58 protein-coding genes and 2 pseudogenes (2 of these 60 only partly in view) are annotated in these 56,450 nt (G+C 43.2%); 29 read left to right on the top strand and 31 right to left on the bottom strand.

Features of this window, described 5'->3' with window-relative positions; translation table 11 throughout:
* The 5 genes from OCW38_RS09285 to pspF all read right to left on the bottom strand — a co-directional run.
* On the bottom strand, positions 1-943 hold the 5' portion of the coding sequence (locus OCW38_RS09285) for a peptide ABC transporter ATP-binding protein (RefSeq protein ID WP_010440073.1). 59 nt of this gene lie to the left of the window's left edge; the window shows 943 of its 1,002 coding nt (coding positions 1-943); it begins with the start codon at positions 941-943; the stop codon falls past the left edge of the window.
* Positions 943-1,830 carry an ABC transporter permease subunit gene (locus OCW38_RS09280; protein ID WP_010440075.1) on the bottom strand — a complete coding sequence of 296 codons (888 nt, stop codon included), beginning with the start codon at positions 1,828-1,830 and terminating at the stop codon, positions 943-945. The genes OCW38_RS09285 and OCW38_RS09280 overlap by 1 nt, the downstream gene beginning before the upstream one ends.
* The gene (locus OCW38_RS09275) at positions 1,817-2,779 is read right to left on the bottom strand and encodes an ABC transporter permease (RefSeq protein WP_010440077.1); all 963 of its coding nucleotides are present in this window, start codon (positions 2,777-2,779) and stop codon (positions 1,817-1,819) included. Before OCW38_RS09275 ends, OCW38_RS09280 begins: the two co-directional genes overlap by 14 nt.
* Positions 2,779-4,401, bottom strand: a complete 1,623-nt coding sequence (sapA, locus tag OCW38_RS09270; protein ID WP_016784624.1) for an ABC transporter substrate-binding protein SapA — start codon at positions 4,399-4,401, stop codon at positions 2,779-2,781. Before sapA ends, OCW38_RS09275 begins: the two co-directional genes overlap by 1 nt.
* Before the next feature lie 102 nt (positions 4,402-4,503).
* Positions 4,504-5,526 carry a phage shock protein operon transcriptional activator gene (pspF, locus tag OCW38_RS09265; protein WP_010440089.1) on the bottom strand — a complete coding sequence of 341 codons (1,023 nt, stop codon included), beginning with the start codon at positions 5,524-5,526 and terminating at the stop codon, positions 4,504-4,506.
* A 298-nt stretch (positions 5,527-5,824) separates the two neighbouring features.
* Here pspF and pspA point away from each other — a divergent pair, with 298 nt between their 5' ends.
* From pspA to OCW38_RS09230, 7 genes are all read left to right on the top strand, one after another.
* Complete coding sequence (gene pspA / locus OCW38_RS09260) at positions 5,825-6,496, top strand: phage shock protein PspA (RefSeq protein WP_010440091.1); 672 nt, start codon at positions 5,825-5,827, stop codon at positions 6,494-6,496.
* Between the two features lie 15 nt (positions 6,497-6,511).
* Positions 6,512-6,745, top strand: coding sequence for an envelope stress response membrane protein PspB (pspB, locus tag OCW38_RS09255; RefSeq protein WP_004734605.1), 234 nt, complete (start codon positions 6,512-6,514; stop codon positions 6,743-6,745).
* Complete coding sequence (gene pspC / locus OCW38_RS09250) at positions 6,738-7,124, top strand: envelope stress response membrane protein PspC (RefSeq protein WP_016790799.1); 387 nt, start codon at positions 6,738-6,740, stop codon at positions 7,122-7,124. Before pspB ends, pspC begins: the two co-directional genes overlap by 8 nt.
* A gap of 157 nt (positions 7,125-7,281) precedes the next feature.
* Positions 7,282-8,316, top strand: a complete 1,035-nt coding sequence (locus tag OCW38_RS09245; RefSeq protein ID WP_010440094.1) for an efflux RND transporter periplasmic adaptor subunit — start codon at positions 7,282-7,284, stop codon at positions 8,314-8,316.
* Position 8,317: 1 nt separating this feature from the next.
* The gene (locus OCW38_RS09240; RefSeq protein ID WP_010440097.1) at positions 8,318-9,403 is read left to right on the top strand and encodes an efflux RND transporter periplasmic adaptor subunit; all 1,086 of its coding nucleotides are present in this window, start codon (positions 8,318-8,320) and stop codon (positions 9,401-9,403) included.
* Positions 9,396-12,506 (top strand): efflux RND transporter permease subunit, encoded by a 3,111-nt coding sequence (locus OCW38_RS09235; RefSeq protein WP_261893805.1) that lies wholly within the window; start codon positions 9,396-9,398, stop codon positions 12,504-12,506. The genes OCW38_RS09240 and OCW38_RS09235 overlap by 8 nt, the downstream gene beginning before the upstream one ends.
* Before the next feature lie 250 nt (positions 12,507-12,756).
* Positions 12,757-13,323 carry a DNA-3-methyladenine glycosylase I gene (locus tag OCW38_RS09230; protein ID WP_016784623.1) on the top strand — a complete coding sequence of 189 codons (567 nt, stop codon included), beginning with the start codon at positions 12,757-12,759 and terminating at the stop codon, positions 13,321-13,323.
* A gap of 45 nt (positions 13,324-13,368) precedes the next feature.
* Here the strand turns inward: OCW38_RS09230 and OCW38_RS22975 are convergent.
* The 3 genes and pseudogenes from OCW38_RS22975 to cls form a co-directional block, all read right to left on the bottom strand.
* Positions 13,369-13,564, bottom strand: a pseudogene (locus tag OCW38_RS22975) (hypothetical protein).
* A 20-nt stretch (positions 13,565-13,584) separates the two neighbouring features.
* Complete coding sequence (locus OCW38_RS09225) at positions 13,585-14,769, bottom strand: cystathionine beta-lyase (protein ID WP_016768580.1); 1,185 nt, start codon at positions 14,767-14,769, stop codon at positions 13,585-13,587.
* Positions 14,770-14,957: 188 nt separating this feature from the next.
* Positions 14,958-16,412 carry a cardiolipin synthase gene (gene cls / locus OCW38_RS09220; RefSeq protein ID WP_261893802.1) on the bottom strand — a complete coding sequence of 485 codons (1,455 nt, stop codon included), beginning with the start codon at positions 16,410-16,412 and terminating at the stop codon, positions 14,958-14,960.
* 366 nt (positions 16,413-16,778) lie between these two features.
* On the opposite strand from cls, the gene OCW38_RS09215 reads away from it, so the two are divergent.
* The 4 genes and pseudogenes from OCW38_RS09215 (at position 16,779) to OCW38_RS09200 (ending at position 21,828) form a co-directional block, all read left to right on the top strand.
* On the top strand, positions 16,779-18,212 hold the full coding sequence (locus OCW38_RS09215; protein WP_261893798.1) for a sodium-dependent transporter: 1,434 nt from the start codon (positions 16,779-16,781) through the stop codon (positions 18,210-18,212).
* 166 nt (positions 18,213-18,378) lie between these two features.
* A pseudogene (locus OCW38_RS09210) lies at positions 18,379-20,002 on the top strand (methyl-accepting chemotaxis protein).
* A 165-nt stretch (positions 20,003-20,167) separates the two neighbouring features.
* Positions 20,168-20,866 (top strand): TIGR01621 family pseudouridine synthase, encoded by a 699-nt coding sequence (locus OCW38_RS09205; protein WP_261893796.1) that lies wholly within the window; start codon positions 20,168-20,170, stop codon positions 20,864-20,866.
* 8 nt (positions 20,867-20,874) lie between these two features.
* On the top strand, positions 20,875-21,828 hold the full coding sequence (locus OCW38_RS09200; protein ID WP_065100419.1) for a class I SAM-dependent methyltransferase: 954 nt from the start codon (positions 20,875-20,877) through the stop codon (positions 21,826-21,828).
* A gap of 93 nt (positions 21,829-21,921) precedes the next feature.
* On the opposite strand, the gene OCW38_RS09195 is transcribed toward OCW38_RS09200, so the two are convergent.
* The 5 genes from OCW38_RS09195 to OCW38_RS09175 form a co-directional block, all read right to left on the bottom strand.
* Positions 21,922-22,539, bottom strand: coding sequence for a CDP-alcohol phosphatidyltransferase family protein (locus OCW38_RS09195; protein ID WP_010440135.1), 618 nt, complete (start codon positions 22,537-22,539; stop codon positions 21,922-21,924).
* The gene (locus OCW38_RS09190; RefSeq protein WP_016786262.1) at positions 22,529-23,179 is read right to left on the bottom strand and encodes an ATP-binding cassette domain-containing protein; all 651 of its coding nucleotides are present in this window, start codon (positions 23,177-23,179) and stop codon (positions 22,529-22,531) included. Before OCW38_RS09190 ends, OCW38_RS09195 begins: the two co-directional genes overlap by 11 nt.
* Positions 23,145-24,845, bottom strand: a complete 1,701-nt coding sequence (locus OCW38_RS09185) for an ABC transporter permease (RefSeq protein WP_016788790.1) — start codon at positions 24,843-24,845, stop codon at positions 23,145-23,147. The genes OCW38_RS09190 and OCW38_RS09185 overlap by 35 nt, the downstream gene beginning before the upstream one ends.
* A gap of 5 nt (positions 24,846-24,850) precedes the next feature.
* Positions 24,851-26,017: an ABC transporter substrate-binding protein gene (locus OCW38_RS09180; protein ID WP_065100418.1), complete on the bottom strand. Its 1,167-nt coding sequence runs from the start codon at positions 26,015-26,017 to the stop codon at positions 24,851-24,853.
* A 315-nt stretch (positions 26,018-26,332) separates the two neighbouring features.
* Positions 26,333-26,779: an META domain-containing protein gene (locus OCW38_RS09175; protein WP_010440148.1), complete on the bottom strand. Its 447-nt coding sequence runs from the start codon at positions 26,777-26,779 to the stop codon at positions 26,333-26,335.
* A 197-nt stretch (positions 26,780-26,976) separates the two neighbouring features.
* On the opposite strand from OCW38_RS09175, the gene OCW38_RS09170 reads away from it, so the two are divergent.
* Entirely contained in the window at positions 26,977-27,282 is a 306-nt protein-coding gene (locus tag OCW38_RS09170; RefSeq protein ID WP_016768591.1) for a DUF1289 domain-containing protein, read from the top strand.
* 109 nt (positions 27,283-27,391) lie between these two features.
* Positions 27,392-27,559: a hypothetical protein gene (locus OCW38_RS09165; RefSeq protein WP_016784617.1), complete on the top strand. Its 168-nt coding sequence runs from the start codon at positions 27,392-27,394 to the stop codon at positions 27,557-27,559.
* A 72-nt stretch (positions 27,560-27,631) separates the two neighbouring features.
* Here OCW38_RS09165 and OCW38_RS09160 read toward each other — a convergent pair whose 3' ends face one another.
* From OCW38_RS09160 to OCW38_RS09150, 3 genes are all read right to left on the bottom strand, one after another.
* Positions 27,632-27,934: a thiamine-binding protein gene (locus tag OCW38_RS09160; protein WP_016768592.1), complete on the bottom strand. Its 303-nt coding sequence runs from the start codon at positions 27,932-27,934 to the stop codon at positions 27,632-27,634.
* Between the two features lie 172 nt (positions 27,935-28,106).
* Positions 28,107-28,328: a hypothetical protein gene (locus OCW38_RS09155; protein WP_010440159.1), complete on the bottom strand. Its 222-nt coding sequence runs from the start codon at positions 28,326-28,328 to the stop codon at positions 28,107-28,109.
* Positions 28,329-28,610: 282 nt separating this feature from the next.
* A complete protein-coding gene (locus OCW38_RS09150; RefSeq protein ID WP_261893783.1) occupies positions 28,611-29,849 on the bottom strand; it encodes a DEAD/DEAH box helicase in 1,239 nt (412 codons plus the stop codon).
* A gap of 369 nt (positions 29,850-30,218) precedes the next feature.
* Here OCW38_RS09150 and OCW38_RS09145 point away from each other — a divergent pair, with 369 nt between their 5' ends.
* Positions 30,219-30,575, top strand: a complete 357-nt coding sequence (locus OCW38_RS09145) for a hypothetical protein (RefSeq protein WP_010440166.1) — start codon at positions 30,219-30,221, stop codon at positions 30,573-30,575.
* A 196-nt stretch (positions 30,576-30,771) separates the two neighbouring features.
* Here the strand turns inward: OCW38_RS09145 and OCW38_RS09140 are convergent, their stop codons facing one another.
* Together OCW38_RS09140 and OCW38_RS09135 are read right to left on the bottom strand one after the other, a co-directional pair.
* The gene (locus OCW38_RS09140) at positions 30,772-31,896 is read right to left on the bottom strand and encodes a M14 family metallopeptidase (RefSeq protein ID WP_010440171.1); all 1,125 of its coding nucleotides are present in this window, start codon (positions 31,894-31,896) and stop codon (positions 30,772-30,774) included.
* Between the two features lie 137 nt (positions 31,897-32,033).
* Entirely contained in the window at positions 32,034-32,309 is a 276-nt protein-coding gene (locus tag OCW38_RS09135; RefSeq protein WP_010440385.1) for a nitrogenase-stabilizing/protective protein NifW, read from the bottom strand.
* A gap of 169 nt (positions 32,310-32,478) precedes the next feature.
* On the opposite strand from OCW38_RS09135, the gene OCW38_RS09130 reads away from it, so the two are divergent.
* Positions 32,479-32,691 (top strand): TIGR02450 family Trp-rich protein, encoded by a 213-nt coding sequence (locus OCW38_RS09130; protein ID WP_010440387.1) that lies wholly within the window; start codon positions 32,479-32,481, stop codon positions 32,689-32,691.
* 81 nt (positions 32,692-32,772) lie between these two features.
* Here OCW38_RS09130 and OCW38_RS09125 read toward each other — a convergent pair whose 3' ends face one another.
* Positions 32,773-33,516 (bottom strand): HAD-IIB family hydrolase, encoded by a 744-nt coding sequence (locus OCW38_RS09125; RefSeq protein WP_010440389.1) that lies wholly within the window; start codon positions 33,514-33,516, stop codon positions 32,773-32,775.
* 659 nt (positions 33,517-34,175) lie between these two features.
* Here OCW38_RS09125 and proV point away from each other — a divergent pair.
* From proV to proX, 3 genes are read left to right on the top strand one after another with little or no spacing between them, the layout of a single operon-like run.
* Positions 34,176-35,363 carry a glycine betaine/L-proline ABC transporter ATP-binding protein ProV gene (gene proV, locus OCW38_RS09120; protein ID WP_010440391.1) on the top strand — a complete coding sequence of 396 codons (1,188 nt, stop codon included), beginning with the start codon at positions 34,176-34,178 and terminating at the stop codon, positions 35,361-35,363.
* Positions 35,364-35,366: 3 nt separating this feature from the next.
* Positions 35,367-36,470: a glycine betaine/L-proline ABC transporter permease ProW gene (gene proW / locus OCW38_RS09115; protein WP_010440393.1), complete on the top strand. Its 1,104-nt coding sequence runs from the start codon at positions 35,367-35,369 to the stop codon at positions 36,468-36,470.
* A complete protein-coding gene (proX, locus tag OCW38_RS09110) occupies positions 36,463-37,470 on the top strand; it encodes a glycine betaine/L-proline ABC transporter substrate-binding protein ProX (RefSeq protein WP_010440395.1) in 1,008 nt (335 codons plus the stop codon). Before proW ends, proX begins: the two co-directional genes overlap by 8 nt.
* Before the next feature lie 192 nt (positions 37,471-37,662).
* On the opposite strand, the gene OCW38_RS09105 is transcribed toward proX, so the two are convergent.
* The gene (locus OCW38_RS09105) at positions 37,663-38,037 is read right to left on the bottom strand and encodes a YybH family protein (RefSeq protein WP_010440397.1); all 375 of its coding nucleotides are present in this window, start codon (positions 38,035-38,037) and stop codon (positions 37,663-37,665) included.
* Positions 38,038-38,177: 140 nt separating this feature from the next.
* Between OCW38_RS09105 and OCW38_RS09100 the strand changes: the two genes are divergently transcribed.
* Positions 38,178-39,044, top strand: coding sequence for a LysR family transcriptional regulator (locus OCW38_RS09100; protein ID WP_016786256.1), 867 nt, complete (start codon positions 38,178-38,180; stop codon positions 39,042-39,044).
* A 50-nt stretch (positions 39,045-39,094) separates the two neighbouring features.
* Here the strand turns inward: OCW38_RS09100 and OCW38_RS09095 are convergent, their stop codons facing one another.
* The 3 genes from OCW38_RS09095 to OCW38_RS09085 form a co-directional block, all read right to left on the bottom strand.
* Positions 39,095-39,514, bottom strand: coding sequence for a BLUF domain-containing protein (locus OCW38_RS09095; protein ID WP_016768597.1), 420 nt, complete (start codon positions 39,512-39,514; stop codon positions 39,095-39,097).
* Positions 39,515-39,721: 207 nt separating this feature from the next.
* On the bottom strand, positions 39,722-40,462 hold the full coding sequence (locus OCW38_RS09090; RefSeq protein ID WP_010440403.1) for a hypothetical protein: 741 nt from the start codon (positions 40,460-40,462) through the stop codon (positions 39,722-39,724).
* Positions 40,463-40,734: 272 nt separating this feature from the next.
* Positions 40,735-40,926, bottom strand: a complete 192-nt coding sequence (locus OCW38_RS09085) for a hypothetical protein (RefSeq protein ID WP_010440405.1) — start codon at positions 40,924-40,926, stop codon at positions 40,735-40,737.
* Between the two features lie 480 nt (positions 40,927-41,406).
* Between OCW38_RS09085 and OCW38_RS09080 the strand changes: the two genes are divergently transcribed.
* From OCW38_RS09080 to OCW38_RS09070, 3 genes are all read left to right on the top strand, one after another.
* Positions 41,407-41,835 carry a hypothetical protein gene (locus OCW38_RS09080; RefSeq protein ID WP_016768598.1) on the top strand — a complete coding sequence of 143 codons (429 nt, stop codon included), beginning with the start codon at positions 41,407-41,409 and terminating at the stop codon, positions 41,833-41,835.
* Positions 41,836-42,151: 316 nt separating this feature from the next.
* Positions 42,152-42,673 carry a GNAT family N-acetyltransferase gene (locus tag OCW38_RS09075; protein ID WP_010440408.1) on the top strand — a complete coding sequence of 174 codons (522 nt, stop codon included), beginning with the start codon at positions 42,152-42,154 and terminating at the stop codon, positions 42,671-42,673.
* Positions 42,674-42,759: 86 nt separating this feature from the next.
* Positions 42,760-43,011 (top strand): TIGR03643 family protein, encoded by a 252-nt coding sequence (locus OCW38_RS09070; protein ID WP_016786255.1) that lies wholly within the window; start codon positions 42,760-42,762, stop codon positions 43,009-43,011.
* A 97-nt stretch (positions 43,012-43,108) separates the two neighbouring features.
* On the opposite strand, the gene OCW38_RS09065 is transcribed toward OCW38_RS09070, so the two are convergent.
* Together OCW38_RS09065 and OCW38_RS09060 are read right to left on the bottom strand one after the other, a co-directional pair.
* The gene (locus OCW38_RS09065) at positions 43,109-43,300 is read right to left on the bottom strand and encodes a hypothetical protein (RefSeq protein WP_229632042.1); all 192 of its coding nucleotides are present in this window, start codon (positions 43,298-43,300) and stop codon (positions 43,109-43,111) included.
* Positions 43,218-43,391: a hypothetical protein gene (locus tag OCW38_RS09060; RefSeq protein WP_010440413.1), complete on the bottom strand. Its 174-nt coding sequence runs from the start codon at positions 43,389-43,391 to the stop codon at positions 43,218-43,220. Before OCW38_RS09060 ends, OCW38_RS09065 begins: the two co-directional genes overlap by 83 nt.
* A 387-nt stretch (positions 43,392-43,778) precedes the next feature.
* Between OCW38_RS09060 and OCW38_RS09055 the strand changes: the two genes are divergently transcribed.
* The gene (locus tag OCW38_RS09055) at positions 43,779-44,129 is read left to right on the top strand and encodes a hypothetical protein (protein ID WP_010440416.1); all 351 of its coding nucleotides are present in this window, start codon (positions 43,779-43,781) and stop codon (positions 44,127-44,129) included.
* A gap of 249 nt (positions 44,130-44,378) precedes the next feature.
* Here the strand turns inward: OCW38_RS09055 and rplY are convergent, their stop codons facing one another.
* Positions 44,379-44,657 (bottom strand): 50S ribosomal protein L25, encoded by a 279-nt coding sequence (gene rplY / locus OCW38_RS09050; protein ID WP_010441516.1) that lies wholly within the window; start codon positions 44,655-44,657, stop codon positions 44,379-44,381.
* A 355-nt stretch (positions 44,658-45,012) separates the two neighbouring features.
* Between rplY and OCW38_RS09045 the strand changes: the two genes are divergently transcribed.
* The 3 genes from OCW38_RS09045 (at position 45,013) to OCW38_RS09035 (ending at position 47,764) form a co-directional block, all read left to right on the top strand.
* On the top strand, positions 45,013-45,741 hold the full coding sequence (locus OCW38_RS09045) for a glycosyltransferase family 2 protein (protein WP_261893775.1): 729 nt from the start codon (positions 45,013-45,015) through the stop codon (positions 45,739-45,741).
* A gap of 14 nt (positions 45,742-45,755) precedes the next feature.
* The gene (locus OCW38_RS09040; protein WP_016786253.1) at positions 45,756-47,063 is read left to right on the top strand and encodes an LssY C-terminal domain-containing protein; all 1,308 of its coding nucleotides are present in this window, start codon (positions 45,756-45,758) and stop codon (positions 47,061-47,063) included.
* Between the two features lie 320 nt (positions 47,064-47,383).
* A complete protein-coding gene (locus OCW38_RS09035) occupies positions 47,384-47,764 on the top strand; it encodes a VOC family protein (RefSeq protein WP_010441510.1) in 381 nt (126 codons plus the stop codon).
* 116 nt (positions 47,765-47,880) lie between these two features.
* On the opposite strand, the gene OCW38_RS09030 is transcribed toward OCW38_RS09035, so the two are convergent.
* The 4 genes from OCW38_RS09030 to OCW38_RS09015 form a co-directional block, all read right to left on the bottom strand.
* Positions 47,881-49,230 carry an ATP-binding protein gene (locus OCW38_RS09030; protein WP_010441508.1) on the bottom strand — a complete coding sequence of 450 codons (1,350 nt, stop codon included), beginning with the start codon at positions 49,228-49,230 and terminating at the stop codon, positions 47,881-47,883.
* A 118-nt stretch (positions 49,231-49,348) separates the two neighbouring features.
* The gene (locus OCW38_RS09025; protein WP_010441506.1) at positions 49,349-50,008 is read right to left on the bottom strand and encodes a response regulator transcription factor; all 660 of its coding nucleotides are present in this window, start codon (positions 50,006-50,008) and stop codon (positions 49,349-49,351) included.
* A 27-nt stretch (positions 50,009-50,035) separates the two neighbouring features.
* Positions 50,036-50,434 carry a PepSY domain-containing protein gene (locus OCW38_RS09020; RefSeq protein ID WP_010441504.1) on the bottom strand — a complete coding sequence of 133 codons (399 nt, stop codon included), beginning with the start codon at positions 50,432-50,434 and terminating at the stop codon, positions 50,036-50,038.
* Positions 50,435-50,538: 104 nt separating this feature from the next.
* Positions 50,539-52,281, bottom strand: coding sequence for a DEAD/DEAH box helicase (locus OCW38_RS09015; RefSeq protein ID WP_016784579.1), 1,743 nt, complete (start codon positions 52,279-52,281; stop codon positions 50,539-50,541).
* A 97-nt stretch (positions 52,282-52,378) separates the two neighbouring features.
* Here OCW38_RS09015 and rsuA point away from each other — a divergent pair, with 97 nt between their 5' ends.
* From rsuA to OCW38_RS09000, 3 genes are all read left to right on the top strand, one after another.
* Positions 52,379-53,074 (top strand): 16S rRNA pseudouridine(516) synthase RsuA, encoded by a 696-nt coding sequence (rsuA, locus tag OCW38_RS09010; RefSeq protein ID WP_010441500.1) that lies wholly within the window; start codon positions 52,379-52,381, stop codon positions 53,072-53,074.
* A gap of 179 nt (positions 53,075-53,253) precedes the next feature.
* Positions 53,254-54,471, top strand: coding sequence for a Bcr/CflA family multidrug efflux MFS transporter (locus OCW38_RS09005; protein WP_010441498.1), 1,218 nt, complete (start codon positions 53,254-53,256; stop codon positions 54,469-54,471).
* Positions 54,471-55,130, top strand: a complete 660-nt coding sequence (locus OCW38_RS09000; protein ID WP_016793752.1) for a DUF2913 family protein — start codon at positions 54,471-54,473, stop codon at positions 55,128-55,130. The genes OCW38_RS09005 and OCW38_RS09000 overlap by 1 nt, the downstream gene beginning before the upstream one ends.
* Before the next feature lie 126 nt (positions 55,131-55,256).
* Here OCW38_RS09000 and OCW38_RS08995 read toward each other — a convergent pair whose 3' ends face one another.
* Positions 55,257-56,450, bottom strand: the 3' portion of a protein-coding gene (locus tag OCW38_RS08995; protein ID WP_016793753.1) for a DUF2867 domain-containing protein. Its footprint extends 246 nt past the window's final position; 1,194 of the gene's 1,440 nt are visible here — the last part of the coding sequence; its start codon lies beyond the right edge, outside the window; the stop codon is at positions 55,257-55,259.

Raw genomic sequence — 56,450 nt, 5'->3', positions numbered from 1 at the left:
TAATTCGCTTGGTATGCGGGATCTCTACACATTGCCTTTGTGCATATGGGCAACGAGGCCCCAATCGACAACCAATAGGTAGATGTTGTAATGGTGGAATCGATCCTGGCAATGACTGTAATTTTTCTTTGTGAGGGATCCAGTTATTGAAGTCTGGCATCGCTTTCAACAAAGCAACGGTATAAGGGTGTTTTGGTGCAGCCAACAATTTCTGCGTATCCGAAGATTCGACCGATTGACCACAGTACATAACGGTAATGCGAGTTGCCCACTGAGTTATGGTGGTTAAGTCATGGCCGATCAGTACGATAGTTGTGTTGTTAATCTGGTTCATGCGGCTCAATAGGCGCAATATTTGAGACTGAGTTATCGGATCCAAATCGTTAGTAGGCTCGTCAGCTATCAGCACTTTAGGTTTAGCTGCGATGGCCATTGCAATCATGATCTTTTGACACTCGCCATCGGTTAACTCGTAAGAGTAGCTATCCATCAAGCGAGAGTGATTTTTGATACCGACTTTGTGCAGCAGGGCGATTGCTTGTTTCTTACGCCATTTAAATCGTTGCCACCAGCGACCGTCGAATGCATGGGAAGGAATTGATTCAATGAGCTGGTGTCCCACTTTTTCCGATGGGTCAAGACAACTCGATGGTTCTTGGAATATCATCGCAATATCGCGTGCAATTACACGACGCCTTTCTTTAGGCGTTAGTTGAAGTAGGTCGATATTGCCTAAGCGCATTCGATCGGCTGATACTTTCCAGTTTTCCTTACAAACACCTACGATAGCTTTGGCGACCAAACTCTTACCTGAGCCTGATTCACCTACAAGGCCACGAATTTCCCCTTCATTTAGGGTAATACTCATCCGATCTACAGCTTTAACCAACCCTTGAGGAGTCTCAATTTCGATGGTTAGATGTCGAATATCAAGTAACGGCATTATTCGATTCCTGCATTTAGTGCTTGGCGAACACCTTCACCGACGAGGTTAATTACGATCACTGTAAACATAATGGCGAGGCCGGGTAGCGTCACTGTCCATGGTGCAAGATAAATCAGCTCTACAGAGTCACCTAAGATAGAACCCCACTCAGTGCTCGGCGCTTGAGCGCCAAGCCCTAAGAAACCTAAAGCGGTGATATCTAAAATGGCAACTGACAGTGCTAGCGTAATTTCAAGTGCGACGACGGTGAGAATGTTGGGAACAATCGAATTCCATAACAGATAGAAATCGTTTGCACCATCAAGGCGAGAAGCCAGAATATAGTCTTTCTCTACCTCAGCATGCACAGCAATGTAGACCGAGCGGATAAAGCGCGGTATAAGCGCCAAACATATCGCTAGTAAGATATTAAATTCACCGAAGCCTAAAAAAGCCACAAAAATAATCGCTAGCAGCAGAGACGGAATTGACATAACGGTATCGAGCAGGTGATTAAGTGTGCTTGATAGTAGCCCACGAGTCATACCTGCGAGCACGCCAATTAAACAACCAATCACAGCAGCAATGAATGTGATGACAACAGCAGCACCGAAGGTCAACTGAGAACCAATAATGAGGCGAGAAAGGATATCTCGGCCCAAGTCGTCGGTACCTAGGAAATATTCCACCGTGCCTGCTGGATCCCAAGATGGCGGGGTTAAAAGGTGACCTGTTTGTTCGTGGGAATCGTGCGGTGCCAACCAAGGCGAAGTGACCGTGATTAGGATGATAAAGACTAAGCACCACAACCCGAACATCGCGAGGTTATTACCACGAAAGCTGCGCCAGAAACGTTCGAACTGGGTTGGAACTTGCTCTTCTTGGTAGACGTTATTTGTTAGCATACCATTCCTTCCTTACCAGTGGGTTAACCATTGCGCCCAATAGATCGGACAGAATGTTTGCGGTCAAAACCAGTGTCGCTACTACAATTACGCCAGCTTGAATCGAAACGTAATCTTGATTCGAAAGAGCATCTAGCAACCATCGGCCAATACCAGGCCAGTTAAAGATGGATTCGGTAATAATAGCGAGCGTTAACATACTTGATAGTTGAACGCCGACTTTCGGAATGATCGGTGGGATCGCATTTCTTAATACGTGTTGCATGACGATCTCTCTGGTAGACAGACCTTTAATACGTGCCGCGCGGATGTAGTTTTGCGTCATCACTTCAGCCACCGATGATCTCATCAGTCGGATAACTTGAGTTGTCGGGGCTAACGCTAAAACAAGACAAGGTAACGCCATATGCTCGATAACACTTTGTAGTGCATGTGCTCGGTATCGACCTTCTGCAAAAAAGGCATCGATCATGGCAAACCCAGTTACGTGTTCAATCTCGTAAAGCAGATCATAGCGACCGCCAACAGGGAACATTTCAAAGTGCAGTGAAAACACCATGATCATCAACAACGCGACCCAAAATATAGGAGCAGAGTAACCTGCCATTGAGGTAAACGAGATCGTGGTATCGACCAATTTACCTTGTCTCATACCGGCGATGGTGCCGAAAGGAATGCCAATAAATAGAGCCAGAACGAAAGCAAAGAAACACAGTTCTAACGTTGCTGGGAATACGATGGCAAGTTCATCGATGATAGGTGCACCGTGTTTACTTAGGCCAAAATTAAGGGTCGATAACTCTGTAATATAGCTAATCCAACCGGGCCAGAAATCTTGAATTGCCCAAGGAGAAGTTTGGTCTAGTCGAAGTAGCGAAAAGCCCACTAAAGTCAGGATCGCAAGCGTAATAACAAATAAATTTACACGTCTTAATGTATACCAAAACATCAGTTCACCTCTCTTCTGACTTGATCAAAAGGTTGAGCGTTGAACGGGCTCTGTTTGAAACCGGTCAGTGAACGGTCGTGGACGCGGAATTGCACGCCGTGTGCGAGAGGTATCACAGGAACTTCTTCGTTCAATATGTTTTGGGCTTGTCGATATAGGTTCACACGGTGCCTTTGTTGATTTATTTCCAAGGCTAAGTCGAGAAGGAAATCAAAATCCGAATTACACCACATAGAGACGTTTAGCCCGGCACGTTCAGAGCTGCAAGAGAGTAAAGGACGCAAGAAATTATCAGGATCTCCGGTATTGCCTATCCAACCAGTAAGAAGCAGATCTGTTGAGGCAATCGATGATAGCTGTGTACGGTCGAATCGGTCGTCGGTATAGAGTTTCAGTTCAACACCGATATCGGCAAAGTTAGCTTGGATAAGCTCTGCCGTTTTTCTCGGGCTTGGGTTGTATGCTCTTGGTTCTAGAGGTACCCACATTGAAAGCTCTAAACCTGGTTCAACACCGGCTTCTTTAAGAAGCGCTAAGGCGTAGTTTCGGTCATAGCGAACCTGAACGCTGTCTTTCTGATGAGCCCAAGACGTTGGTGGCAATAAGGTGTAGGCCTTGGTACCTGTACCGTAGTACACAGAGTCGAGTATGTTCTGACGATTGATTGCTAAATTGAGTGCTTTACGGACTCGAGAGTCACGCAGTGCTGGGTGTTCAGTGTTAAGCGCAATGAAAGAGACATTGACAGCAGGGGTTGCTGAAATCTTTAATTCTTCACGGGCTTGAATGACTGGGATCTGGCTAGAAATTGGCGAGTTCAAGACATCACACTCATTGCGAAGCAGCTTGGCAAGCGTGCCTGTTCCACGTTGCGATGTGTCGAATACAACTTGGTCCATTTGAACGTCACCTTTCCAGTAACGCTTGTTCTTTTTCAAGCGCACTAGATCGTTGATCTGATATTCATCTAGGTAAAAAGGACCAGTACCAACAGGTTTAGAATCGATCTCATTTTTCTCGTCAGTCGCAATCAACTTGTTGGCGTATTCTTTGGAATGAATCACCGCGTAACTGGTGGCAATATTGTTGAGGAACGAGTTGTCTGGGTGGCTTAATCGGAATTTTACCGTTAGGTTATCAACTGCAGTGATATCGACAATTAAGTTTTGGAAATCGATGCCTGCAAACCATGGGTATAGGCCGCCACCCACATAATGGAATGGGTTCGAACTATCAATGATTCGTTCAAAACTAAAGACTACGTCTTCCGCGTTCATGCTGCGAGTTGGGGCAAACCAGTCTGTGGTTTGAAACGCAACATTGGGGCGAAGAGTGAAAGTGTACTCAGTACCTGACTTGTCGACAGACCAACTTGTTGCCAAGTTCTCTTTTGGTCGGTACGTCATAGGGTCAAGCGTTAGCAGTGTGTCGAAAATTTGAGGGCTCAGTGACTCAGAAGTAATGCCACTATCAACCAGTTGTGGGTTGAAGGTGCTAGGATTACCTTGGCCGCAATAGATGAAGCCTTTTTCACGGATTTGTTCGTGATCGACACTCTCACCACATCCAGCTAAAAAGCTCAGCGTACAGATGCTCAGTGATAGTCTTATTAGTGCTTTCATAAAAAGAAATACTTTTCGAAACGAGGCATTAGAGGAGCCTCAAGATCCAGACAATTTAACATTTTATTTATTCGGCTCCAAATAATAATCAAGTGTGGACAGCTATTTATCGTTAGCTTGTCCAACAATCGCGTACTTCCTCACCATTCCTCGTAATTGGTTGTAGGTTAACCCGAGTAATTCTGCTGCTTGCTTTTGGTTATACTTGCTTTGTTTTAAGGCTTGATTGAGCAGCTGGATGTCTTGTTGTTCTTGCCATGCTTTGTAGTCAAGCGGCAAAGAAAATGTCCCTTCAGATGAAGTATGGTTGGTGGATGGATCATTGCCAATTTCTAGTGTGGAATTTTGCTCAGTTTTCCATGCTGGCTCAAACGGGTTAAACACTAAAGTTTCAATAGGATATGGATTCTTACCGTGTTGATAGATAGCACGTTCAATAACGTTTTTGAGTTCTCTCACATTTCCTGGCCAAGAATAATCCAACAACGCATCAACGGCTGAAGGTGAGAAGCCGACAAACAATTCTAGTTCCAATTCTCGACACATCTTGATGGCGTAATACTCGGCGAGCAGTGTGATGTCTTCTTTGCGCTCACGAAGCGGCGGGATAGTAATCACGTCAAACGCCAGCCTGTCCAATAAATCGGCTCTGAATTCTCCCTTCAATGCCATAGCGGGTAGGTCGGCATTGGTTGCGCAGACTAGCCTTACATTAGCACTTAGTGCTTTTTGCCCGCCCACACGCTCATACTGACCGTATTCAATTACACGCAATAGCTTCTCTTGAACAGCAAGGGGAGTTGTAGCGAGTTCATCTAGAAAAAGGGTTCCACTTTCAGCTCTTTCAAAACGACCTTGATGGCGTCCTTTTGAACCAGTAAAAGAACCAGATTCATGACCAAACAGTTCTGAATCAATCAATCCTTCACTGAGTGTTGAGCAGTTCAGTGAGATCAAGGGTTGATCCCAGCGTCTTGAAAGGTAATGCAGCCTTTGAGCGATTAGCTCTTTACCCGTACCACGCTCTCCTATGATCAGAATCGGCCTTTCAATGTGGGCTAACTGAGACACTTTATCCAAAACAGAGAGAAAGCTAGGTGATTCACCAATAAGATTCTGCTGCATAGCGGTTCCTTGTGTGGTTTGAGCGCTGGTTGATGCTATTAGAGGGCTCAATTTAAATAGCTTAAGCAAAAGAGTAGTGGCGAAAAATACCATTACTTGGCTAAATTCATCATAGCATGTATAAACTTAATCACCATTTTATTATAAGTTATTGATAATAAATGGCTTAAAAGTTGGCACGCTACTTGGATTACTCATAGTAGGTTTAACAATAAACGTAAATTTGTGAGCAGGTGGATTGGGAAGTCGAACAACGATTTAAAACACATTTGCCATCATTGTAATTAAGGAGTTCCTCATGGGTATTTTTTCTCGCTTTGCAGACATTGTAAATTCAAACATCAGTGCACTATTAGATAAGGCTGAAGATCCAGAAAAGATGATTCGTCTTATTATCCAAGAAATGGAAGACACCTTAGTTGAAGTTCGTACCAACTCAGCAAAAGCAATTGCTGACAAGAAAGAGCTAGCGCGTAAAGTAGAAGCTATCGAAACACAGATTCTAGATTGGCAAAATAAAGCGACACTTGCCCTGACCAAACAACGCGAAGATTTGGCGAGAGCGGCGCTAATCGAAAAGCAAAAACTGGAAGACATCATCAAGAGCCTTCACACCGAACAAACCTTGGTTCATGAAACCATCGAAAAATTGACGAGTGAAATTGGTAAACTTGAAACAAAGATCGCAGAAACTCGTGCAAAGCAGCAAGCACTTATGATTCGTAATAACGCTGCGAGTAATCGTCGTGATGTTCAAAAACACTTGCACTCAAGCAAAACCAACGAAGCAATGGCGAAGTTTGAGCAATTCTCGCGTAAAGTGGATGAATTAGAAGCTGAAGCAGACGTTTACGCTAAGACAGGCAATGCAAAATCTTTAGATCAAGAATTTGCCGAACTACAAGCTCAAGATGAAATTGAAAAAGAGCTGGCGAAACTGAAGCAGCAAGTTGAAAACCGCGATAAATAATTTTAGGAGTTGTCTATGTCAACATTTCTAATTGCAGGTCCACTGATTGTCTTTTTAATCTTCGTGGCACCGCTATGGTTGTTCTTACATTACCGCAGCAAGAAGAAATCCAGCAATGGTCTTTCAGAGACGGATCTTCAACGTTTACACAAGCTTTCTGCTCAAGCTGAATCGATGCAAGATCGCGTGAAAACGCTAGAAAAAATACTGGATGCGGAGTCACCTAACTGGAGACGAAACTATGAGTAGAGAACTGTATCGCGATCCCATTAACGGTAAGCTTTCTGGAGTATGTGCCGGGTTAGCGAACTATTTTGGCCTGGAAGTTTGGTTGGTTCGTATCTTAGTTATCTCTGCGGCGCTACTTGGCGGAAGCTTTCTTGTCTTACTGGCGTATATTGCTTTGACATTTATGATTGAAAAACAACCACCTCAGTATGTCGATGAAATGAAAGCTAAACAAGAGCACACGCTGAAGCAAAAACCTTGGGAAAAAGGGCAAACGGCAGAGACTCTATTAGGCACTTTAGAAGATGATTTACAGAAGTTAGAGACCAGTGTGCGTAATATGGAAGCCTATGTAACCTCAGACACTTTTAAAGTCGACCGCGCATTTAAGAACATGTAACGGTAAACCTAAAAAAGATTAGATAACGGTTTAGGAAAATTTATTCCAAGCCGTTATTTTTTTTAATAATTTTGTCTAAATAAATCTTACGATAACTGGTAAGTTACATGTGATTAATCTATGTTATAAAAATATTTATAGATATGGATGATCACCAATGTATAGAGCCTCCGTTGTCCTTTTGACAGCCTTAGCTGGGTTGTCTGGGTGTGGTAAGGAGCTTCCTCCGGTACCTGAGCCTGAATCTAGACCCGCCAAACTCTTCACTGTCTCCGTTGGCAATAATGCCTTTGAACGTAGTTTCCCTGCCACCACTGAAGCCGGCGACAAAGCGGTACTTGCATTTCGTGTTCCTGGTTTATTGCAGAGCATTGACGTTACGTCTGGTCAGCAGGTTAACAAGGGTGATGAACTTGCAACGCTCAATCCTGATGAATATCAGTTGTTAGAAAAGCAAGCGAGAGCGAATTTTAAATTAGCCGATGTTCAATACCAACGTTCAATAAAGTTGCGTAAAGACCGAGTGGTATCAGAGCAAGATTTCGATCAGGCCAAAGCAAATCATAATTCGGCTAAAGCGGTTCTTAACCAAGCAAAAGCGAACCTTCGCTATACCACTTTGGTTGCGCCTTACGATGGAACGATTTCCATTATTCCCGCTGAAAACCATGAATACATCGCAGCCAAGCAAGGTGTGATGAATATTCAAACCAATCAAATTCTTAAAGTCGTATTCTTATTGCCCGACCAACTTATTACGCGCTTTTCTTCAGGGTTTGAGACAGATGCAACCATGGTTTTTGATGCGTTTCCTGAAAACTCTTACGTTTTAACCTTCCAAGAAGTGGATACTGAAGCCGACCCTACAACAGGCTCATACAAAGTCACTATGGTTATGGAAAGACCAACTGATGTCGGCATTTTACCGGGTATGTCTGGCACGGTAAATTTGGTTTCAGCACAGGCGGCTGCAACCAAAATTCCAACGTCAGCAATGATGACCGATGGGGATGATGTCTCAGTCTGGCGCGTAGATAGCGACGGTATTGTTGAAAACGTAGCCATTGTGATTGATGAAAAGCGTCATATCGTGTCTGGCCTAAACGATGGCGACCGAGTTGTGACTTCTGGTGTTAATGGTCTTGAAGCTGGCGTCAAAGTTCGTGAGTGGATCAAGGAAAGGGGGCTATAACATGAAAGCACTTAAGGTAGTTGCAGGAATGTCGTGTTTGGCCTTACTTACAGCTTGTGAAGATAAGCAAGTTGTGGAAGTCAATAACACTCCTTTGGTTAAAGCTATTGAGATCTCAGTCATCGATTTTAGCGATAAACTCTACTTCCCCGCAGTCGCAAACGCTGCGGAGAAAGCTCATCTCAGTTTTCGAGTTGCAGGTGAAATCAATAAGCTCGATGTGAAAGAGGGTGAGCGGGTTAAAGCTGGAGATATTATTGCTGAGTTGGATCCTACCGACTACCAATTGGAGGTGGATAACACTCAAGCACGATACACAGTAATCAATAGCCAGTACCGACGTTCAAGTCCACTTGTTAAAAAAGGCCTATTGGCTAAGTCTCAGTTTGATGAAATTGCCGCTCAACGACAAATTGCTTACGCCGAACTTGAATTAGCAAAACTGCGCTTGTCGTTCACTAAGCTTCGCGCCCCAGTTGATGGAATTATCTCTCGAGTCAGTGTCGACCAATATGAAAACATTCAGGTTGGCCAACAAATCGTAAATATTCACAGCATTGAAGATGTCGAGGTGGTGATCCAGCTGCCCGATCAAATCTATGTGAATCAACCTAATGAAACATTGCTCTCGAATGTTGAAGCCGTAGTGAGAGTTCCAAGCGGTAACGAATACACCGCAGGTATTAAAGAGTTCACAACCGAACCGGACCCAAGTACGGGTACCTTTACAGTGACACTTGCTTTACCTATGCCAGAAGATGACTTGATTCTTGATGGTATGGCTGTGGAAGTGACTTCAAACGGGCGAGATATCGGCTTGGAATTGAAAGCTGGAGTTTTGATTCCAATTGAAGCTGTGTTTAATGCCGATGGCGATGAGTTAACGCGTCAAAACTCTTATGTTTGGGTACTCAATGACGACAACACCGTCTCGAAGCAGCAAGTTGTGTTAGGAAAAGCAAACCAGAAAACGTTGCAGATAATGAAAGGATTGGAAGTGGGGCAGCATGTCGTTGTTGCAGGCGTATCGCGATTGCGAGATGGGATGACAGTGGAAGTATTGTCTCAGGAGACGAACAATGAGTGAAGTAAATAACAAGCCCCAAAATGACGATCAACAGGGTGATGATCAGATCACAGGTGTTGCTTCTTACTTTATACGTAACAAAGTCATTAGCTGGATGCTGTCTCTGATCTTTCTTATTGGTGGTGTCTCTGCATTTTTTGGGTTAGGGCGTTTAGAAGACCCTGCTTTTACCATCAAAGATGCAATGGTCGTGACCTCTTACCCAGGGGCTACGCCTCAGCAAGTGGAAGAAGAAGTTACCTACCCATTAGAGAAAGCAATTCAACAGCTTACCTATGTAGACGAAGTGAACTCTATCTCTAGCCGTGGCCTATCTCAGGTAACGGTAACGATGAAGAATAACTATGGTCCAGATGATCTTCCGCAAATCTGGGATGAGCTTCGCCGGAAAGTGAATGATCTCAAGGTTGAACTGCCACCCGGCGTTAATGATCCTCAAGTCATCGATGACTTCGGTGACGTTTACGGTATTTTGCTTGCAGTGACGGGTGATGGTTACAGCTACAAAGAACTGTTGGATTACATTGATTACCTAAGAAGAGAGCTCGAGTTGGTCGATGGGGTCAGTAAAGTTTCTGTTTCTGGTCAACAGCAAGAACAAGTCTTCATTGAGATATCGATGAAGCGGATAAGCTCCTTGGGGTTGTCGCCAACAACCGTGTTTAATCTTTTATCGACTCAGAACATCGTTTCTAGTGCTGGTGCGGTAAGGATTGGCGACGAATACATACGGATCCACCCAACGGGTGAGTTCCAAAACGTAGAACAACTTGGCGATTTGATTCTTACCGAAGGTGGCGCTCAAGGGCTTATCTACCTAAAAGATGTTGCTGATGTAACGCGTGGCTATGTTGAAGTACCGAGTAACATTATTGGTTACAACGGAAAACTTGCGCTTAACCTGGGTGTCTCCTTTGCTCAGGGAATGAACGTGGTTGCGGTGGGGGAGGCTTTTGATAGACGACTTGCAGAACTGAAATATCAACAACCTGTCGGTATTGATATCTCAGAGGTTTATAACCAGCCAAAAGAAGTCGATAAATCGGTAAGTGGATTTGTGGTCAGCCTCGGACAAGCGGTTGCCATCGTAATTATTGTGTTGTTGTTCTTCATGGGGCTTCGCTCTGGTTTGTTGATCGGTTTGATACTGTTGTTGACCGTTTTTGGCACTTTCATTTTTATGCAGTATTTCAAAATCGATTTACAACGTATCTCGCTAGGCGCTCTGGTTATCGCCTTGGGGATGCTGGTGGATAATGCCATTGTGGTGGTGGAAGGGATATTGATCGGCACGCAGAAGGGGCGAACCCGGATGCAGGCCGCCACCGATATCGTTACCCAAACTAAATGGCCGCTGCTGGGTGCAACTGTTATTGCGGTCACCGCTTTTGCACCGATAGGCTTGTCTGAAGACTCAACCGGTGAATACTGTGGCACCTTGTTCACGGTTCTACTTATCTCGTTAATGCTGAGTTGGTTTACTGCTATCTCAATTACGCCGTTCTTTGCTGATATTTTCTTTAAAGGTCAAAAGATTGACCCAGATAGCGAAGGTAAGGACCCATACAACGGGATGGTTTTTGTTATCTATAAAAACTTCCTTGAGTTCTGTATGAAGCGCGCGTGGCTTACCATGTTTGTTCTGATTATTGGTTTAGGAGCGAGTGTTTATGGTTTTGGTTTTGTGAAACAGGCCTTCTTCCCATCTTCAACTACACCAATGTTCCAAGTGGATGTGTGGATGCCAGAAGGTACCGATATTCGTGCAACCAACACCAAGCTTAAAGTGCTTGAAGGTTGGTTAGCGGAGCAGGATGAAGTCGAACATATCACGACGACGGCGGGTAAAGGCTTACAACGTTTCATGCTGACTTACTCTCCAGAAAAAAGTTATAGCGCATACGGTGAGATAACCGTTCGTGTGAAGAGTTATGAAGTGCTTGAGGGACTAATGCTGCGTTTTCGTGAACACGTAAACAGTCAGTTCCCTGAAATAGACTACAAGCTGAAACAAATTGAATTAGGTCCAGGTGGCGGTGCAAAAATTGAAGCAAGAATTGTAGGTTCTGATCCAACGGTACTGCGTTCAATTGCTGCGCAAGTTATGGATATCATGCGTGCTGATGACGGTGCGTTTAATATTCGTCACGATTGGCGTGAAAGAACTAAGGTGTTAGAGCCTCAGTTCAATGAAAGCCAAGCTCGCCGTTATGGTATTACCAAATCTGACGTTGATGATTTCCTAGCAATGTCTTTCTCTGGTAAATCGATTGGTGTGTACCGCGATGGTACTACGTTGATGCCTATCGTCGCGCGTTTACCGGAAGATGAGCGTATCGATATTCGTAACATTGAAGGCATGAAGATTTGGAGCCCAGCATTAAGTGAATACATCCCACTGCAACAAGTCACGCTAGGCTACGAGTTGGAATGGGAAGACCCACTGATCATTCGTAAGAACCGTAAGCGTATGCTAACGGTGATGGCCGACAATGACCTGTTGGGTGAAGAAACCGCTTCAACCCTGCAGAAGCGCTTACAGCCGCAAATTGAAGCGATTGAGATGCCACCGGGTTACTCACTTGAGTGGGGTGGTGAATATGAGTCATCTGCTGATGCACAGGCGTCACTTTTCACAACCATGCCTTTGGGTTACTTGTTCATGTTCTTGATTACAGTGTTCTTGTTTAACTCTGTAAAAGAACCATTAATTGTTTGGTTGACGGTTCCATTAGCACTAATTGGGGTAACGACAGGCTTATTGGCCTTGAATACACCATTTGGCTTTATGGCGTTGCTAGGCTTCTTGAGTTTATCCGGGATGCTACTTAAGAACGGTATCGTATTACTTGATCAAATTGAGATTGAAATGAAGTCAGGTAAAGATCCGTACATAGCGGTTGTTGACGCTGCATTAAGCCGTGTTCGTCCGGTATGCATGGCCGCGATTACGACCATTTTAGGTATGATCCCGTTACTGCCTGATATCTTTTTCAAGCCAATGGCAGTAACCATTATGTTTGGTTTAGGCTTTGCGACTGTACTGACGCTAATCGTAGTACCTGTGTTGTATCGTCTATTCCATAAGATTGAAGTGGCTTAACGCTAGGGCGTGTTGACCAGCAAACGCTGCCCGAAGGGTTCGAGCTGGGCGCCCTGCAAAAAGCGTTTTACTCTTTGTTGAGGGAGAATTTGCTTAGGATGAATAGGCTACTTCCCCCTTGCCTCGATTAAAAAGCTTTTATTTCGAACGAAATTTAACCACGAAAGGTCAACGCGCCCTATTTAACCTTTGAAATAATGCTCCCAATTGGGGCATTATTTTTATATACGAATACAAATGAGAACTTCAAATGGAAACAAACACATCAGATAGAACCTGCGCATGGGCGCTTAAACACGAACTTGAGAGGGAATATCACGATGCTGAGTGGGGTGTACCTGTTTATGATGACCAAGTTTTGTTTGAGTTCATTACTTTAGAGGGGGCTCAGGCTGGCCTTAGTTGGATCACGATACTTAAAAAGCGCGAGGGTTATCGTGCCGCTTTTGACAATTATGACCTTAATAAGTTAGCTGCGTTGAATGAAGACAATGTGCCGAATATTATCGAACACTTCGATGTGGTTAAGCATAAGGGTAAGATTGCTTCGGTATACAACAATGCTCGTTCAACCCTTGAGCTTCAGAAAGAGTTTGGCTCCCTATCCAATGCTTTATGGCAGTTTGTCGATAATAAGGTGATTGAAAATCAATGGACCGAGATGTCTCAAGTTCCCGCCTCTACAGAGCAATCCAAAGCGATGAGTAAGTTTTTAAAGAAGAGAGGGTTTAAATTTGTTGGTGAGACAATCTGTTACGCGTTTATGCAAGCAACAGGTATGGTCAATGATCATTTAGTCGGTTGCCCACACAAATAAAGTGTTATTTATTTCAGCGGAACAATCACTTAGAAATTGAAAAATTCATAGCCATTTTTTCATCGCTCTGAGATCTTTAAGTGGATGTGCTTTAAGGTTCAATATTGGCTTTGAAAGCTTCTGGATTATGAAGGCTTCTGGACTATGAGCGGTTTGTATTATGAGCTGAAGTATCTGAATATGAGTATTTTGAGTTATGCTTTCAACAGAAAAAGGCAGGAATATCCTGCCTTTTTTGCATATTAGACCTATCGTTTCAGATTAAATCAGAGCGCTATAACGTTCTAATCCCGCCTCTAGATCAGCAATCAGGTCATCAACATCTTCTAATCCAATATGAACACGTATCAAGGTACCTTCGAAATTAGGATTGGCAACAGTTCTCAAGCTGTCAAAACTGCTTGGTTCGTTAGCTAGAATCAAACTTTCAAATCCACCCCAAGAGTAACCCATACTAAAATGTGTCATTCCATCAAGTAACGCTGTCGTCGCTTTGATATTAGAGTTGTTTAGTACAAAAGAGAACAAGCCATTACCGCCAGTAAAATCTCGTTTGAAGAATTCATGGCCTGGGCAAGACTCAAGAGCAGGATGACGAACATGGTTAACTTCAGGACGACTCTCTAACCATTTTGCGACCTTCAAGCTGCTTTCTGCGTGTTGGCGTAGACGCACATCAAGAGTACGAATGCCGCGAAGCCCTAAATAAGCATCATCAGGTGAGACACATTGCCCCATCAAGTAACTTTGCTCTCTTAGTTGATCCCAGCATTTCTCATTGGCGACTGCCGTACCTAGCATCACATCAGAGTGACCCACGATGTATTTGGTCGCTGCTTGAATCGAGATATCAACACCAAAATCAAACGGTGAGAAGTTCACGCCAGCCGCCCAAGTATTGTCTAGCATAACGATGATGTCATGTTCATGAGCGATACGTGCTAGTGTTGGAATATCCTGCACTTCCATGGTGACAGAGCCTGGAGACTCAGTAAACAGCACCTTAGTGTTTGGCTTGATAAGGTCTTGGATACCTTCACCAATCGTTGGCTCGTAGTAAGTTGTCTCTACCCCCATCTTTTTCATGATGGTGTCACAGAAATCACGAGTAGGTTCGTAGCAGGTGTCAACCATTAAAATATGATCACCTGTTTCTACAAAAGAGAGAATGGCATTCGAAATTGCTGCTGTACCACACGGGTACAGTGCACAACCCGCGCCCCCTTCAACTTCAACCATGGCATCTTGGAAAGCGAAATGAGTGGTGGTTCCACGACGTCCGTAAAAAAGCGTCTTGTTAGCGCGATTAATCGTAGCTTTGCGCTTTTCTTCTACTGAGTTGAAAACGACAGTGGAAGCGCGTTGTACTGGTGGATTAACGACACCATTGGTCCACTTCTTATCACGACCTGCAGTGATGAGCTTAGTGGTTTTGTTCTCGGACATGCTGTGAATTCCTTATCAATCGGTTATGTCCTATTTAAAACATGCGAGTAGCCATCAAAGCAAGAGGGGAGAGAGAGTTTTTAACGTTTTCTTTTGCTTTTTAACTTTTCCTCGATTTGTGATGAAAAGTTAAAAAGCGATCGCAAAGATACTATTCGTTGCCAATGGTGGTCGGCGAGCGAGGAGTATTAAAGCAACGGGTTGAATAAATAGAACAGTCTCTCAAAGAAACGGTTACGTAAATTTCTCTGTTCCCACTGCTCTAATTCCACGGGATGAGATGATTCAATATAGGATTGCTGTAAATCAAACAATTGCTTGGTGAAGTGTACGTCGTCAACGGCAAGGGTTACTTCAAAGTTGAGCCACAAGCTACGCATGTCGATATTGACGGTTCCGATCAAGCAAAACTCTTCATCGATCACTACTGATTTGGTGTGAAGAAGGCCGCCATAAAACTCGTAAATTTTCACGCCAGCTTCAAGTAGTTCTGTATAAAAGGCGCGAGATGCCCATTTAACCATTAGTGAATCGTTATTGTGTGGAATGATCAGTTCTACAGTTACGCCGCGTTGAGCTGTCATCTTAAGTGTTTCGAGTAAGTCAGCACTTGGCACAAAATAAGGTGTAGTAATACGTACAGAATGATTCGCTTGATTGATGGCGATGGTCAGTACTTGTAAGATCAAATATTCCGGCATGCCAGGGCCAGACGGCACTACTTGAACCGGATGATGTGTCATGATTTCTTCAACTGGGCATTCAGGTATATCAGGGAGAATGCGTTCACCAGTCTCAACTTCCCAATCCCAGCCATGAATAGAGGATAACACATTAACGGTTGGCCCAGTCACTCTGACCATTACATCAATCCACTGACCAACGCCGGAACTTTGTTTGAAGTGAGCAGGATCGACCATGTTCATTGAACCCGTATAGGCGATAGTCTCGTCAATCACAATGATTTTGCGGTGTTGTCTTAAATCTAGGCGACGTAAAAAAATACGCCATGGGCTCACTTCTAGTGCTTGTACGACTTGAACGCCTGCGTCCTTCATCATTGACTGCCAGTGGCTTTTGAAAAAGCGAGGGCTACCGGCTGAGTCAAGTAGGACCTTAACATCTACACCACGTTTGGCTGCTCGAATAAGAGCTGAAGCTACGGAATCGGTCAGGCCACCAGGGTGCCAAATGTAGAAAACCATCTTGATGCTGGTCTGGGCGTTTTCTATATCTTCGATAATGGCGTGTAGGATCTCATTGGGTGAAGATTGCAGTGAAAGTGTGTTTCCACTAAGAGCAGGAATACCCATTCTGTTATTACAGAGTTCATCGATTTTGTGGATAGGGGATCCCACTTTGCCGGGAAGATGCAGTTGGCAATCATTTAATTGGCGGAACCAGTCACCAAAGGGAGTAAACATACGATGTGCGCGCTCAGCCCTTTTTCGGCCTAGGTTTAGCTCACCAAAAAGGAAGTAACAAGCTACGCCAACAATCGGGATAATGTAGATAACCATTAGCCAAGCAAGAGAAACGCTGACAGAGCGCCGTTTTAGTACAACACGAAACGTCACACCGGCTACGAGAACCCAGTACAAAACAACAGAGGCCAAAGTTAAAAAATGATAAAGCTTATCCACATTGAATACTCGAAAAAAGAGACACTTAGATAGTAATGCTATTTAACGGATATGGGAATTTAAGGAATCAACTATTTACAAAATAGAGCAAAAGCTGTAAATAGGTTAAAGTTGTTAAGTTTTGGTTAACTTAAGAAGAAAACGATTGTTTTGTATGAAAAGTCGGCATTTAACCATAAAAATTTACATCTTTAACGAAATTTGTACGGTATGCACTTCCAATTTTATTCTTAAACTGGTTTACTTGCTAGACAACGAGCGTCAATCAAATCTTTTAGGTGTGTAAATTTATTTATACACCTTCCTTTTAAAGACGCCACCCAAAGCAAAACACAACATCACATAACACAAAAGTTTGGAGTACACGTGGCTACTAGTAATACAACCACAACACCCCGCGATACCTGGGGTTCGAAGTTAGGATTCGTAATGGCTGCAGCAGGTTCTGCTGTTGGCTTAGGTAACATTTGGAAATTCCCATACACAGCAGGTGAAAGTGGCGGTGGTGCATTCGTTGCCATTTACCTGTTTTTTGTAATTTTTATTGGTTTCAGTGTCATGCTGACTGAATTTGCGATTGGCCGTCATACGCAAAAATCAGCAGTAGGTGCATTTAAAACAACTGACCGTCGTTGGACGTTCGCTGGCGTTATCGGCGTATTCAGTGGTCTACTTATCATGGGTTTCTACCCAGTAGTAGGCGGTTGGTCAATCGCATACATCGGTAAAATTGCAGGTGGTCTTCTAGACGCACCAGAAGCAATTGGTGATAGCTTTGGTGGCTTTATCTCAAACCCAGTTCAACCACTAATGTGGATGGGCTTATACCTACTACTTAACGTTGTTATCGTTATGAAAGGTATCTCTGGTGGTATTGAGAAAGCAGGTAAGATCCTGATGCCGCTTCTTTTCATTATCCTTATTGTAGTATCAATCAAAGGCATTATGCTTCCGGGCGCGATGGCTGGTCTTGAGTTCCTATTCAGTCCTGACTTCTCTAAAGTAGACAGCAATGTAATCCTAGCCGCGCTAGGTCAAGCATTCTTCTCTCTAAGTCTTGGTATGGGTTGTATGATGACATACGGTTCTTACCTTAAGAAGAAAGAGAACCTAGTTCAGACAACAGCAATGGTAACCGCAATGGATACTGGTGTTGCTATTCTAGCTGGTGTTGCAATGTTCCCTGCAATGTTCGCATTCGGTATGGAACCTGCAGCGGGCCCTGGTTTAGTATTCGTTGTTGTTCCTCAGCTATTCGCTGAAATGGGCGGCGTAATCGGTCTTCTATTTGCTCTTATGTTCTTCGTTGGTTTGAGTGTTGCGGCACTAACATCTTCAGTATCTCTACTTGAAGTTGTGGTTTCTTACCTAATCGATGAGAAAGGCATGAAGCGTGTAACAGCGGTACTGTCTGCAAGTGTTGTAATGGCGATTCTATGTATCTTCGCTTCTCTATCACTTGGCGGCTTCGGTCCAACACTGTTTGATACTGGCGCGTTCGGCATTTTCGACCTACTAACGGATAAGATTTTCCTAGCGGTTGGCGGTATGTTGGTATGTATCTTCGCTGGTTGGAGACTAAACCGTGCAGACCTAGAGAAAGAAATCACTAACGACGGTGAAGTCTCTTTCCCACTATTTGGTCTATGGTACACACTAGTTAAGTACATCATCCCTGTAGCTATCGCAATCGTTGCGTTCATGGGTATCTCTTCTGGCTTCGATAGCGGTAAAGGTGCAATCATGCTACTAGGTATTGGTATCATTGCTGGTTTTGCGCTGATTTCTAAGAAGTTCTAATCGCAAGATAAAGTAATTTGATAAACGGGAGCTCATTAGCTCCCGTTTTTTTATGTCTGGAACTTAATTATCTAAGAAAAATAATTATTAAAGGTATCCGTCTGATAGCCGATATAAATGGAACGAATAGCTGTTAGAGCTATATTTTGATTTAGGTAGGTGTTGTTTGAAATTGTCAGTGAGAAAGAAACTGTATGCCGGTTTTGGCTCTATATTGGCGGTGCTTGTCACGTTAGTCGGTATTGTATGGATGGAAGTGATTGGCGCTCATAAGAGCGCCGATGAGATTAGATTAGATGATGTACCGGGTACCGTTACCTACCTTGTTTTGATCGATGAAGCTGGAGATGTCTATCGAGATGCTCTGGGTGCAATCACTCTGGTCGATAATGCACTCAATGATTATCGAACCAACAAGAACGAATTTACTCAAGCAATCGAACAAGCAAAACGTTTGGAGAGTCGAGGATCTGAAGACCATCGCCGTATTCAGAGAATAGAAGAGCTGATGGGACGTTTTACTCATGAGTTTGAATCGAAACTCGTACCTAAGATCAATAATGAGGCTGCGCTGTTATCCAATATCCAATATCCAACAGCTTAGAGCCTTGTATGAAAAGAACCTTATCCCCATTGAAAACTTACTTGATCAGGCATCGGCAAGTGAGCGTGCAGATACGGAACAATCACTGCTTACCTTGACGGATTCGTTTACCACTATTGAACAAACCATCATGTTACTGTCTGCCTTTGCGATGGTATTTGGTGGTGTGATTGCATTTGTATTGTCTAGTTCGATTACCAACCGCTTAACTCGCGTTGAACAAGTGGCACGACGCGTAGCAAATGGCGACCTTACTACTGGGGATATTGTTGATGAGTCAGGTGATGAGTTAGCCGACCTAGCTAAGTCAATTAATCAGATGCAGAAATCGCTGGTTGACCTTCTAGGTTCTATCTCTTCGGTGACTCACCAAGTCCAATCAGTGACAGGCGAGTTGTCGTCAATTAGCCAAGACATCGTTTCTGGCGCATCTGCTCAAGCGGACAAAGCAAACCTGATAGCGACAGCGGCTGAAGAACTAAGCTTAACTATTTCTGAGGTAGCACAGCAGGGCACTTCGACTTATGAAGAAGCACGTCGTTCAGAAACTTCGGCTGAAGATGGCCGTAATGTCATCGTCGAAATGGTTGCGAGTATCGAGCAAGTGTCGGCTCAAATGAGTGATATGTCGGTGCAAATGAATACGCTCGGTTCACATGGTGAGCAGATTGGTAGCGTTATTAAAGTGATTGAGGACATTGCTGGGCAAACCAACTTATTAGCTCTGAATGCTGCGATTGAGGCTGCGCGTGCTGGCGAGTTTGGGCGTGGGTTTGCTGTAGTTGCTGATGAAGTGAGAGCGTTGGCAGAGAGAACAACCAAAGCGACACAAGAAGTGTCGGGCATTATTCAATCAATTCAATCTGGTACGCAAGAAGCCGTTACTTACACGCAGGATAACTGTCGGTTAGTTGAGATTGGCGTAGAGAAAAGTTCAGGTGCGGTTTCAGCATTGGAAGCGATTGTTAGCGGCGCTGGTAACGTACAAAGCATGGTCAACTCTATTGCTACTGCAGCAGAAGAGCAGACAGCTGTAACCAAAGAAATTGCAGCGGACATTACGGCAATCAGTGATATATCTGAGCAATCCTTGCAGCTAGCGACGCGCAGTTCTGAAAACACTTCAGGCCTGAACGCTAAGGTTGCTGAGCTCGAAGCATTAGTCGGTAAGTTTAAACTGGCTTAGCGGTTAGTACGTGTTGGATAGAGATTAAAGATTCATCACCTAAACAGTCAGACGAAAAATGAGCCCAATTATTCAATGTTTATTGAGTCGATTGGGCTTTTTCCTAGCTGGAATCTGGGTTCAGACGCGGTATACTCCCCGTTCTACAATGGAGCTAGCCTTTACATGTTCGATATCCTTCTGAACCATCCTGATTTTTTACTTATTAACAAGCATCCTGGCGTCAGCGTTCATAAAGACGATGGCGATACCATGTTGCTTCAAGAAGTTGTTAAAGCGATTAACGAGCCTAAGTTATATCTTGTACATCGCCTTGATAAAATGACTTCAGGTATTCTACTGCTAGCAAAGAATGCTTCGGCAGCAAGCGAGCTTTCGCAGTTGTTCGCAAAGCGTGAGGTTGAGAAATATTACCTTGCGATTGGTTCTAAAAAGCCAAAGAAAAAGCAGGGTTTGATTTCAGGTGATATGGAACGTTCAAGACGTTCTAGTTGGAAGCTTCTGACATCCAAAGACAACCCAGCGATTACCCAGTTTTTATCGGCAACGGCAGAACCCGGCGAGCGTTTGCTATTATGTAAGCCCTATACAGGAAGGACGCATCAGATCCGTGTCGCGATGAAGTCGATCGGCTCCGCTATTGTTGGTGACCCTATTTATAATCCATCGAGTGAGGCTGACAGAGGCTATCTGCACGCTTTCGCGATTCGATTTACCTATCAATCCCAAGCCTATGAATATGTCTGTGACCCGAGGAACCTTGATTCCTTGGATGAGAAGTGGCATCAAGAAACCGTGTCTAATGGTTTAGACAGTTGGCTTGAACCTTGGTCATTAACTTGGCCGAAGCTAAATACTAAGTGAGTGAAATAATGGAAGCATCAGCTTTACCTCTGTTTTTTAGTCATATTGAACAGCAACTTAATGAAGTGCCGAATGAGCTACGCCGTATTTTTCATGGTCGTGGTAAGTTTTGGCCGGGCCTAGAACAACTGACATGTGACTGGGTTGATGGGCAGTTATTGGTTAACGTATTCAAAGAGGTGGACGGCGAATTCTTATCATCGCTTAAAGCTGGATTGGTTGATCTGACTAATAAAGACATCTGGCAAGCAAAACAGGGCACAAGTATTGTTCTGCAACACCGTTATGCCGATGGCGCGCCTTCAGAGGTTTTATGGGGCGAACTCAATGACTCACCCGTTGTGGTTGAGCACGGTCTTAAATATCAATTAGACATTGGCCGTAATCAGAACTTCGGTCTGTTCCTAGACATGCGTAATGGTCGTCAGTGGGTACAAGATAATGCCAAGGATAAGAATGTTCTTAACCTGTTCGCATACACTTGTGGTTTCTCTGTCGCGGCTATCGCTGGTGGCGCTCGTCAATGTATGAATGTTGATATGTCGCGTGGTTCATTGAATAAAGGCCGTGATAATCATCGTTTGAATGACCACGATATGCGCTCGGTAAACTTCCTTGGTTACGATATCTTTAAGTCGTGGGGGAAAATCAAGAAAGGCGGTCCATACGAGTTGGTTATCATCGATCCGCCATCTTTCCAGAAAGGCAGTTTTGCTTTAACCAAAGATTACAAAAAGATCCTACGTCGTTTGCCTGAACTTCTAACGGAAGGTGGAGAAGTGATTGCTTGTGTTAACTCACCAGCAGTATCACCCAACTTCTTGATTGAAACGATGGCAGAAGAAGCGCCAAGCGTTGAGTTTATTGAACGTTTAGACAACCCGCCTGAGTTTGTCGATGTCGACCTTGATTCAAGCCTGAAGGTATTGAGGTTTAAAATCACGGCTTCAGCTGAAGCTTGATATCATGATTTAGTGGGCATTATCCATACTAATATAGAAAACGCCGCTCACAATGAGCGGCGTTTTTATAGGTGCAAGAAACTAACTCATTTATTAACTAGCTTGGTTTTTTAGTGTCTGAAAACCAAAATAAATACGCATGAACGTCGTTAGCCAACACGCTGCGCCAAAAATATAGGCAATAACGGCAAAGTGCTGAGGAAAAATACAAAACACAATAAAACAAGCGATAGTTTCTGTGCCTTCGGTTAGCCCAGACATGTAGTACAGAGACTTATGTTTGTAGACTGGGTTCTCGATACCGCGTTTGCCTGCCATCACTGCAAACGCTAAGAAACTACTGCCTGTGCCGATAAATGAAAAGATCAAAAACGCGCCTGCAATGGCATTGTGTTCTGGGTTGGCAACAACAAAGCCAAAAGGGATGAGTGAATAGAATAAAAAGTCCAAGCTGATATCGAGAAAGCCACCAGCATCACTAATTCCTTGGATTCGAGCCAAAGCCCCATCCAGTCCGTCGCAAACTCTATTCAATACAATGAAGCCCAAAGCCCAATCGTATTGTTGTAATGCAAGCGCAGGAAAAGCTAAACAGCCAACCAAAAAGCCAAACAAGGTCGTTTGGTTTGCTGTGATGCCTACTTGATTCAATAGCTTAGCTGATTGGTTAAGTGGCCACTTGATGATCTTGATGGAATACTTATCTAGCATGATGACTCCTCCACGGCCAAGAAAGTACTTGTGCTCCTTTTGGTACATCGGTTTCGTCGTGCGTCACCATCAACGTTGGTATATTGGCTTTGCTGAGTTGCTCAAACACCCAATCGCGAAACTGTGCTCTCAACTCCTGATCTAGCTTACTGAACGGTTCGTCAAGCAGAGCTAGTTTTGGCTTAGCTAATAGCATACGAGCTAAGCTGACTCTTGCCCTTTGGCCCCCTGATATTTGGTCAGGGAACGATTCAGCTAAGTGTGTCAGTTCAATATCCTGGAGTGCTTTCATCGCTTGATTTTGACGAGCCGAGCCCCTAATTGAATTTGGAAGTGAGAATGCTAAGTTTTCCCATACCTTGAGGTGAGGGAACAATAAATCGTCTTGAAATAATATCCCAACCTTACGTTGATGTGAGGGGATGTTATCAAGGTGAATGTCGTTTAAAACAACACTCCCGGTATACGAAAACTCGCCATTGAGATGTCCAGCGATGGCATCTAATAAGGTCGATTTTCCACAGCCACTAGGCCCCATCAAAGCCAATACTTGGCCTGATTCTAGCGTTACGTTTAGCGCTGAAAATAGCGAATCACCTCCTTTTTTATGGATGGCGAGGTCGTTGAGATACAGACTCATTGGTGAGAAAACCTTTAAAAGTAAGACGGCGATATTTAAGTTGAAGTCGACTGACAACTATCGCTAAAGAGAAAAAGAACAGAGGTAATAGAGCCTGCCAGATGGCATAAATAGCGGTTACCCTGCGGTCGAAGCCACTGGTAAGTGCGACAGCTTCTGTAGTAATGGTGCTAATTCTGCCAGCGCCTAACATTAATGTTGGCAAGTACTGAGCCAAACTCACACTGATTCCAACTGCCCATGCAAAAGCAATAGCAGGGAGCAGGATTGGTAGCTTGATTGAGCACCAACTCTGAAATGGTGATTTTCCTAGGCTGAGTGAGGCTTTTATCAAGCCATCATTGAAGCTTTTCCATGGGCCATCCAAAGATAAATAAACAAACGGGAAGGCAAAGAAAACATGAGCCCAAATCACCCACAGCTCGTAAGCACTACTGCCAATATAGAGTGTTGTCACCTGTAGTCCGAATAACACTGAAAGCTGAGGGATTAACATTGGGATCGCGATAATAAAACCTGGCACTTGCCATCTGTGCCTGATTCGATATTCATGAGCAACCAACGCTAGCAATAATGCAACTGACGCTGAAGCAAGAGCAATCCATAAGCTTTGTCCGACGGTACTTAAGATACCGTCCCACTCATACTCCCAAAATTTTAGGCTATATCGGCTTGGCAATAAGTCTGGAAAACGCCAGCGTTGAGCTATGCTCCATATAATCATTAACGGGATAATGAGTAACGATAATGCAGCAAGAATCGTGAAGACTGTTTTTCCTGGTAAGTTAATTCCTGTGCGACCAGAAAACTGCCAAAACTTGAACTGTTTTAGCAATGACCACTCAATCAGTCGTGCTGTGGCAATGATAAGTGACGCCAAAACAAACAAGACAATAGCACCAGCCGCAGCGCGTGGTAATAAGCTCAGATCTGGGTCGTTAAACCACTGCCATACTAATACTGCAAAAGTTGGGGGATTGGTTGGCCCGAGAATCAGTGCAATGTCGACAACCGATAAACTATAAGCGAGTACCGCCAGCATTGGGAAGCGAAGCTTGGTAAACCACTGTGGGAAAATAACCTTCCACCAAATTTGAGAACGACTGTAGCCCAATGAAGCACTGACTTTAGTAATGCGTTCAACATCGATCTGTTGAAGTATCGATAAGCTCATTAGCAATAAAAATGGAATTTCTTTTATTGCGAGCATAATGATCAGCCCGAATGCATAAGGGTCTTTGACCAATAATGCAAGCTCAGAACTGTTGCCAGCTTCTCCGACTAATTGATGTAAAGCTCTGGCGCCAAGGCCGGTAGGGCTAAACAAAAAAGCAAACCCGATTGCAAAAGCAACATGCGGAATAGCGAGCATTGGGGACAACGTTAGCTCAATTTTTTTCCAAAAAGGCTTTCCCCAGGTTGCTTGGATAATACAAAAAGTGAGAAAGCAGGCGATGTAACTGCTCGCAAAAGCAGAAGATAAACTCAGAGCAATAGAGTGCCAAACGCCTTCCCATTGAAAGACTTGTTCAAAACCGTTGAGCGAAGGTTCCACTAGACCCAAGGGCGGGATAAAGCTTAGTGATGAAGCAACCACTCCCGCAACCCCAGGGATCGTTGGGATTATGCACACTGCTATAACAACAAAATATAGGGCGTGTAGCATCAAATTTAGTTACCGTATCGCTTAAGCCACTCTTTCTCGAGTGCAGCTTGCCAACTAGGGTGAGGTTCATCAACCGATTTGAATTGCTGAGTATTTTTAGCGCTGCCAGTTAAGTATTTACTACTTAATACTGAAGGGTCACCCCAAATATTCAGGTCACCTTTACGTGATTGTGCTTCTGGGCTGAGTAAGAAGTTGATGGCTACTTGTGCACCTGCAGAGGAGTTGGCATTCCAAGGGATCGCTAAGAAGTGAATGTTTGAGAGTGCGCCACTCTCTAGCGCATAAGCTTTGGTGCTTTCTGCCAGTTTTCCGCTAGATTGCGCAGAGAACACAGCATTTGGATTGAACGTGATCGCAAGGTCGATCTGCCCGTCATCAAGCAGTTGAATGCTCTCTGATGTACCAGCCGGGAACTGTTTGCCACCACGCCAAGCGACTTTATGGAATTTATCTAAGTAAGCCCATAGTGGAACGGTAACGGATTGAAAATCGTCTTCTGAAACCGGTTTAGATAGTGCTGGGTTATTGTTGGTCAACTCAATGAGTAGAGATTTGATAAAGCTAGTACCGTGAAACTCAGGTGGTCGAGGGTAACTTAGGCGATTAGGAAAAGCTTGAGCGTAACTCAACATTTCCGAAAATGACTGAGGAGGGTTGTGTAGCGTCTCTTGATCATGGATGAAAACCAGTTGCCCTACACCCCAAGGTGCTTCTAGACCTTCGGTTGGTTCAGAGAAGTCGACATCAATTGGTAGAGATTTATCAACGTACTGCCAGTTTGGAAGTGATTGAGTAAACGGCCCAAAGAGTAGACTATTGTCTTTCATTGAGCGGAAATTTTCACCGTTGATCCAAACAATATCAACACTGCCTTCACTGTTTTTTCCTGCTGCTTTTTCAGCAATCAAACGCGTGGTTGTTTCTGCGATATCGGTTACTTTTACGTGTTTTAAAGTGACACCATACTCATTTTGTAACTGCTTGCCTGCCCACTGTATGTAACGATTGATCTCTTGGCTACCGCCCCAAGCGTGAAAGTAAACAGTTTGTCCTTCTGCTTGCTGTTCAATTTGGTTCCAATTATCTGTTGATGTTACTTCATCAGCATAAATAGTTGCACTGTATGCAACGGTTGCCATGATTCCTAACGTACTTACTATCTTGTTCATAAACTTTTCCATTTGGTAGTGAACGGGCAAGAGCTTTGCTATTTCGAATTCCCTAACAGTTATTCTATCTGTTTCTGAAATAATTTCTAATTCAACAGTGAATTAGAGGCTTCTGCCATCCTAACAACAGACCGTTAAACCAGTGAATTAATTGCACCTAAATGAGAGATTTTTAATGTTTATTGGACGTGAGTACGAAAATTCGATGAGAAGTAAAGTTTTGGTGAAGAAAAGGGCGATTTTAAGCAATAAAAAAGGAGCCGATAAGGCTCCTTTGATCAATGTCTGGTATCGACAGTATATTGTTAATCGAGGCTAGTTTACCCAATCACGAATGGTGTACGTTAGCGTATGCACGTCGTTTTTCAATACTAGTGTGTCTTTTGTTAGGGTTACGTCACTCCACTCGCTAAGAGTCGCTGAAACCGACTGTTCGATTTCCATTGCAGAGCCGTGACACATCTTCATTGTCATGCCCATTTGCTTAATACGGAACTGGCCGTCTTTCAGCTCGCCTTGGCCAAAGAAGTTGTTACAGCCAGCGATGCCGTTCGCAGTCATCTTTTCACCGATTTCCAGACGAGGAGTCGCTTGGTTTTCGCTTTTCTCAATGTCCTTGCCATCAATTTGAGCAAGTTCCCAGTTATGGTGCTGTAGATCGGTTGGTGTTACTTGCATCGCGTTATCACCTGTTGTTGTGCATGCTGCTAGCAACATAGGTAAAGCGGCTACTGCTAGTAATTTTTTTGAACTAAACTTCATATTAAAAGGCTCCAAAAGAAAAAACGAAGTTACTGAAAAAGGTGTAACTTGATGGGTTCAAAGTATAGTTTACAAAACACTATATGTGTCAGTATAAGGTCATAGTTTAGTATGAATTTTATGAGCGAGGCGACAAATTAATCGCTTACTTTTTAATTAGTAAGCTTAACTTTTATTGTTTCAGGAAGTGAGGAGACATGGTGGAGCAGTTAGAGTTTTTTCAAGTTCCAAGCCCTTGCGTTGGGGTGTGTTCAAGCGATGATAAAGGTTATTGCAATGGTTGCATGCGCAAAAGAGAGGAGCGCTTTAACTGGATGGCGATGACGCCGTCTGAGCAGTTGCACGTTATTAAGTTATGTCGTCAGCGTTATAGAAGAAAAATAATGAAGCAAAAGAACTTAATCGATAGCAAAACTAACCTAGTTGGTAATAAAAATAATACACAGGGTGAGCCAGTTGACGAAGAGGGAAGTACCACTCCTCAAAGAGAACTTTTCGGCTAATGTGGAACTATCAATATTTTATTTAACTCCAAAGCAACTATTACTTTACATAATGGTTGGCGTGTAATATTAAGGTAGGTACCTTTGTACCAGAAGGAGTGATGTCGGTATGAATAAAAAGCACGCAAAACTCAAAAAGAAACCAATCAAAGCATTGGATCGAAAACCTATTGAGGCGAAAGATGACCCTGAACAAAGCGCGCGTGATTGGCATTCAATGACCGAAGAAGAGAGAATGGAAATCCTTTCACATCTTTCAGACATGCCTTTTCAATAACATCACAGATTCTTCAGAACCTCTTCGACAGATTAAAATCGCCTAAAGGCTAAACATGGCTAATAGGTAAACTTATACAAACATGTGATTCGCTTTCGTTACACCACGATGATAAGTACAGAATGTATCATCGGCATCGGTGGTTTTACTGTGAATTTTGATGTTTGTGATTACTTCGACAGCACCGGCATCGTAACAAGCTTGTTCAGCCTTTTTAATTATATCGAGTAGTTGGTTGAGTTCACCTTTCATCGTGGTTTCCATCGCGCCGATTTGGAAAGGAACATCCGCTGCCTTAACCACTTCAAGTGCCTTATCAACCACTTCGAAATTGTTGCCTTCTTTAACGCGAGGAATCACTTGGAAGGCAACCATCACTTGTTTTTCTCTTTTTAACTCAGACACTTTCTGCTTACTCAATGAGGGGGAATTGTTGCAGATGATAGGTTAATGCGGAGATAAATTCTACAGCGACAAATCTAGTTCATTTGTTGGGTGCTCTTATTGATCAGCTTACCTAATAACATGGGTTTGCCTAATGACACTGCTATTTGCTACCCCAATGATCGCTAACCCAACCACCAATATGCTCATCAAAATGACTGCCACTGAATCTGTGGTTACGTTCTACAGAAGTATCACACTCATCTTTGTTATCTATCAGGTTTTGTATGTAGTTTGCCATCGGGTCATTCGAACGTTGACGATCTCGGCGAGTAGCCACTTCCTTAATCAGTTGTAATCGGTATGTAGAGCTTGCACGTTTCATTTCGATGACCTCCCGGTTTTTAGACACTAGTAGAAAAATCTAGTTGCCAAATATAGGGGCGTCAACGTGATCAGAAAGTATTTTTTTTGAGCAACCAAGAATCAATACGTTGGCATCATAATTCACAAAAGTGTCATTTAAAATGGCGCGCAGAGGTGCATTATTCTTCAATAAAAATGCTTATCTCTTCCTAAAATATTTATTGCTCAAGCTCAACAGCGAACGTAAAAACGCCCAGAAAAATTTGGGCGCTTATGGGAGGATTCAATTTAGAACAAGGAACTATTTAGTGTGATTTGGCTTGCTCTTAAATTGCTTCACACTTTTTTTCTTTGCGGTTCTGCGGTTGGCCATTTTGTCTTTGGGCGGGCGCTTACGAGCGGTTGCTTCTGACGCTGGCTTGTCTGTGACAGGGAACCCTTCCAGTGATTGTAACGATAACGGTTTATTGGTCAAAGAACGAATCGCGTTTAAACATTCATTCTCACTGTGACTAACAAGAGATATTGCGACTCCAGCACTTCCTGCTCTTGCTGTTCGTCCAACACGATGTACGTAAGTTGCCGAGTGTGCAGGTAAATCAAAGTTGATCACGACCGGCAGTTGCTCGATATGAATACCTCTAGCCATCACATCGGTCGCAATGAGAACTCGTGTTTCACCATTCTTGAAACTCTCTAGTGCTAAGGTACGTTCTTCTTGGTTCTTGTTTCCATGCAGTGCACAGACACTGATTTTTGCTTTGTTTAAACGTTTGGTTAGTGCGTCAGCGTTATCTTTTGCTCCGATAAACACCAAAACCTGTGACCAATCGTTCTGATTAAGTAGAGCAAGGAGCGCTTGAGCTTTACTGCCTTTGTTCACGAGATAGAGCGTTTCATCAATGGCAGAGACAACGCTATTCTCTTGGTGTGCCGCAATTTTTACTGGATGACTGAGAAGTGCTTCCGCTTGGCTAACCAGTTCTTGGGGAAGCGTAGCTGAAAACAGCGATGATTGACGTTTCACTGGAAGAGCATCAGTAATGATTTGAATATCGGGCCAGAAACCCATATCGAGCAAACGGTCTGCTTCATCAAGCACCAAAGATACGCAGCGAGCTAACTCAAGCTCCCCAGTTTGGATCACAGCGAGTAAGCGGCCAGGCGTAGCAATAGCAAGTTGCGGTTTCTCTGATAACAGCTGTTGCTGATTATCTATGTTGACACCACCGCTTAATGTGATGGTTTTAATTGAGAGTTCTGTTGCAATGGGTTCAAGAGCTTCAGCCACTTGTGATGCGAGTTCACGAGTTGGAACTATGATGATGGCTTGCAGTTCATTCAAGTCGATATTGATGTTGTTCAATAAAGGTAAGCCGAACGCCAACGTTTTTCCACTGCCCGTCTGCGCGAGCGCAAGAACATCTTGGCCTGCGACAATCTTGGGTACGGTCGCTTGCTGTATCTCAGTCGGTGTATTGAATCGAGAAGGAATGGCTGCGACAGTTTTTGCGTTAAGGGTTAGTTTATCAAACGACATAAATGAACCAAGTATCAAAGTGGATGTGGAGTCTAACAGGGCTGTAAAAGTTAGAGAATGAGTTTTGCTATCTTCGTGACAAACTTTTCGAGTATAAGTGTGAAAAACGTTCAGGATATTTTATGAGTAATGATTTAGGTTTGGATTTTTGTTTAGATATGATGTTCCGCTCGTAGTATATGACCGACATCTCAGTTTTTGCAGAGTTTTAGGTAATACCAAGCTCCCAGCTCAAATTACTTAAAGTATTCGTTCATTAAGTCGATATAATTACTAGATATTAATGCAATGAATACATCAATTTTAAAGCGTTAACTGAAACTAATCGATAGCTTATTACTGATCAATCAAAAGAGACGGGAGTCACTGATGTGTGAAGAATCGTTCACCCAGAAACGCCAATATTATCGTTTAAAGTACCCTAAAAGGGCACGTCCGGTGATGCGAATTAAGGATGAGCTTTTTCATGTCAGTGAGGTTTCTGAAAAGGGTGTGCGTCTAATGATGCAAAACGTCATTCCTGTTTACCGCGGCTTTTCAATGGCGGGAACGTTAAGACTACACGACAACAATAGTGTTGATATTAGTGGGGCTGTGTTGCGACAAGAGGGCGATGAAGTGATTGTTCAATTGTCTCAAGGCCCAAGCTTCAAAGATATGGTGTCAGAACAAAGGCATATTCGGCAGAGATACCCGGTCTTCTTTGCTAACTTGAGAGTGGCCTAAGCTAATTAGTAGATTAGTAGATTAGTAGATTAGTAGATTAGTAGATTAAACAAGTAGATAAGTAGATAAGAAATCAAAAAGCCCGGCGCATTTGAATGCACCGGGCTTTGTCGTTTTTGTATAGCAATATCTTTACGCAGCACTTCTAACCAAAATCGCAAAAAATATGTCTTTGGTTAGGTTAGCGTGACGTCAATTAGAGTTTGCCTGCTGTCGCCCAAACTGCCGCTAGCATGTCGTGACCGAATGCAACGCTACGCTCTGGAGACCAACCGTAAAGTTCATCAGCGTGGCTGATGTGGTCTTTAAATGGCATCTCCACTGTATAAGCCAAACACTTGAACTGTTCGCTTATCCAGTTTGTGCCCACTGTCATATTCGCTTTTCCTGGTTCGTCTTTATCGTAACCAAATTCATCTTGGAATTCGGGAGTGATAGTCAGAAGGGCTTGCTTGAAGTGGTTCTCTAGTTTTTCAATGCGCTCACTGTATGACGGCGTACCTTCGCTACCCGCAACAAAGTTATATGGGATTGCTTCGTCGCCGTGAATGTCTAGACACATGTCAACGCCAGTTTCTAGCATACGCTCACGCACAAGGAAAACTTCAGGACTACGTTCTAGAGATGGCGATTGCCATTCACGGTTAAGGTTAACGCCAATCGCGTTGGTACGTAGGTGACCACGGATACTGCCATCTGGGTTCATGTTCGGTACAACGTGGAAAACAACGTTATCTAGAAGAGAACGACCTACTGTGTCTGTTTCATCAAGTAAACGTTGCAGCAAGCCTTCGATCAGCCATTCAGCCATAGTCTCGCCCGGGTGTTGGCGACCAATAACCCAGATGTTTTTCTTCTCTTCACTTGGCTCACCAATGGTTAGCAAAGTGATGTCATTGTTGTCTAGCGTGTGACCCAGCGTTTCTAACTTACAAGCCGGGTGCGTTTGAGCACTGTGCAGGAGATCTTGGTGACGATCATATGAGTAAGGCGCGAAATAGGCGAAGTACATTGAATCGTGTTCAGGAATGATATCAAAGCTTAGTGTATCGCCATCGAACTGAGATGGAACACGGAACCACTCTTCACGATCATAAGATGCAACAACATCGTAATCTTTCCAGCCTTCAGGATAGGCTGATGTTGCCAATTGGCCGATTTCAAAGTGGTGAGCTTGTTGATCTTCACTTTCTAAACGGAAGTGAAACCATTGAGAGATTTCAGTCTGGTTGTCTGCTGGGATCGTCAGTTGAATGTTTTGTGGTGAATCTGCTGAAACGACGTGAATGTTGCCGCTTTCGAAATTGCTGAAAATTTTCATTGTAGTTTTTATCTCGTAGTTGAGTTGCCGTAAGACTAGCACACTTTTTTTCGAGCAAACCACTAGCGAGATCGCAATGAGATGTTATTTCAATTATCTATTTCTTATTATCTACCTTTGAGTTTTCTGACTTGAAACTAGCGACGTTGGCAAGTAGTACAACCACGACAGGCAGAACGTGTGTGGCGATCTAACTTACTACGTTGAACCTTACAGTAGGCGTTTTTCAATGCTCTTCGTCCAGAAAACCAATCGTCGGGCTTTGACAGAATGAGATAACCGTTAAAACGCTTCATCAGTTCTATTCTGTTTTGGTCGATGAACTTGCTATCAAACCCAATTTCAAAGTAATCAAGCGCTTGTTCGATAGAAGTGAAGCTCGTTATTTTTTGTTGGAACTCTGTTTGATTCATGGGTAGCTTATTTGTGACTCATCAATAACAGGTATTGTACTAAGCCTATGGTTTGATTTATTGACCTTAGTTATGAGCTCCCCAGTTTTAAGTGTCAACTTACAGATTAAAGTGATCCCTTTTGTTATTGCGTACTTATAGTTTGAAACATCACAGCGAGAGATAACCCATGAATCGAATTAATCCAAAGAAATTACTTCGCAGTAAATGGACTGCCGTTAGCCCAGTAAAAAAAGAAAAGCACTTTATGATCACAGAGGTTGAATTTGAAGAAGGGGAGGTAATTCGTTGCTTAATAGAGGCAGTGATGACCAAACGAGAGGAAGCTATTAACTGGCGAGAGCTAACCGACAACCAACATTGGCTCCCTGGTTGGAAGTAGGAGTAAGAAAAGTAATCGAGAAGCCTTTTCCCTTGATTAAGAAACAGGTTCGTGGCTCACGAGCTAGTACCTATCCACTATTTACAGATGTTTGTTTACAGATGCTCGTTTTTGCCAGTACTTCAGCCCCTCTAAAACGCCCGCGGCGTGTGTTGCTGTGCTGGTGTAAACATTTTCTCTGTCGGACAGGTGAGCAACTTCCGGATAATGGTTCGCCACCAATATAGAGTTGACGCCTTCTATAGTAAGCATAGATGTGTCGTTCGCAGAATCACCTGCAACGCAAACTTCTTCAACACTCAAATCATGCTGTTGGAGCAGATGACGAATCGCCGTGGCTTTATTAACTCCTTTGGGCGTTATATCTAAGTACCAGTCGTGAGAGTAAGTGAGATGGACGTCTAGGCCGTGCGATTTCAAGCTCAATCCAATCAGCGTTTGTTGAGGTTCAGATAATTTCCCTTCAAAAGTAATTTTGTAATCGCCTTGATGGTTTTCCAAACGTTCACCCATGAAATTCAGTGATGCGAGTGCCAACTCTACTTTTGATTTGTTCCAAGAAGCTTCTAACTGGTTATGCCAAATATGATCAGGCAATTGGGAGTGGTTGTGATGAATTCTTGTACCAACATCGCTGATAATACTGTGGGGTTTTGGGTAATTGTTTGAAGCTAATCCAACCCTGATGGAAGGTAAGGTTCTACCTGTCGCAATGATAAAGCGGATATCTGTTTGGTCAGCTAAGTAGTCAGATAACTGATTTACTCCATGAGATGAGCCTCCATCAAGTGTCCCATCAAAGTCACACACCAACATTTTTATCATCAGAATCCCTTTTTTTTCTTTAATCGATAGGCAGAAAAGATCGACGCCTTGCATAAAGAATGGCTCAGCTGCTAGTACTCTACAAGTCGTCTTTTGGTCTAGATAATCGATATTTGATAGTTTGCAGCAAGTATCACAACTGGTGTTGTATTTTTAAAGGTTGAAGATATTTCGACCAACCTGGGTTCATCTTAATAGAATTGGCTTTATCGACTTTTTCCCTTTATGCCGTGATTTTGCCACTTTTCTGTTCGCTTGAACTTCCAGTTTTTAAGCACCCGAAAAACTTAACCAATAGTTTGTATTCGAATTATTTGTACACGAACTATTTATACTTAATTTTGGTTCGTTCAGCCTATTCCTCGTACTAATGTAAAATAAATATTCAATAATCTGTCAGTAAGTAATACATAATTCCGTGCGCATTTGTGATTACTTAATGTCTTTTATTATCAGTATTTTATTGAATTGTTATTTTTACTTTAACCTTGTTTTTTATGTGTGATTTGGTGGTTTTTACCGTCTGTTACCGAATGCAACCCCTTGATTTACTCTGCTAGATTGCTTAGAGTGCTAATTGTTTTTTTGAATTTAGATGACCATTTTTAAGTTTAAATAACCATTTTTAAGTTTAAATAACTAACAAAGGATTAGATTTCATGGATCCCATACTGGAAGTTAAGGGACTGTACAAGGTGTTTGGTGAAGACACCGACCGTGCTTTTACGATGATCAGTGAAGGCGCAAACAAAGACAAAGTTTTCGAAGAAACAGGTCTAACGATCGGCGTTAACGATGTTTCTCTTAGTATCAAAGAAGGCGAGATTTTCGTAATTATGGGACTGTCAGGATCTGGCAAATCAACCCTAGTACGCCTTCTTAATCGCTTAATTGAACCCACCAAAGGTAATGTGCTTCTTCGAGGCAAAGATATTGCCCACATCTCAGAAGATGAACTCCGCGAAGTTCGCCGCAACAACATCTCTATGGTTTTCCAAAATTTCGCTTTGATGCCACACATGACGGTGATAGAAAACGCAGCATTTGGCCTTGAGCTTGCGGGTGTTGAGCTAAGTAAACGCAAACAATCTGCATTTGAAGCCTTGGAGCGAGTAGGTCTTGGGCCGTATTCGGAATCTTACCCAGATGAATTATCTGGTGGTATGAAGCAACGTGTTGGTTTGGCTCGTGCCCTAGCATGTGACCCAGATATCTTGTTAATGGATGAAGCATTTTCTGCACTCGACCCTTTGATTCGTACTGAAATGCAGGATGAATTGATTCGTCTTCAAAACGATGACAAACGTACGATTGTGTTCATTTCGCATGATTTGGATGAAGCAATGCGTATTGGTGACCGAATTGCGATTATGCAAAATGGTGAAGTGGTTCAAGTAGGCACCCCTGACGAAATTCTTAACAATCCGGCTAACGATTACGTTGAAGCCTTTTTCCGAGGCGTAAATGTAGCAAGTGTTCTTACTGTGAAAGATATCGCACGTAAGAAACCGGCTGCAGTATTTAAGAAATCGGAACACGATGGCCCAGCTTCTGCTCTGCAAATTCTGATGGATAATGACCGTGAATACGGCATCGTTATCGATAAAAGCAGCCTTTACTCAGGCATCGTTTCTGTCGATTCTCTTCGTCAAGCTCACAAAGAGAACAAATCTTTGGTTAGTGCGCAGCTCGATGATGGTTTAACGCTGAGCCCAGATTTACCTATCAATGATGTACTTGGCCTTGTTGGTGGTGTGCCTTATTCAGTCCCTGTTGTGGATGAACAAGGCAATTACTTCGGTGTGGTGACTAAATCACGACTGTTACAAACATTGGATAAGGGGTAGATCATGTCATCAGAACAAACGAATAATGACCCATGGTCACAATCTACTGTTTCAGAGCAATCGACCCAGCCATCAAGTGATCCTTGGGGTCAAGCAACTGACACCTCACCATCGGCGGATTGGTTAAGCAGTGAAACGGTAGAAACCATACCTTTTGACCCACTTAACCCATTTGCCGAAGCAGTATTGCCTGTCGATACTTGGGTTGAATCTGGTTTGAATTGGTTAGTTGAACACGGGCGTCCGTTATTTCAGGCAATACGAATTCCTATCGATTTCATTCTAAGTTCATTTGAAACGGCATTAGTTTCTACGCCAGCCCCGTTTATGCTTATCATTCTATTTTTGTTGGCATGGCAGTTTTCAAACTTGAAGTTGGGTCTTGCGACTGCAGTATCGCTTACTTTTATCGGTTTGATTGGTGCTTGGTCTGAAGCGATGACCACTCTTTCATTGGTTATGACATCGGTATTCTTCTGTTTATTGATAGGCTTACCAATGGGTATCTGGCTCGCCCGAAGTAATACTGCTGCTAAATTTGTGCGTCCAATTCTAGATGCTATGCAAACCACGCCAGCTTTCGTTTATTTGGTACCAATTGTTATGTTATTTGGTATTGGTAATGTGCCGGGCGTAGTGGTAACCATCATATTTGCACTGCCACCAGTGGTACGTTTGACCATCTTGGGCATTCAGCAGGTACCTGAAGAGCTGATAGAAGCAGGTCACTCATTTGGTGCCAGCAAAAAGCAGATGTTATATCGAATTCAATTGCCATTGGCATTGCCAACTATCATGGCAGGCGTGAACCAAACGTTGATGCTGTCGCTATCTATGGTCGTTATCGCGTCAATGATCGCAGTCGGTGGTTTAGGCCAGATGGTATTGAGAGGTATCGGCCGTCTAGATATGGGACTTGCGGCTGTCGGCGGTCTGGGCATCGTTATTCTTGCTATCTTGCTTGATCGCATTACTCAAGTTTTAGGCGCTAACGCAGGCAACACAAAATTACGCTGGTATCAGATGGGACCTGTTTCTCTTGTACTTAACGCATTCAATCTCGGCAACAAATCAGAACTACAATTAAGGAAAAAAACCAATGAATAATTCATGGAAGAGTAAACTTGCTGTTAGCATCGTTTCTACATTAGCAGTATCAACTAACCTTTGGGCTGCAAGCTTACCGGGTGAAGGTGTATCTGTTCAGCCAGTTCAATCTTCTGTCGCTGAGGAAACATTTCAAACGTTGATCGTAAACCGTGCGTTAGAAGAACTTGGCTACGACGTAAAAGCGACACAAGAAGTGGACTACAACGTAGCTTACACTTCTATCGCAAAAGGTGATGCAACGTTCTTAACAGTAGGTTGGTTCCCACTTCATGCTGATAAATACAAAATGGCTGGTGGCGATGACAAATTCTATCGTGAAGGTCAGTATGTAAGTGGCGCGGCACAAGGTTACCTAATTGATAAAAAAACGGCAGAACAGTACAACATTACTAACATTGGCCAACTGACCGACCCGAAAATTGCAAAACTGTTTGATGCAAACGGTGATGGTAAAGCAGACTTAACGGGCTGTAACCCTGGCTGGGGTTGTGAGATGGTTATCGAACATCAACTTTCAGCATTCAAACTTGATGATACAGTTACGCATAACCAAGGTAACTATGCCGCCATTATTGCTGATACGATTTCGCGTTACCAAAAGGGTGAGTCGATTCTTTACTACACTTGGACTCCATACTGGGTGAGTGGCGTGTTGGTTCCAAATGAAGATGTAGTGTGGCTAGAAGTACCATTCTCATCTCTTCCTGGCGATCGTGCTGATGTCGATACAACGTTGTCGAATGGTAAAAACTACGGTTTCCAAATGAACTCGATGCGCATTATCGCGAACAAAGAGTTTGCTAAGAATAACCCAGCGGCGGCGAAGCTTTTCGAAATCATCAAATTGAACATCAACGATGTAAGTGCTCAGAACATGATGATGAGCAAAGGCAAAAACAGCTCTGCTGATATTGAAGCGCATGTAAACGGTTGGATTAAAGCGAATCAAAGTACGTTTGATGCTTGGATTGCAGAATCGAAGAAAGCAGCACTTTAATAACACTTACTTGTATTCGTCCAGACAATATCTGGCCCTTTAATTTGATATTATGAGCGTGTTTAGCGCCAGTGTAGAGTCGCCGAATCACCATCAAATTAAGTAAAGCAATGGCAAGTGTTAATCACTAAAAAAAGCCAGCAGTCTTATTTGGACTGCTGGCTTTTTGCTTTCTGTTTTACTCTTGAGCTTCTAGCGTTCGCCTTGAACTTCAAAGTAGTCGCTTACTAGGCGAGCATGGCCATCGCCTTCCAAAGCCCAGTGCTCACGGTGCACGACACCGAATGCCTTGTTCATCGTCCAGCTTGCAGTCAGGATGTAACCACCTTCTGGGTGTTCTGCCCACGTCACGTCTGTGTAATCAACGTCTTTGAAGCCTTGGTCAATAATATTCTGCCAAAATGCTTGAATCGCTTCACGACCTTCAAAAACACCAAACGGACGCGCTTCCATCACACATACTTCAGTGTATTGAGCTGCACACTCTTTGGCATCTTGGCTGTTGAATGCTTTCTGCCATGCGTCAATGCCTTGCTTGCATGCTTCTAATATTTGGTTGTTTAACATTATTCTCTCCATAACAGTCTTCTTTCAAACACTGTGTTTTGATTTGGGTATCTTGATAAGTTGGATTCAGTTTAGTTCTATAAATTGAATGGAAAAACAGAGATAATAAAAAAGACTGTATGTAAAAAGAGAACAATTAAATGAATAAGCTAAAGCAGATGTCTATTTTCGCTCATATTGTAGAGCAGGGTTCAGTATCAGCGGCGGCTGAAAAGCTTGAACTATCTAAGTCTGTCGTCAGCCAGCACCTTAAAATACTGGAACAAGAGTTAGGCGCCTCACTTCTTAAACGAACAACGCGGAGACAGATCCTGACCAGTATGGGGGAGCGTTTTTATCTAAGCTGTAAAGACATCAACGTGATCGCTGACTCTGCTTGGGATATGGCGAAAGCAGAATTAGAAGAGCCACAAGGTCGGATTAGAATCACGGCGCCGAATGCGCTGATGGACTTGCTCGTCGCGCCTGTTATTGCAGAGCTAATGAAGCAATACCCGAAATTAGAACCAGAACTGATTGGTGATGACCAGCACTTGGACTTCATGGAGCACGATATTGATCTCGCGGTACGAGTGGGAAGCTCACGTGACAGTAACCTTAAGCAGAAGCGTTTGGGTGAGTTCAAAGACGTGTTATGTGGCGTCGAAAGTATGCGAGATAGTGAACTTACTTCTATTCCATACATTGCAAACTCGTGGCAGGGAAAGCAGGTGACTCATTCTTTCACTTCTAACAGTGAGCAAGACTTTGTTTACCAACAACAAGCCAGTTGCACCACTAACTCATTCCACAGCTGTCTTGCCTTAATCAAATCAGGCGTTGGTATTGGTGTAATACCAGATTTCTACCTTCATCAGCTATCCGATGATGTGGTCGATGTCATACCGAACTTTCAATTGCCAACTAACACGGTCTATGCGTTAACCCCATTCGCTGCAAACACACCGATCGCCATTAAACTATGTGTTCAAGCATTGGAAGATAGACTCAAAAATGACTTCATTTAATTGGTGTGAGGTTTTCATCTTAATAACCGTCTACTCGATGTTAAGGGAGATTACTCAGATGGCAGGTTCTGCTTCAGCTCTAATAACATTTGATACGCGCTTTCCCCAGACATTTCATATGGGTTAAATTGGTTAGAGGCCGAAAATTGTAAGTTCAACAATTCAGTCAAGCTAGATTGGGGAATATCACCCATTGACCAATCACCAAACTGTCGGCTATCAATTTCTTTGTAATAGAGAATTGTCACGTTGTTGTGGCGATGGTCATTGAGAATATGGTTGTAGGTATGATTGACCGCATCTCTCGACCCCTCTATACACTGAAGAAAATACTTTTGATTATGACTAAGTAGCCCAGTTAAATGGCTTTGTTTATTGTGGTCACGGGAAATATCCAAAATATCATCTAAAGCTTTGGCGTCGCAACTTTCGCAAAGCGTACTGACATAAATCAACCGAGTTAGGAACATAAACACCACTTCAATTTTTGTTTAAAGGTTACCTACAAATATAAGCCAAGTTGATGGAATTGCGAATTCAGCGACAAAACAGGGTGTTCTAATGATTGATTAGTCAGTAATTATCAGAATCTAATTGGCTTGTTAGTGCGGAATTTTATGAACAAGGAGTATCATAACAATACTCCTTGTTCACTTTTCATGATATTTAGACTGACGTTAGTAGTGACCAGGGAATGTCGGACTAAATACAGGGTAGAGTGCTCTCAGCTCATCTTGGCTAAGGTAGCCACGTTGAGTCTTGATGACTTCTCCATTTTCTCGGTATACAGCCATAGCACTTGAGTAGGTGCCGGTTTCTAACCAAGAGGTCTTGAATTCGGCACAATAAGCGTCGATACAATTTCGTGGGTTTTGAGTGGCCCAACTGCCAAATCCAGTCTTCCAACCCAATAGTGTAGAGCCTTCACTTACGATTTTATCGTCATCAATGTAATGAAAACTTGATGAAGAGTGTTCAATTTCGATTTCGGTATTTCCAATTAAATCACTGTAAAATACGTAAGTAGGCCATAAGTCAGCGGTGTTATGAGAAAGAATGAAGGTCACTTTAGCTGAGCCTTCTAATAATTGTGTTTCACGCTCTATAGTAAATATGATTCTTTCTTGTATGTCCGCAAGGTTGCAGCTCCAAAGTTGACACGCATTGTACATCTCGTCGTAACTTGTTCCCCAGCGTTGGGCTGCTTCAACTATTAACGCGTCTTTAGATGGATTTAAGTCTGTATCTTCATCAGGATTGGTTTGATCGCCCGCAGAGCCATCGCCGCCTTCTGGTGGTAAGATCGGTTTTTCAGGGTTATGAGGTGCTGAACCATCAACTGAATTAGAATCATTTGAGCTGTTACATCCGGTCAGTAACGCCGCTATTAAGGAGGCAAATAAAGCTGTTCTTTTCATTTTGAAACTACTCTCTACTTTAGAAAAAAGTATCCTAACTATGTGACAAGCATTATCTTTCAATGATGGCTTATCGATAACTTTCCATTGATAGATGTATAGTATTTGCGATGTTTACAACTGGCTAACTAGTGGTTTGAATATGAATAATAAGTAGCGCTTATCACGAGAAGGCGGAAGCAGGTGAAGTGCAGAGTCATGCTTTTATCTCTAATCAATAAACGGTGAGCTATATTATCTAAGCCCACCATCTAAGTAATTGAATCTAATATTTAGTTATTCACTACTGAGATTGACTCAACATTTGAAGATAGGTCGAAGCGAACATTAACAAGTACATCTTCACGTTTAAAAGTCACATCATCAAAATCTGTTGTCGCAATTTTAAATCCATTTCTTGCGAATAAGCTCGTCACAATTGTGCGTTGTTTTTGTTCCATTGCGTTTGTCAGTAGCTTGTCCATTATTATTTCCCTTGAGTAACCGTATGCATAAAGCAAAGGTACAGCTTCCAATTTATGAGATCAATTGCTTAATAGACAGTCATGGTTAATGTGTTGTTTAGTATTATTCAGGTATGTTTTATTGTGATAGAACGGGGTGTTTTTTTTACGTTTACTTATTGAATTTCAAGAATTTTGTGATGTGGCTTCAAGCGGCTTTGTGCGTTTTAGCAACCAGTATAATTATGAGTGAAACATATGCTTACAAAGTTGTAGGTTTTGCAGGCTAATATCATCTGTGCATTAATCTGATACTCAGCGGTAGTTCGGGTGAAGCATTACATGGGTGTCACTAATGCTCAGGCCCCTTCTAATTATGATAAATGTTATTAACCATATAAGCTTGATTTTAATATTGGCTTGATTTATAAATTCACCGTTCATTAATAACTTCATGATTATATTAGCTTTTACTAACCTTTAATAACATGGAGAAAAGCGATGAATAAGAACCATAAGCGCAATAGGTTGGCGAATATAATGCGATTTCGTAAGTCTTATAAGGAGACTGATTTTCTTGTAAATGACAGTGAATTACGAGTTAAGAAGGACGTTTATAGCTTACGGAAAATTAAACAGTTAGAAGTTCGTCAGTTAGGCCTTAAAGAAAACGCAATCAATATCGTTTCATTGGCTTTGGTGCTTTCCGCTGCTACTTGGGCATTTGTACCTCAGTTTGGTTTGCCTATGCTTGCACTGACTTTTATTTTGGCCTTTATCTCATGGCGAAGATATGAGTTGCGTGTAGAGTTTAAAGGGTCAGATGAAACGGGCGATCATTGGGTGTCTGTCGCTCGTGGTTGTACTCGCGAAGAATTCAAAGTCTTGAAAAACGTTGAGTTGGAGTTACGTGACCAGGTTTATTCGTAAACTAGTTTTCGTACTGTAGATAGCATCACTCTAACTACGCTTGTGAAAACAAAAAGCTCGTCATTATTTGACGAGCTTTTTGTTTTCTGAATAGCATGAATAAAGTATTCCATTATTTAACAACGATTGTTATTCGTATGATTCTTGAGTTGTGGCATTTATGATTTGGTTTTGTTCTTAGATGTAGTGATTGTTAAAACGTCAAAGGGACTATATTCAATTTCTAGGCTGGGATTTGAACTGTACGGTTTACATTGGCTCCTAATGATAGTTATCGTTGAGATTGATAACCCTTTTAATCAGGTTTGGAAAGTATATGAAAGTCACTATTAGGCCCGCCATGCCAAGTGAATTGGCCGCTATTTATGCTTTGGTCACCTCAAACGATGAGTGGACGAAGTTTAACGGCCCTTATTTCCCGTACTCCCACCCATCATTTGAACAGTTTGAAAGTTGTTCGTTCCGACGGTTACTCAATGGAGCTGATTTACAGCTGGTGGTTGTAGACGGTGTGCCTGTAGGAACCGTCAATTGTTATTGGGAGTGTGAAGAGACCCATTGGCTTGAAGCTGGCGTTGTTATTTATGATTCTAAATATTGGGGTAAGGGCATTGCAGCGTTAGCACTTCCTTTTTGGGTCTCTTATTTATTCGAAAATAAGCAGATAGAGCGTGTGGGTTTAACGACTTGGTCGGGTAATCCGCGGATGATGTCACTGGCGTTGAAGTTGGGTTTTCAACAGGAAGCGAGACTAAGAAAAGTACGCTTTTATAAAGGCGAGTATTATGATTCAGTTAAGTATGGCCTGTTGCGTTGTGAGTGGTTGGAACGCCATTAACGACTTGTAAATATAACGGATAACTCTTTGATCTAAAAATCGAGAACGAGCGTATTTTTGTCTAGTTTAACTAGGATGAGTGTGCAATGAAGTTATCGAGAGAAAGTGAATCAAGAATTATAGAGATGGCGTGGGAAGACAGAACGCCATTTGAGGCCATTGAGTTACAATTTGGTTTGAATGAATCTGAAGTGATTCGCTTTATGCGTGCCAAATTAAAGCTGGGGAGTTTCAAGTTGTGGCGGTCGCGTGTTTCCGGGCGATCAACAAAGCATTTAAAGCTTCGTAGGTCGGATGTTTCGAGAGGTTATTGCCCGACCCAGTATAAGCAGCGTTAGAGTGTTCATACCTTAGCGCTGTGTTATCGCGCTTGAATTTGTACAGCTTAGTGGATGATGAATTCATCCACACTAATCTATCAAACTGAATTAAAGGTCAGTTGGCTTTGCGCTTAACCATTTTGTTCACAGCTTTCAAAGAAGACTTAACCATCACTGTGTGCGATTTTATTTCCTTAATACTTTTAACAAATATCGAAGATAAGTTAAGAAGACAAATGACGAACAGCACGAACGTCGTTTTCAATCCGAATGACATCACCTTGAGGTCCGTACCCGTTAGGGTAATCTTTCGCGTTGCCTGTTTTCGGTTCTGCGCGTTGAGCGCCCGCGCCATGTACATCAAGTAGAGTGCACGTTTTTGATTTTGGTCTCTTCATATAACCTAAGCATTCGTCGAAGCAGAAGTAGGCAGCTTGTGATTGTGACTTTGGACCAACGCGGAGGTGAGTCGTGTTACTCCAAAATGCAGGGTAGTTAAGCTTTCCTTGTTCGTCTTGAATTGAGGATATCGAAAATACAGGGTCAATCGCTGCAGAGTTTGTTGCTTGAGGCGAACGGTATTTCCACGAACTAGACGAGCAGTGAACTTGTTTGGTGCGTGGATGGACAAGTGGATATCCTTACACATTAGGTTCACTTCGAACTGTCGTTAACTATCTATTACCACAGTATTTATATGCTTGAAATATTAGACTATTGTTAAGTTACAGTGATACTTAGTTGAGGGTTCGGAAATGACAAGGTTTGTATTGGTAATATTGTTTATGCTTATTTCTACTGGTTGCGGAACCAGTGACAGTGCTTTAATGAAGAGTGGCCATAACGAATCTTACATACAAGGTTTCCATGACGGTAGACACAGCGGAATGCAAGAAACTGGTAATGACTTCGAAGACTATATAAAAGATGAAAAGCGTTTCAATTCAGATACCGACTACAAACAAGGCTGGCTTGCGGGCGAGTCTGAGGGTAAAAAACTTCAAGATGAAGCAACTTCGATTGGTAAAGGTTTAGCAGGTAGTTATCCACAAAAGACTAAATCGACGAGCTCTGATGATGTAGCAAAAGAAGCATTGAAAGGTATCGATACATCAGGGTTGGAGAACTTGGAATAGGGGGCAAAACACGTAAGTCTTCAATCCTTCTTACTATAAATATCCCGACAGAAAGGTAGGTACAAAGAGGCAGTAATTGTTTCAGTGTATTACGCGAGATTTACGACGTTTTTCAGGGCTCAAAAACGGTGAAACCCCGATGTTGGTAGCATCGGGGTTTCGAATTTCTAGATTTCTCGACTGGTAAGATCGATTATCTTTTCTATGCAGAAGGCTTGGATTAATCCAATCTTATTCCTTGGTAGGGAATTAGATACGGATGAAGTCCATGTGCTCAACTTTAGGCTTGAACGCGTGACGTTGAACGTCTTGCGGCTTAACCTTAACTTCTGCGCCGTCAATCAGTAGAGTGATTGCTTCGTAGAATTCAGGCTTATCCATTTGGTTGATCACGTCAGCGTGAACAAGTTCGATAGCTACAGCTGCTGCTTCGCCACCGTAGATTACAGCTGGGAATTTACCAGCGTGACGTAGGCGGCGGCTCGCACCTTTACCTAGTTCAGTACGTACTACTGCTTCAAATTTCATAGTTTTACTCTCAAATTAGTAAAAATTAACTTCACACCTCAATGCGACCTTGAGTATGTGGTAATGCTTATGCATAAACGAGTTCATGCTTAAGCGAGCGCGGATACTAACATTACATTCAAATCGGAGCAAGTCAGAAGCCTATCGCAAAGGGAAATTCCTTCGATATTCAGCTCGTTTGACGATAAAACGTTCATTGGTCTTCATTTCTGCCTTTCTCGCCCTTTGTATCACAGACCTTATCTATTTATATCATCAGCTAATGAACGGAAAATGAATGTTCAACTAAGGATTGGTTAAGACTCTGTTAGTTAATCTTAGTGTTAATTAAACAGCAGAATAAATAGGTGAACATATGGAACCGGTTAGCATTATCGTTATTACTTTAAACGAAGAAAAACGCATTGGACGCTTGATGGAAGAGTTGAGCGTCCAAACCCATCAGGAGTTTGAAGTTATCGTTGTCGATTCAAACAGCGAAGACAACACAAGAGAAGTGGCGCAGGCCTATGAAAGTGCATTGCCAAACTTAACGGTTCACCACATGGAAACACGTGGTGTGAGCTTGGGCAGAAACACGGGAGCTTCTTTGGCTCAGTACAACAGAATCCTCTTTTTAGACGCTGATGTAAGCTTACCTCGAAACTTTCTTGCCAAAGCGCTTTATGAATTGGACGAGAAGAGACTTGAAGTCGCAGGCGTGTACATGAGCTCTAAGGGTTTGCCGCTTGTTCACAAGTTTGGTTATGGGGGGTTTAACGCCGGGCTATTTGCCACTCAGTTCTTTTTTCCAACAGCGATTGGCGCGTGTATTTTCTCGACTAAGCGAGTACACGATGAAATCGGCGGGTTCGATGAAGAAATTGTATTGTGCGAAGACTGTGATTACGTAAAACGTGCGAGCAAGACATGGCGATTTAGATTCCTGAATATGACTTTTGGTTTTGACCCTCGTCGGTTAGACCAAGACGGTGTTGTTAAAACGGGATCAACTTACCTTAAAGCCAATGTAAGACGTTTCTTTAAGGGTGAAATGCGTAACAACGAGATGAACTACAAGTTTGGTCATTATAAAGAACAGTAAGCGCTGAGGTTGTTATGTTTGATGGACTAGGGCTGTTTTTGGGTGCATTAGGTGACGCACTCATTGGCCCGAACCTATTTGTACCGGGAGAGCCCTTTTTTATCGCTGCGGGCTTTCAACTGTATTCAGGTGCATGGATGGCGTTGGTGCTAGTGATGTTGGGTGGCTTCATCGGAGACCAGTTGAGCTATTTTATTGGATCAAAATGGGGTGCAACCGCACAAAAGAAACTTATAAAATTCCGCCCTAAAACCAAAAGGCTTATGGCTCGATGCCGTTACCTAATCGCAAAGAAGGGCAATTACATTATTGTGGCTGCTCGCCTTCTTGGACCTATTGCTTGGGTCGTACCTTTTATTGCGGGCTCTCATCGCGTTAAGTGGAGTAGCTTTACGCTGCTTTCATCGATTGGGTTGTTGCTTGGTGGTGGACAATTTATTGCATGGGGCATGTTATTGGCACATGGAGTTGAACAGTTTCCATTATTGAATACTGTTAAGGTTTTTCTTACTGAACATCAAAGCTTAATGATTGGCTTGGTCGTCGTTATTGCCTTTGTCACAATCGGATATAAGTTCAAGTGGCGCAGACTGACGCTGAAGACCAGTACACTTTTGGTCGTTTGGTTATGCTACGCAAATTACGCGCACTTCTTCTGGAAGGCCGATGATTTTCAAACTCAACAAGCGCCAGAAGAAACGGCCTCTATTGACTTAGAGCAAGTGATTTATAAAGCATTTCCTGGCTTGTCTCCCGTTTACGATGCACAAGCGATCAATGTTGTGTATGTCGGGGAGTCCCCCCGTGAATTGATGAATCAACTTGGTTGGATAGAGAACCAAACATTTTCTCGACATGAGATTGAATGGACACATTATTTAGCCTTGTTAAAAGCGAATACTCCTCCGGTTTCTGACTTGTATTGGCGAAATCAGCCTCAAGATATGGCATTTCAATTGCCTGGAAACCTAATGAAAAGAAGCCACATACGTTGGTGGAACGCAGGGCTAGACAGTAATAGCAATCAACTTAAGTGGTTAGGGGCAATCAGCTACGATGATGGGCTTAAAGTGACGCCGTACTCAGGTATTGTCACCATACTTCATAAAATTGACCCGAATGTAGATGAAGAACGCGATAGGTTTGCCAAACAGATCAAATCGACTTATCCAAATATTGGTTTGGTGCACTTGCCACTCGCTAACGCAGAAGCTTTGAATGATAATCACGATTATTATACTGATGGCAAAATTCTGATGATTGGAGCAACGACGTACGGCGTTAAATCGCCAGCTTTAAATGTGGCAGTGAACGATATATAGGAGAGTGGTACAAAGCTTGTTAAAGGAAACCTGTTGCTTTGGCTTTTGGCTCATTATCCATCGTTCTAGTGATATGCACCCATATAGTAGTTACCTAACTGCTTATCTTTCTCTCGCTTCTTTCTGGTCTACCCATCCTAGAACAGCCAATAATATGAGCCTTGTTTAATTCTTAAATCGAACAGGGCCTTGCCTTTTCTTCAGCGCTTATTTTAAGTTAAGTAACTTAACCCTCTTATAAGCTACTTCTCAGCGATAATCTGTTTTCTTTGTCTATGCTAATTAAGGGCGAGTAAGCGGCGAAAGCCAAGGACAACGTTATGCAAATGAATCCGATTGGTTGGTTTGAAATTTATGTCGATGATATGGCGAGAGCGAAGGCTTTTTACGAAGCTGTGTTTAAAGTGAGGCTAGAGAAGTTAGATAACGAAACTGAAATCGACATTGAAATGTGGGTATTTCCTTGTGAGATGGACAGTTACGGTGCAACAGGGGCGCTGTGTTCTATGTCTGGTGTCAAAGCTGGTGGTAACAGCACGATGGTTTATTTCTCTTGTGAAGACTGTGAGACCGAAGCGAGCTTAGCAGCAGCGAATGGTGGTGCCTTACAAGTGCCCAAAATGGCCATTGGTCAACATGGTTTCATTAGTGTTGTCAGTGATACTGAGGGCAATACGATAGGGTTGCATTCTATGAGTTAAAGTGAGCTCTCATTAAGTAAGAAAAAAGAGCAGGAGTTTGCAAATGATAGGCAAACGCCTGCTTTTCGCGCCCAGAAGCTTTATTGTTTTTAAGAAGCCTAAGAAGCCTAAGAAGCCTAAGAAGCTTGAGAGGCCTTTAGAATGAGAGAGGCTTTTAACCCCCCCATAGAGCTCTTGCTTAGAGTTAAACTGCCTCGATAGCTGTGGGCCATTTCGTTCACTATATTGAGCCCCAAACCTGTACCTGGCGTTGTTTCGTCAAGTCGAACGCCTCGCTTGGTGACTTGCGCGAGTTTCTCTTCAGGAATGCCTTTTCCGTCATCTTCAATGACCAATTCAATATTACCGTCTGCAAGCGCGTTGGCGTGAACTCGAATAATACTGCTCGCCCATTTATAGCTATTTTCAAGCAGGTTGCCGACCATTTCATCTAGGTCAGTTTTTTCTACGGCGACTTCAAGTTCAGAATCCAGCTCATTGATCATGGTGACGTCGTTAGCGGCATAGACTTTATCAAAAGCCATCGCGATAGCTTCGACACGTTCACAAGGTGATGACTTCACGGAAAGGATATTCATTGCACCCGCCATGCGTGCGCGGCCAAGGTGATAGTCAATTTGGCTTTGAATTTGATAAATGGGTTGCTGTAAGAGTTTCTTCTCGTTATCGGGAAGCATTTCTATCTCATTTTTCAAAACCGATAACGGTGTTTTTAACGCGTGAGAAAGGTTACCTGCGTGGTTTCGAGCTCGCTCCAATAGCTCTTGGTAATGGAAGAGTAGGGCATTAAGGTCAGAGACTAGCGGAGACACTTCTTTCGGGTAGTTATCACTTAACCCTTGTTGTTCGCCTTTTCTTAGCATCACCAGTTCGCGCTGCATTTTACTTAGTGGCAGTAGTGACCAACTGACTTGAATGCCGATGAGCAGTAGCACCCCTACAAACAACAACATCAAAATAAGCCAAACCTGGCGTGTTAACTGATTGAGTGTTGACTCTAGTGGGTCTTCATCGAGGCCAATAGTAATGGTGACAGGCTCACTCAGTTCAGGTAAGTAAATGTCTTGCTCGATGTAAATCAACTTATCGTCTTGAGGTCCCTTAACGGAGGTGTGAATGGGTGAACGCTTGATGGTAAGATCTTTATCCCATAGAGAACGAGAACGAATGATCTGATCTTGAGTGGATGCACGCCAATAGATCCCGCTGTACGGTTGGTTGAATCTTGGATCGGAAAGACGTTCGGCCATGATAAGGTTGCCGCTGTTACTTGTTTCGATGTTTGCAGTTAACTCGTCCATAGTAAGACTCAATTGCTGCTTTACGTCATCGACCAAGTAATCATTAACCAATTTTGGTATACCGATACCAGCAGCAAGTATCATTGCACCCAACCAAAAAGCCGCAGCGAGAAGCAAGCGGCTTTTTAGACTGATGTTTTTAAGCGTTCTTTTTTTTAGATTCATGCATTTCTAGCCTGCCTTTGCTCGTTGCGATTTATCAGTATTACGGTGATCAGAACAGGCTATCCACTTATTTGATGTGTATTTGATTAATGATGGCGCTTGTTAATTGACGATCGCGCTATTCAGCATTCAGTTGGTAGCCGAGGCCACGAACGGTTTTTATGATCTTTGGTGCGATTTTCTTACGAATACGCCCGATAAACACTTCCACGGTGTTTGAATCGCGGTCAAAATCTTGTTTGTAAATGTGTTCAACCAATTCCGTACGTGAAATAACCTTGTTTTGGTTATGCATGAAATACGCGACTACTTTGTATTCGAGTGCGGTTAAGCTGACAGCTTGACCTTGCCACAAAACTTTTGAACTGCGCGTGTCTAAGCTGAGATCGCCAATCTGTAGCACTGGAGCGGCACTGCCAGATGCTCGGCGTAACTGAGCGCGGATTCGAGCAATCAGCTCTACCATTTCAAATGGCTTGGTTAGATAATCGTCAGCGCCAGCATTCAAGCCTTCTACTCGTTGAGTTAATGTGTCTCTAGCACTTAAAATAACTACGGGTGTATTGATGTTTTCGTCTCGAATGCCTTTCAATACGGTTAAGCCATCTAATTTTGGTAAGCCTAAGTCGAGAACAATCACGTCCCACTCTTCAGATGTTGCCCGATACAGTGCGTCAATACCATCTTGAGAAAGCTCGGGTACCCAGTCGGCTCCCTCAAGTGTTTCAATAATTTGTTGGCCTAAACGAGGTTCGTCTTCAACGACTAAAATTTTCATGTTTACTCTTCTTATTTTTATGAACTACTAATTAGCGCTTTTTATAGCGTCTTTAAAGTTTCGGCCTTTTATCATTAACATTTCTAGCGTTTCAGCGTTGTATTCGACTTTGATAATGTTGTTTTGATGATTAATTTTGAGTTCGTAAACCCAAACGTCGTCATCTTCTTCAAGCTCTACTTTAATGATTCGACCATGCAGATCGTTTTCCACTGCCGCGTACATTTCTGAGAAAGGGCGGATATAGCCTTCTTGTACTGCGTCGTAGACTTCGTCTTGATCTTCTTCAAATTCGATACGAGTTCCTGCTTTGTGGACATCTTGTACGAGGTCATGACCGTTATGATCAGAGTCGGCCCAGACACTGGCAGAAACCAATAAGCCGAAGCTTATAGAAAACAAAGAAATCATAGCTTTACTAAACATAGCGAATCCTAGAGAAGGTTGATAGCGTTCAGTATAAAAAAGTAATTCTGAACAGAAAGTGAACCTGATTAATTATGAGCTTTAGGTTCTCAAAAAATGAGGTATTAGCGCTGTTGAAGCTCGTCTTCGAATATCTTGTCTCTCATTTTCCAAAAGCGTCCCACTTTACGTGCAATCACAAATTGAGGCGGGCGAAATCGATGTTGGTGAGCAACAACTTTGGTTGGTGACGCTTCCTCAAACGGTCTGTGTCTGTCGGCAAGGTGAGGGCGAACAAACTGATCCTTAAAATTCTGCTTCTGTTTCTTGGTGGTTAATGACCAAAACTCATGCACTTGTGCTTGGTTTTCTCCACGGTAAGTGACCTTAAGCTGCGACTTGCCTTTTTCGTCCTTGAGAACGTTAAGGTCCATTTCTAAACACTCAAACACCAACGCATCTTTGAGGTTTAACGCTTCTTTAAGTTTTTTATCTGGGTCAACTAAGGTGGCATCGCATTCGTGGCAAATACGTGCGGCAATGTCGTTGTCCGCGCCGCATTCACCGCAATATTTAGCTCTAAAGCGATAGTTACAGTGCTCGCGCTCCCCTGTGTCTTCATCGGTAAAGTAGCCTTGGCATTTTCGCCCAAAGTGTTCGAGTAAGAAGCCGTTGCTGTCTAGCTTGCCCCAGAAGTTATTATTGAAGCCGCAAGCAGGGCAGGGAATGGTGATGATCTCACTGTCTGAATCCGGCTTAGGATCGCCGACTTCAGGTTGGTAGAGGTCGTAACTGTTGCCTGCATAATCTAATACCAAACACTCTTTTTTGCCTGGAGACAAACGTAATCCACGACCAACAATTTGTTGATATAAACTGATGGACTCTGTCGGTCGTAAAATTGCGATTAAATCCACATGTGGCGCGTCAAAACCTGTGGTTAATACCGATACGTTAACTAAGAATTTGATTTTACGTTCTTTGAAATCGTTGATGATTTGGTCGCGCTCTAGCGTAGGTGTGTCACCAATCACGATGGATGATTCACCTTCAGGGAGTAAGCTCAGGATCTCTTGTGCGTGTCTAACGGTTGCAGCGAATACCATGATGCCGAGTTTGTCTTTGGCCAGCTCAATGATTTGGTCGACAATTTGTGGCGTGGCGCGTTTCGATTGTTCGATCACCATATCGAGCTCAGCTTCTTTATAGCGACCAGTGCTTGCTGGTTTTAACTGAGAGAAGTCATAACTCAAAACCGGAGCATCAATCATGCGTGCTGGCGTAAGAAAGCCTTCGTCTAATAAGTAGCGGATCGGCAGTTCGAAAATACAGTCTCTGAAAAATCTCGGTTCTTCAGAACGCACTTGGCCACGTGTGTGGTATTGATAAAGCCAACCCATACCAAGACGATATGGGGTTGCAGTCAGCCCAAGCACTTTGATACCTGGATTGTTCTCGCGCAAGTGAGTGATCACTTTCTGGTAGCTACTGGTCTTTTCATCCGGTACACGGTGGCATTCATCGATAACCAATAATGAAAACTGATTAGAAAATGAATCGAGATTGCGAACCACGGATTGAACCGACGCGAATACCACTTGCTGGTCGGTTTCTTTACGGCCTAAACCGGCAGAAAAAATCGAACCTTTTAACCCATAACCTTCATATTTTTCATGGTTTTGCTCTACTAACTCTTTAACGTGAGCAAGCACCAAAACGCGGCCTTTGGCAAGCCTTGCTAGCTCTGCAATGACTAGGCTTTTTCCTGCACCCGTTGGCAGCACCAAAACTGCTGGAGTTTGGTGTTTTCTGAAGTAATGTATCACTGATTTTACGGAGTCAGCTTGGTATGGGCGGAGTGTATACATATCGAGTCTTGTATGGTGAAAAACAAATAGTGTGAAATAGCTCAACTAATTGAGCAAAGGTGACTATAATACCCGACTTAGATTAGTTGAGGTATTCATGCGTTTAGATAAATTTCTGTGCGATGCGTTAGGCGTCACTCGAAGAGAAGCAACACACTTATTAAAATCAAAAGCAGTGACTGTTAATGATGTCATTCAAAAAAGCGGCTCACTTAAGGTAACTGAAGAGTGCGTTGTGGAATGGCAAGGCAATGAACTTCACGTTCACGGCCCACGTTACATCATGCTTTATAAGCCAGAAGGCTTTGTTTGTTCGCATGAAGATGGCGCAAATCGTATTGCGTTTGAATTGCTTGATGAAATCAAAATGGACAAGCTGCACTTTGCAGGTCGTCTCGATGTTGATACCACTGGTCTTGTATTGATTACTGACGATGGTAAGTGGTCTCACCGCATCACGTCGCCAAAGCACAAGTGCGAAAAAACATACCGTGTATGGCTTGTTGAACCTGTTGAAGCGGACTACGTTGAAAAATTCAAAGAAGGCATTCAGCTTAAGAGCGAAGATGGCCTAACACTTCCTGCACACCTTGATGTACGTGCTGAGCGTGAAGTGCTTTTAACGATTCACGAAGGCAAATACCATCAAGTAAAACGCATGTTTGCGGCGCTTGGTAACAAGGTTGAAGCATTGCATCGCGAGCGTATCGGTGAAATCGAGATGGACGAATCTCTGGAGTTGGGTGAATACCGTTATCTAACACAAGAAGAAGTCGACTCTATCTGGAAGTAGTTTTTTCTATTGTAAAATGTGGCCGACCAAGGATAGCGTCGGCTGATTATTGTGACTGGTACTAGGACAGTTTCAGCCATTATTACTATTTGCGTATTTATATATCGCTATGTGTATATTCGCGTATCACTGTGTGCATGTTCATGCTCACATAAAACCTAGTACTTAGTCGGAGAGTTATGCAAACGTCTACCCAACAGACCCCAAAATCACAACCACAAACTCCTCAGTTAGGTTGGATGCTATTTTTGGTTCTGGGGGCGATTGGTGCACTGACACCACTCGCCATCGATATGTACCTGCCCGCAATGCCAACGATCGCCAAAGATCTCGGCGTAACAGCGGGTGAAGTACAAATCACACTCACAGCGTACACCGCAGGTTTTGCGTTAGGTCAGTTGTTACATGGCCCGTTAGCCGACAGTTATGGTCGCAAGCCTGTTTTACTGATTGGTGTCTTCTTCTTTGCAATTGCGTCTGTTGTGAGTGCTACTACTCATGGCATTGAAGCGCTAACGTTAGTTCGTACTGCTCAAGGTTTCGCAGGGGCAGCGGCAGCGGTCATTATCCAGGCCGTTGTGCGTGATATGTTCGACCGTGAAGATTTTGCAAGAACCATGTCGTTCGTTACCTTGGTGATGACGGTTGCGCCACTTATCGCACCTATGATTGGTGGTTACTTGGCATTGTGGTTTGGCTGGCGTTCAATCTTTTGGGTCTTGGCCATTTTTGCGGTGATTGTGATTCTCGCGGTAATAATCAAAATCCCTGAGACACTGCCTGTTGAAAATCGCCAGCCACTGCGCTTTAAAACGACGATTCGTAATTACGCTCGTTTATGTAAAAACCCTACGGCTATGGGCCTGATTTTCTCTGGTGCATTCTCTTTTTCTGGGATGTTTGCATTCTTAACCGCAGGCTCTTTTGTTTATATCGACATTTATGGCGTACGTCCTGATTTGTTTGGTTACTTATTTGGCTTGAACATTGTTGCGATGATTCTGATGACGACAATCAATGGTCGAATCGTTAAGAAGGTCGGTTCTCATACCATGCTGAGAGCAGCGCTGGTCATTCAATTACTGGCTGGTGTGGGTTTACTGGCTGGTTGGGCATTGGATCTCGGGCTTTGGGGTATTGTACCGTTTGTGATGCTGTTTATCGGCACTATTTCTACGATTGGCAGTAACTCTATGGGTCTACTGCTAAGTGGTTACCCTAATATGGCAGGCACGGCTTCATCGCTTGCGGGAACATTGAGATTTGGTACTGGTTCTGTCGTTGGAGCGATCGTTGCGATGCTACCAAGTGACAGTGCTGGGTCTATGGCTATGGTAATGGCTGCGTGTGCAGTAATGTCAGCATTACTATATTGGACATTAGGAAAGAAGGCATAATGTCAAAATACTATATTGAAATTCAGAAGTTAGTGAATGATGCGCTAGGCGAGCTATATGCTTTACATAAATCTGGCAAGGCCATTGACGCACCTATCGCGAACAACCTTTACCTTGTTCGTTGGGTAACAAAGGCGATTAAATCTCAAGCTTATGATCGCGTGATTGTGCCTGACTTGGTTCGCTGGCAGAAACAGGGTCGCTCAAAAGGCAACAACTCTGATTTAACTTTTACCTTCAAACGTATTTCTGCGTTTTACGGACGTTTTTTCCCTGAAGGCGAAGAGCCTAAAGCGCTAAAAGACAGTGATGTTGAAGCATTTATGGACAAAATGTATGAGATGGGTTGGAGCGTATCGAGTGAAGATGAACTGACCACTGGCGGTAAGATTCAATTCTTCACCGATGGCGAACATTCTTTTGCCTTGTGTGGTAAACAGTGTGACGACTCTTTCAACGGTGAGTTGATGGTTAAGCCGATGAACTGGTTTGTGCGTGGTAATCACGCAGAGTTTATTCAAGCAGCGATGGAAGCAGGCTTTATGCTTCACAAAGTTACAGACTATAAGTCAGCGGTGAAGTACCACGGTGAATACATCGTGTACCCTGCCAACCAAGGTAATCAGTTAGCGGAAATTCCAATCAGTGTTATTGGTTAACTAAGTGACTCTCGATATTTATCAAAAGACCGCCGAATTGGCGGTCTTTTTTTTAATGATAGCAACGGGCTACATCATTCGTTTTTACTGTCTTAGCATCTCTTTACTCTAATACTTCATGTGCTGTTATGGTTTTTTATCAGCTTTTTTAGCCTGCTTTTCTATCGCCTTTACCATGCCTTTAAAGATAAACAGGTGGGCTGGCATCATCGCAAACCAATACAGTAATCCTAGAAAGCCCTTTGGATGCCACCAAGCTGAGATATTCAGTTCACGAGCTTCTCCGTGGTCAGATACGGTAATTTCCAGCCGACCTAAACCAGGGCCTTTCATTCCGAAAAGCAGAGATAAGAACTGATTCTCTTCGCAACGGATCACTTTCCACGAGTCGATTTTGTCACCCACTTTTAAGTTTGGGCCTTCAGGCATTTGTCGAACCGGTATACCGCCACCAAACAGAACATCTAGCCATTCTCGTGTGCGCCATAAAGCGTTAGCAAAGAAGTAACCTTGCTTGGGGCTTCCTATCTGCTGTGCGACATTCCACAGTGATTCCAGTGACGCGGTTGAAGTGATGCTTGCACCGGTTTTCTTGGGGTAGTAGCCATATCCAGCTTGCCATCGTTTGAACGCGGTTTTATCAAAGCCCCAGACATTACTTTTAACGAAATTTCCTTCAGCGTGAATGGCTTGCTCAACCATGCTCTCGAACGATATAAGCTTTTGAGGGTACTTTTCTCTAATGGTGGTCGAACTGGCAATGAAGTCATGCTTTAAGCCTGCGAGAAGCGCTCTGCCGATGTTAGAAGGGACGGAGGTGACTACCCCTAACCAATAGGAAGCGATTTGAGGCGTTAGTAATGACGTTGCCCAAAGCCTGAGTGGGCGATCGGCTGTTTTGGCTATATGAGCAAACTGGTTTCGGTAAGAGACAATATCAGGTCCGCCAACCTCAAACGTTTGGCTTTCATTGGGTGTGTCCTGTGCGAGTTTCAGCAAGTAATGGTTAAGGTTCTGCAAGGCGATAGGGTTGGCTTTGGAGTCCACCCATATTGGCGCAATCATTATGGGTAGGTTGTAAACGAAATCTCGCATGATCTCGAATGCTGCGGAGCCTGGACCGATAATAACACCGGCTTGGAGTTCGGTTACTGGAACGGGGCCTTTTCGAAGTAGCTGTCCGGTTTTTTTTCTAGCTTGAAGGTGTTCTGAATCGCCCGTTTGAGGCTGAAGAGAACTGAGATAGATAATGTGTTGATTCTTCGGTCCAAGTGCCGAAACAAAGTTACGCGCCAAGTTGAGCTCGTAATCAATGAAATC

The sequence above is a fragment of the Vibrio cyclitrophicus genome, assembly GCF_024347435.1.
In the GTDB taxonomy this organism is placed as follows: domain Bacteria; phylum Pseudomonadota; class Gammaproteobacteria; order Enterobacterales; family Vibrionaceae; genus Vibrio; species Vibrio cyclitrophicus.
Note: the sequence above shows the minus strand (reverse complement) of the source record. Positions and strands in the feature narration are given on the sequence as shown.

Bases quoted from the DNA above. Each gene is read 5' to 3' on its own strand.
- OCW38_RS09280 (WP_010440075.1), bottom strand. From the start codon at position 1,830: ATGCTAACAAATAACGTCTACCAAGAAGAGCAAGTTCCAACCCAGTTC.
- OCW38_RS09275 (WP_010440077.1), bottom strand. From the start codon at position 2,779: ATGTTTTGGTATACATTAAGACGTGTAAATTTATTTGTTATTACGCTT.
- sapA (WP_016784624.1), bottom strand. From the start codon at position 4,401: ATGAAAGCACTAATAAGACTATCACTGAGCATCTGTACGCTGAGCTTT.
- pspF (WP_010440089.1), bottom strand. From the start codon at position 5,526: ATGCAGCAGAATCTTATTGGTGAATCACCTAGCTTTCTCTCTGTTTTG.
- pspA (WP_010440091.1), top strand. From the start codon at position 5,825: ATGGGTATTTTTTCTCGCTTTGCAGACATTGTAAATTCAAACATCAGT.
- pspB (WP_004734605.1), top strand. From the start codon at position 6,512: ATGTCAACATTTCTAATTGCAGGTCCACTGATTGTCTTTTTAATCTTC.
- pspC (WP_016790799.1), top strand. From the start codon at position 6,738: ATGAGTAGAGAACTGTATCGCGATCCCATTAACGGTAAGCTTTCTGGA.
- OCW38_RS09245 (WP_010440094.1), top strand. From the start codon at position 7,282: ATGTATAGAGCCTCCGTTGTCCTTTTGACAGCCTTAGCTGGGTTGTCT.
- OCW38_RS09240 (WP_010440097.1), top strand. From the start codon at position 8,318: ATGAAAGCACTTAAGGTAGTTGCAGGAATGTCGTGTTTGGCCTTACTT.
- OCW38_RS09235 (WP_261893805.1), top strand. From the start codon at position 9,396: ATGAGTGAAGTAAATAACAAGCCCCAAAATGACGATCAACAGGGTGAT.
- OCW38_RS09230 (WP_016784623.1), top strand. From the start codon at position 12,757: ATGGAAACAAACACATCAGATAGAACCTGCGCATGGGCGCTTAAACAC.
- OCW38_RS09225 (WP_016768580.1), bottom strand. From the start codon at position 14,769: ATGTCCGAGAACAAAACCACTAAGCTCATCACTGCAGGTCGTGATAAG.
- OCW38_RS09205 (WP_261893796.1), top strand. From the start codon at position 20,168: ATGTTCGATATCCTTCTGAACCATCCTGATTTTTTACTTATTAACAAG.
- OCW38_RS09200 (WP_065100419.1), top strand. From the start codon at position 20,875: ATGGAAGCATCAGCTTTACCTCTGTTTTTTAGTCATATTGAACAGCAA.
- OCW38_RS09195 (WP_010440135.1), bottom strand. From the start codon at position 22,539: ATGCTAGATAAGTATTCCATCAAGATCATCAAGTGGCCACTTAACCAA.
- OCW38_RS09190 (WP_016786262.1), bottom strand. From the start codon at position 23,179: ATGAGTCTGTATCTCAACGACCTCGCCATCCATAAAAAAGGAGGTGAT.
- OCW38_RS09185 (WP_016788790.1), bottom strand. From the start codon at position 24,845: ATGCTACACGCCCTATATTTTGTTGTTATAGCAGTGTGCATAATCCCA.
- OCW38_RS09180 (WP_065100418.1), bottom strand. From the start codon at position 26,017: ATGAACAAGATAGTAAGTACGTTAGGAATCATGGCAACCGTTGCATAC.
- OCW38_RS09175 (WP_010440148.1), bottom strand. From the start codon at position 26,779: ATGAAGTTTAGTTCAAAAAAATTACTAGCAGTAGCCGCTTTACCTATG.
- OCW38_RS09170 (WP_016768591.1), top strand. From the start codon at position 26,977: ATGGTGGAGCAGTTAGAGTTTTTTCAAGTTCCAAGCCCTTGCGTTGGG.
- OCW38_RS09165 (WP_016784617.1), top strand. From the start codon at position 27,392: ATGAATAAAAAGCACGCAAAACTCAAAAAGAAACCAATCAAAGCATTG.
- OCW38_RS09160 (WP_016768592.1), bottom strand. From the start codon at position 27,934: ATGGTTGCCTTCCAAGTGATTCCTCGCGTTAAAGAAGGCAACAATTTC.
- OCW38_RS09155 (WP_010440159.1), bottom strand. From the start codon at position 28,328: ATGAAACGTGCAAGCTCTACATACCGATTACAACTGATTAAGGAAGTG.
- OCW38_RS09150 (WP_261893783.1), bottom strand. From the start codon at position 29,849: ATGTCGTTTGATAAACTAACCCTTAACGCAAAAACTGTCGCAGCCATT.
- OCW38_RS09145 (WP_010440166.1), top strand. From the start codon at position 30,219: ATGTGTGAAGAATCGTTCACCCAGAAACGCCAATATTATCGTTTAAAG.
- OCW38_RS09140 (WP_010440171.1), bottom strand. From the start codon at position 31,896: ATGAAAATTTTCAGCAATTTCGAAAGCGGCAACATTCACGTCGTTTCA.
- OCW38_RS09135 (WP_010440385.1), bottom strand. From the start codon at position 32,309: ATGAATCAAACAGAGTTCCAACAAAAAATAACGAGCTTCACTTCTATC.
- OCW38_RS09130 (WP_010440387.1), top strand. From the start codon at position 32,479: ATGAATCGAATTAATCCAAAGAAATTACTTCGCAGTAAATGGACTGCC.
- OCW38_RS09125 (WP_010440389.1), bottom strand. From the start codon at position 33,516: ATGATAAAAATGTTGGTGTGTGACTTTGATGGGACACTTGATGGAGGC.
- proV (WP_010440391.1), top strand. From the start codon at position 34,176: ATGGATCCCATACTGGAAGTTAAGGGACTGTACAAGGTGTTTGGTGAA.
- proW (WP_010440393.1), top strand. From the start codon at position 35,367: ATGTCATCAGAACAAACGAATAATGACCCATGGTCACAATCTACTGTT.
- proX (WP_010440395.1), top strand. From the start codon at position 36,463: ATGAATAATTCATGGAAGAGTAAACTTGCTGTTAGCATCGTTTCTACA.
- OCW38_RS09105 (WP_010440397.1), bottom strand. From the start codon at position 38,037: ATGTTAAACAACCAAATATTAGAAGCATGCAAGCAAGGCATTGACGCA.
- OCW38_RS09100 (WP_016786256.1), top strand. From the start codon at position 38,178: ATGAATAAGCTAAAGCAGATGTCTATTTTCGCTCATATTGTAGAGCAG.
- OCW38_RS09095 (WP_016768597.1), bottom strand. From the start codon at position 39,514: ATGTTCCTAACTCGGTTGATTTATGTCAGTACGCTTTGCGAAAGTTGC.
- OCW38_RS09090 (WP_010440403.1), bottom strand. From the start codon at position 40,462: ATGAAAAGAACAGCTTTATTTGCCTCCTTAATAGCGGCGTTACTGACC.
- OCW38_RS09085 (WP_010440405.1), bottom strand. From the start codon at position 40,926: ATGGACAAGCTACTGACAAACGCAATGGAACAAAAACAACGCACAATT.
- OCW38_RS09080 (WP_016768598.1), top strand. From the start codon at position 41,407: ATGAATAAGAACCATAAGCGCAATAGGTTGGCGAATATAATGCGATTT.
- OCW38_RS09075 (WP_010440408.1), top strand. From the start codon at position 42,152: ATGAAAGTCACTATTAGGCCCGCCATGCCAAGTGAATTGGCCGCTATT.
- OCW38_RS09070 (WP_016786255.1), top strand. From the start codon at position 42,760: ATGAAGTTATCGAGAGAAAGTGAATCAAGAATTATAGAGATGGCGTGG.
- OCW38_RS09060 (WP_010440413.1), bottom strand. From the start codon at position 43,391: ATGAAGAGACCAAAATCAAAAACGTGCACTCTACTTGATGTACATGGC.
- OCW38_RS09055 (WP_010440416.1), top strand. From the start codon at position 43,779: ATGCTTATTTCTACTGGTTGCGGAACCAGTGACAGTGCTTTAATGAAG.
- rplY (WP_010441516.1), bottom strand. From the start codon at position 44,657: ATGAAATTTGAAGCAGTAGTACGTACTGAACTAGGTAAAGGTGCGAGC.
- OCW38_RS09045 (WP_261893775.1), top strand. From the start codon at position 45,013: ATGGAACCGGTTAGCATTATCGTTATTACTTTAAACGAAGAAAAACGC.
- OCW38_RS09040 (WP_016786253.1), top strand. From the start codon at position 45,756: ATGTTTGATGGACTAGGGCTGTTTTTGGGTGCATTAGGTGACGCACTC.
- OCW38_RS09035 (WP_010441510.1), top strand. From the start codon at position 47,384: ATGCAAATGAATCCGATTGGTTGGTTTGAAATTTATGTCGATGATATG.
- OCW38_RS09030 (WP_010441508.1), bottom strand. From the start codon at position 49,230: ATGAATCTAAAAAAAAGAACGCTTAAAAACATCAGTCTAAAAAGCCGC.
- OCW38_RS09025 (WP_010441506.1), bottom strand. From the start codon at position 50,008: ATGAAAATTTTAGTCGTTGAAGACGAACCTCGTTTAGGCCAACAAATT.
- OCW38_RS09020 (WP_010441504.1), bottom strand. From the start codon at position 50,434: ATGTTTAGTAAAGCTATGATTTCTTTGTTTTCTATAAGCTTCGGCTTA.
- OCW38_RS09015 (WP_016784579.1), bottom strand. From the start codon at position 52,281: ATGTATACACTCCGCCCATACCAAGCTGACTCCGTAAAATCAGTGATA.
- rsuA (WP_010441500.1), top strand. From the start codon at position 52,379: ATGCGTTTAGATAAATTTCTGTGCGATGCGTTAGGCGTCACTCGAAGA.
- OCW38_RS09005 (WP_010441498.1), top strand. From the start codon at position 53,254: ATGCAAACGTCTACCCAACAGACCCCAAAATCACAACCACAAACTCCT.
- OCW38_RS09000 (WP_016793752.1), top strand. From the start codon at position 54,471: ATGTCAAAATACTATATTGAAATTCAGAAGTTAGTGAATGATGCGCTA.